General features: G+C 74.8%; 46 protein-coding genes and 2 pseudogenes (1 of these 48 cut by a window edge). 11 read left to right on the forward strand and 37 right to left on the reverse strand.

The window, feature by feature from the left end; genetic code table 11:
• Both ADL22_RS32085 and ADL22_RS32090 read right to left on the reverse strand, forming a co-directional pair.
• Window positions 1-394: the 5' end (the start) of a DNA polymerase Y family protein gene (locus ADL22_RS32085; protein ID WP_079064594.1), read on the reverse strand. The gene continues 695 nt to the left of window position 1, outside the view; only the first 394 of its 1,089 coding nucleotides appear in the window; it begins with the start codon at window positions 392-394; its stop codon lies off the left edge, out of view.
• Window positions 391-3,921, reverse strand: a complete 3,531-nt coding sequence (locus tag ADL22_RS32090) for a DNA polymerase III subunit alpha (RefSeq protein WP_066987896.1) — start codon at window positions 3,919-3,921, stop codon at window positions 391-393. The genes ADL22_RS32085 and ADL22_RS32090 overlap by 4 nt, the downstream gene beginning before the upstream one ends.
• Window positions 3,922-4,131: 210 nt before the next feature.
• Here ADL22_RS32090 and ADL22_RS32095 point away from each other — a divergent pair, with 210 nt between their 5' ends.
• On the forward strand, window positions 4,132-5,193 hold the full coding sequence (locus ADL22_RS32095; RefSeq protein WP_199836421.1) for a DUF3533 domain-containing protein: 1,062 nt from the start codon (window positions 4,132-4,134) through the stop codon (window positions 5,191-5,193).
• Between the two features lie 163 nt (window positions 5,194-5,356).
• Here ADL22_RS32095 and ADL22_RS32100 read toward each other — a convergent pair whose 3' ends face one another.
• Window positions 5,357-6,127 carry an SDR family NAD(P)-dependent oxidoreductase gene (locus ADL22_RS32100; RefSeq protein WP_066987898.1) on the reverse strand — a complete coding sequence of 257 codons (771 nt, stop codon included), beginning with the start codon at window positions 6,125-6,127 and terminating at the stop codon, window positions 5,357-5,359.
• 121 nt (window positions 6,128-6,248) lie between these two features.
• Here ADL22_RS32100 and ADL22_RS32105 point away from each other — a divergent pair, with 121 nt between their 5' ends.
• Both ADL22_RS32105 and ADL22_RS32110 read left to right on the forward strand, forming a co-directional pair.
• Complete coding sequence (locus tag ADL22_RS32105) at window positions 6,249-6,920, forward strand: TetR family transcriptional regulator (RefSeq protein WP_066987900.1); 672 nt, start codon at window positions 6,249-6,251, stop codon at window positions 6,918-6,920.
• A 375-nt stretch (window positions 6,921-7,295) separates the two neighbouring features.
• The gene (locus ADL22_RS32110) at window positions 7,296-7,742 is read left to right on the forward strand and encodes a subtilase-type protease inhibitor (protein WP_066987974.1); all 447 of its coding nucleotides are present in this window, start codon (window positions 7,296-7,298) and stop codon (window positions 7,740-7,742) included.
• 156 nt (window positions 7,743-7,898) lie between these two features.
• On the opposite strand, the gene ADL22_RS32115 is transcribed toward ADL22_RS32110, so the two are convergent.
• The 8 genes from ADL22_RS32115 to ADL22_RS32150 all read right to left on the reverse strand — a co-directional run bounded on the left by ADL22_RS32115 (window position 7,899) and on the right by ADL22_RS32150 (window position 17,160).
• Window positions 7,899-8,930, reverse strand: a complete 1,032-nt coding sequence (locus tag ADL22_RS32115; protein ID WP_066987902.1) for a S1 family peptidase — start codon at window positions 8,928-8,930, stop codon at window positions 7,899-7,901.
• Between the two features lie 463 nt (window positions 8,931-9,393).
• Window positions 9,394-10,350 carry a slipin family protein gene (locus ADL22_RS32120; RefSeq protein WP_066987904.1) on the reverse strand — a complete coding sequence of 319 codons (957 nt, stop codon included), beginning with the start codon at window positions 10,348-10,350 and terminating at the stop codon, window positions 9,394-9,396.
• A 187-nt stretch (window positions 10,351-10,537) separates the two neighbouring features.
• Window positions 10,538-11,449 (reverse strand): S1 family peptidase, encoded by a 912-nt coding sequence (locus ADL22_RS32125; RefSeq protein WP_066987905.1) that lies wholly within the window; start codon window positions 11,447-11,449, stop codon window positions 10,538-10,540.
• 237 nt (window positions 11,450-11,686) lie between these two features.
• Entirely contained in the window at window positions 11,687-12,340 is a 654-nt protein-coding gene (locus tag ADL22_RS32130; protein WP_234430939.1) for a DUF6518 family protein, read from the reverse strand.
• A gap of 157 nt (window positions 12,341-12,497) precedes the next feature.
• On the reverse strand, window positions 12,498-13,343 hold the full coding sequence (locus ADL22_RS32135; protein ID WP_066987907.1) for a DUF1684 domain-containing protein: 846 nt from the start codon (window positions 13,341-13,343) through the stop codon (window positions 12,498-12,500).
• A 300-nt stretch (window positions 13,344-13,643) separates the two neighbouring features.
• Complete coding sequence (locus tag ADL22_RS32140) at window positions 13,644-14,405, reverse strand: amino acid ABC transporter ATP-binding protein (RefSeq protein ID WP_066987909.1); 762 nt, start codon at window positions 14,403-14,405, stop codon at window positions 13,644-13,646.
• Entirely contained in the window at window positions 14,402-16,300 is a 1,899-nt protein-coding gene (locus ADL22_RS32145) for an FAD/NAD(P)-binding protein (protein WP_066987911.1), read from the reverse strand. Before ADL22_RS32145 ends, ADL22_RS32140 begins: the two co-directional genes overlap by 4 nt.
• Window positions 16,297-17,160 (reverse strand): amino acid ABC transporter permease, encoded by an 864-nt coding sequence (locus ADL22_RS32150; RefSeq protein WP_066987913.1) that lies wholly within the window; start codon window positions 17,158-17,160, stop codon window positions 16,297-16,299. The genes ADL22_RS32145 and ADL22_RS32150 overlap by 4 nt, the downstream gene beginning before the upstream one ends.
• Window positions 17,161-17,654: 494 nt before the next feature.
• On the opposite strand from ADL22_RS32150, the gene ADL22_RS32155 reads away from it, so the two are divergent.
• Window positions 17,655-18,620, forward strand: coding sequence for an ABC transporter substrate-binding protein (locus ADL22_RS32155; protein WP_066987915.1), 966 nt, complete (start codon window positions 17,655-17,657; stop codon window positions 18,618-18,620).
• Between the two features lie 109 nt (window positions 18,621-18,729).
• Here the strand turns inward: ADL22_RS32155 and ADL22_RS32160 are convergent, their stop codons facing one another.
• Genes ADL22_RS32160 through ADL22_RS32175 form a run of 4 tightly spaced genes read right to left on the reverse strand, consistent with a single transcriptional unit; the run spans window position 18,730 to window position 22,598 of the window.
• Complete coding sequence (locus ADL22_RS32160; protein ID WP_066987917.1) at window positions 18,730-19,332, reverse strand: GTP-binding protein; 603 nt, start codon at window positions 19,330-19,332, stop codon at window positions 18,730-18,732.
• The gene (locus ADL22_RS32165; protein WP_066987919.1) at window positions 19,316-19,657 is read right to left on the reverse strand and encodes a DUF742 domain-containing protein; all 342 of its coding nucleotides are present in this window, start codon (window positions 19,655-19,657) and stop codon (window positions 19,316-19,318) included. Before ADL22_RS32165 ends, ADL22_RS32160 begins: the two co-directional genes overlap by 17 nt.
• Entirely contained in the window at window positions 19,654-20,079 is a 426-nt protein-coding gene (locus ADL22_RS32170) for a roadblock/LC7 domain-containing protein (RefSeq protein WP_066987921.1), read from the reverse strand. Before ADL22_RS32170 ends, ADL22_RS32165 begins: the two co-directional genes overlap by 4 nt.
• Entirely contained in the window at window positions 20,076-22,598 is a 2,523-nt protein-coding gene (locus ADL22_RS32175) for a nitrate- and nitrite sensing domain-containing protein (protein WP_066987923.1), read from the reverse strand. The genes ADL22_RS32170 and ADL22_RS32175 overlap by 4 nt, the downstream gene beginning before the upstream one ends.
• Window positions 22,599-23,003: 405 nt before the next feature.
• Between ADL22_RS32175 and ADL22_RS32180 the strand changes: the two genes are divergently transcribed.
• On the forward strand, window positions 23,004-23,453 hold the full coding sequence (locus tag ADL22_RS32180; RefSeq protein WP_066987924.1) for a cell division protein SepF: 450 nt from the start codon (window positions 23,004-23,006) through the stop codon (window positions 23,451-23,453).
• Window positions 23,454-23,526: 73 nt separating this feature from the next.
• On the opposite strand, the gene ADL22_RS32185 is transcribed toward ADL22_RS32180, so the two are convergent.
• Together ADL22_RS32185 and ADL22_RS32190 are read right to left on the reverse strand one after the other, a co-directional pair.
• The gene (locus ADL22_RS32185; protein ID WP_066987927.1) at window positions 23,527-24,720 is read right to left on the reverse strand and encodes an acyl-CoA dehydrogenase family protein; all 1,194 of its coding nucleotides are present in this window, start codon (window positions 24,718-24,720) and stop codon (window positions 23,527-23,529) included.
• A gap of 128 nt (window positions 24,721-24,848) precedes the next feature.
• A complete protein-coding gene (locus ADL22_RS32190; protein ID WP_079064595.1) occupies window positions 24,849-26,516 on the reverse strand; it encodes an MFS transporter in 1,668 nt (555 codons plus the stop codon).
• A 227-nt stretch (window positions 26,517-26,743) separates the two neighbouring features.
• On the opposite strand from ADL22_RS32190, the gene ADL22_RS32195 reads away from it, so the two are divergent.
• Both ADL22_RS32195 and ADL22_RS32200 read left to right on the forward strand, forming a co-directional pair.
• The gene (locus tag ADL22_RS32195) at window positions 26,744-27,937 is read left to right on the forward strand and encodes a hypothetical protein (RefSeq protein WP_066987929.1); all 1,194 of its coding nucleotides are present in this window, start codon (window positions 26,744-26,746) and stop codon (window positions 27,935-27,937) included.
• 264 nt (window positions 27,938-28,201) lie between these two features.
• Window positions 28,202-29,224, forward strand: a complete 1,023-nt coding sequence (locus ADL22_RS32200; protein ID WP_199836422.1) for a phosphatase PAP2 family protein — start codon at window positions 28,202-28,204, stop codon at window positions 29,222-29,224.
• Window positions 29,225-29,329: 105 nt separating this feature from the next.
• Here the strand turns inward: ADL22_RS32200 and ADL22_RS32205 are convergent, their stop codons facing one another.
• From ADL22_RS32205 to ADL22_RS32220, 4 genes are all read right to left on the reverse strand, one after another.
• Window positions 29,330-29,557 carry an I78 family peptidase inhibitor gene (locus ADL22_RS32205; RefSeq protein ID WP_066987931.1) on the reverse strand — a complete coding sequence of 76 codons (228 nt, stop codon included), beginning with the start codon at window positions 29,555-29,557 and terminating at the stop codon, window positions 29,330-29,332.
• 406 nt (window positions 29,558-29,963) lie between these two features.
• Window positions 29,964-30,812: a hypothetical protein gene (locus ADL22_RS32210; RefSeq protein ID WP_066987933.1), complete on the reverse strand. Its 849-nt coding sequence runs from the start codon at window positions 30,810-30,812 to the stop codon at window positions 29,964-29,966.
• A gap of 83 nt (window positions 30,813-30,895) precedes the next feature.
• Window positions 30,896-32,161, reverse strand: coding sequence for a glycosyltransferase (locus ADL22_RS32215; protein ID WP_066987935.1), 1,266 nt, complete (start codon window positions 32,159-32,161; stop codon window positions 30,896-30,898).
• A 259-nt stretch (window positions 32,162-32,420) separates the two neighbouring features.
• On the reverse strand, window positions 32,421-33,062 hold the full coding sequence (locus tag ADL22_RS32220; RefSeq protein WP_066987937.1) for a transglycosylase family protein: 642 nt from the start codon (window positions 33,060-33,062) through the stop codon (window positions 32,421-32,423).
• Between the two features lie 288 nt (window positions 33,063-33,350).
• On the opposite strand from ADL22_RS32220, the gene ADL22_RS32225 reads away from it, so the two are divergent.
• Both ADL22_RS32225 and ADL22_RS32230 read left to right on the forward strand, forming a co-directional pair.
• Window positions 33,351-34,142 carry a hypothetical protein gene (locus ADL22_RS32225; protein ID WP_066987978.1) on the forward strand — a complete coding sequence of 264 codons (792 nt, stop codon included), beginning with the start codon at window positions 33,351-33,353 and terminating at the stop codon, window positions 34,140-34,142.
• A gap of 115 nt (window positions 34,143-34,257) precedes the next feature.
• Window positions 34,258-34,602, forward strand: a complete 345-nt coding sequence (locus ADL22_RS32230) for a hypothetical protein (protein ID WP_079064596.1) — start codon at window positions 34,258-34,260, stop codon at window positions 34,600-34,602.
• A gap of 36 nt (window positions 34,603-34,638) precedes the next feature.
• On the opposite strand, the gene der is transcribed toward ADL22_RS32230, so the two are convergent.
• The 5 genes from der to aroH form a co-directional block, all read right to left on the reverse strand.
• Window positions 34,639-36,108 carry a ribosome biogenesis GTPase Der gene (gene der / locus ADL22_RS32235; RefSeq protein ID WP_066987940.1) on the reverse strand — a complete coding sequence of 490 codons (1,470 nt, stop codon included), beginning with the start codon at window positions 36,106-36,108 and terminating at the stop codon, window positions 34,639-34,641.
• Window positions 36,109-36,178: 70 nt separating this feature from the next.
• Window positions 36,179-36,820 (reverse strand): lysophospholipid acyltransferase family protein, encoded by a 642-nt coding sequence (locus ADL22_RS32240; protein WP_199836423.1) that lies wholly within the window; start codon window positions 36,818-36,820, stop codon window positions 36,179-36,181.
• 11 nt (window positions 36,821-36,831) lie between these two features.
• Window positions 36,832-37,575 carry a (d)CMP kinase gene (cmk, locus tag ADL22_RS32245; protein ID WP_066987944.1) on the reverse strand — a complete coding sequence of 248 codons (744 nt, stop codon included), beginning with the start codon at window positions 37,573-37,575 and terminating at the stop codon, window positions 36,832-36,834.
• A gap of 86 nt (window positions 37,576-37,661) precedes the next feature.
• Window positions 37,662-38,747, reverse strand: coding sequence for a prephenate dehydrogenase (locus ADL22_RS32250; protein WP_066987946.1), 1,086 nt, complete (start codon window positions 38,745-38,747; stop codon window positions 37,662-37,664).
• Window positions 38,744-39,106 (reverse strand): chorismate mutase, encoded by a 363-nt coding sequence (gene aroH, locus ADL22_RS32255; RefSeq protein WP_066987948.1) that lies wholly within the window; start codon window positions 39,104-39,106, stop codon window positions 38,744-38,746. The genes ADL22_RS32250 and aroH overlap by 4 nt, the downstream gene beginning before the upstream one ends.
• 237 nt (window positions 39,107-39,343) lie before the next feature.
• Between aroH and ADL22_RS34345 the strand changes: the two are divergent.
• Window positions 39,344-39,961: pseudogene (locus ADL22_RS34345) on the forward strand (DNA polymerase beta superfamily protein); the annotation flags it as partial.
• On the opposite strand, the pseudogene ADL22_RS32260 reads toward ADL22_RS34345, so the two are convergent.
• The 11 genes and pseudogenes from ADL22_RS32260 to ADL22_RS32310 all read right to left on the reverse strand — a co-directional run.
• Window positions 39,913-40,737: pseudogene (locus ADL22_RS32260) on the reverse strand (DNA polymerase beta superfamily protein); the annotation flags it as partial. The pseudogenes ADL22_RS34345 and ADL22_RS32260 sit on opposite strands and share 49 nt — an antisense overlap.
• The gene (locus ADL22_RS32265; protein WP_234430940.1) at window positions 40,730-41,755 is read right to left on the reverse strand and encodes an ADP-ribosylglycohydrolase family protein; all 1,026 of its coding nucleotides are present in this window, start codon (window positions 41,753-41,755) and stop codon (window positions 40,730-40,732) included. The gene ADL22_RS32265 and the pseudogene ADL22_RS32260, both read right to left, overlap by 8 nt.
• 90 nt (window positions 41,756-41,845) lie before the next feature.
• A complete protein-coding gene (locus ADL22_RS32270) occupies window positions 41,846-42,979 on the reverse strand; it encodes a pseudouridine synthase (protein WP_066987952.1) in 1,134 nt (377 codons plus the stop codon).
• A complete protein-coding gene (gene scpB, locus ADL22_RS32275; RefSeq protein WP_420711620.1) occupies window positions 42,979-43,659 on the reverse strand; it encodes an SMC-Scp complex subunit ScpB in 681 nt (226 codons plus the stop codon). The genes ADL22_RS32270 and scpB overlap by 1 nt, the downstream gene beginning before the upstream one ends.
• Window positions 43,656-44,717, reverse strand: coding sequence for a segregation/condensation protein A (locus ADL22_RS32280; protein ID WP_079064600.1), 1,062 nt, complete (start codon window positions 44,715-44,717; stop codon window positions 43,656-43,658). Before ADL22_RS32280 ends, scpB begins: the two co-directional genes overlap by 4 nt.
• Window positions 44,718-44,737: 20 nt before the next feature.
• Window positions 44,738-45,355 carry a hypothetical protein gene (locus ADL22_RS32285; protein ID WP_066987956.1) on the reverse strand — a complete coding sequence of 206 codons (618 nt, stop codon included), beginning with the start codon at window positions 45,353-45,355 and terminating at the stop codon, window positions 44,738-44,740.
• Complete coding sequence (locus ADL22_RS32290) at window positions 45,352-46,368, reverse strand: ParA family protein (RefSeq protein WP_066987958.1); 1,017 nt, start codon at window positions 46,366-46,368, stop codon at window positions 45,352-45,354. The genes ADL22_RS32285 and ADL22_RS32290 overlap by 4 nt, the downstream gene beginning before the upstream one ends.
• 488 nt (window positions 46,369-46,856) lie before the next feature.
• Window positions 46,857-47,972 carry an alanine dehydrogenase gene (gene ald / locus ADL22_RS32295; RefSeq protein WP_066987980.1) on the reverse strand — a complete coding sequence of 372 codons (1,116 nt, stop codon included), beginning with the start codon at window positions 47,970-47,972 and terminating at the stop codon, window positions 46,857-46,859.
• 167 nt (window positions 47,973-48,139) lie between these two features.
• Window positions 48,140-50,242, reverse strand: a complete 2,103-nt coding sequence (locus ADL22_RS32300) for a tetratricopeptide repeat protein (protein ID WP_066987959.1) — start codon at window positions 50,240-50,242, stop codon at window positions 48,140-48,142.
• Between the two features lie 177 nt (window positions 50,243-50,419).
• Window positions 50,420-51,046, reverse strand: a complete 627-nt coding sequence (locus ADL22_RS32305) for an NUDIX domain-containing protein (protein ID WP_066987960.1) — start codon at window positions 51,044-51,046, stop codon at window positions 50,420-50,422.
• Window positions 51,047-51,162: 116 nt separating this feature from the next.
• Window positions 51,163-52,851: a CTP synthase gene (locus ADL22_RS32310; protein WP_066987962.1), complete on the reverse strand. Its 1,689-nt coding sequence runs from the start codon at window positions 52,849-52,851 to the stop codon at window positions 51,163-51,165.
• A 365-nt stretch (window positions 52,852-53,216) separates the two neighbouring features.
• On the opposite strand from ADL22_RS32310, the gene ADL22_RS32315 reads away from it, so the two are divergent.
• A partial coding sequence (locus ADL22_RS32315) for a glycoside hydrolase family 15 protein (RefSeq protein WP_199836424.1) occupies window positions 53,217-54,312 on the forward strand: 1,096 nt, incomplete at its 3' end.

Raw genomic sequence — 54,312 nt, forward strand, 5'->3', positions numbered from 1 at the left:
CGGCGGCCGCGCGGGGGTCGGCGGGCACCGCGCGGATGCCGCCGGGCGGGGCGTCCTGGGCCGCGATCCGGGCCAGCTGCGGGTTGGCGCCGACGCCGATGGTGCAGCTCACGCCGTGCCAGGCCAGGGCGCGCAGCCGGATCAGCGCGGCGATGCCGGCCGCGTCCCGGCCGAAGTAGCGCAGCGCGCCGCGGACGTCGGCGAGCGCGGCGTCCGGCGGGAGTGCCTGCACCACCGGGGTGAACTGGGCGAGCAGGCCGAGGAGTTGCTCGTACTGGCGGGCGTCGACGGGCTCGCCGGCGGCGGTGCGGAAGCGGATGTGCAGGGTCGCGGGCGGGCGCCGGGCGCCGGGCGGGGGCGGCGGCGCGGCGGGCGGCTTCGGGGCGGCGCTCATCGTCCGGCGCTCCCGGGGCTGGCGTGCCACAGCTTGCGGCCGGTGGCGGCGGTCTCACCGGCCGGGCGGAGGTCCGCCCAGGGGTGGAGCGCGTAGCCGGTCTCCAGGCGGAGGGTGCGGCCGGCGGTCTCGGTGGTCTCGGCGGGCTCGTCACCGGCGGGGCCGGGGGGCTCCGCCGCGTCCGGGGCGGCGGCGAGCCGGGCGGTGACCGCCTCCAGGCCGCCGTCGGCACGGAGTTCGGCGAGTTCGGCGAGGTTCCAGGCGGCGTCGCCGACGACGCTGAAGCTGCGCGGGCCGCGGCGCTGGACGGTGCCGCGCACCAGCAGCAGCCACGAGTGGAAGACCGTGTGCGCGCACCGCTCGTGGCTGTCGTCGAAGAAGGCGCAGTCCACCAGGCCGGTGGTGTCGTCGAGGGTGGTGAAGATGACCCGGCGGCCGGAGCGGACCGGCGGGGTCTGGGTGGCGGCCTTGGCGCCGGCCACCAGCACCGTCTCGCCGTGCCGTACGGTGCCCAGCAGCCGGGCCGGGACCGCGCCCAGCTCGGTGAGGAACTCCCGGTGGTCGGCCATCAGATGGCGGGAGGCGTCCATGCCGAGGACGCCCAGTTCGGCGCTGAGCCGCTCCACGTCGGTGAGGTCGGGCAGCCCGGCCGGCGCGACCGGTTCGGCCGCCGCCTCACCGTCCGTGTGCAGCGCGAGCTGGCCGGCGGGGGCGGTCCGGCCGCGGTGGTGGAGTTCGGCGAGGTGCAGCAGCAGATCGCGGCGGTTGGCGCCGAAGGCGTCCAGCGCGCCGACCCGGGCCAGGCGTTCGGCCACCGGGCGGCTGGGCCGGGCGCGCTGCCAGAAGTCCTGGAGCGAGCGGTAGGGCTGCCCGTCGGCGATCCGCCGGGCCTCGGCCTTGGCGATGCCGTGCACATCGGCGAGGGCCAGCCGCAGCCCCCAGGTGTCCGGCGCGCCGTCCCTACCGGACACCAGTTCGATCCGGTGGGTGACGCCCGACCGGTTCGCGTCCAGGGGCAGTACCGGCACCCCGCGCCGCCGGGCGTCCGCGAGCAGCAGCCGCTTGGGGTACATCCCGGGGTCGTGGGTGAGCAGCCCGGCGTAGAAGGCCGCCGGATGGTGCGCCTTGAGCCAGGCGGACTGGTAGGTGGGCACCGCGAACGCCACCGCGTGCGCCTTGCAGAAGCCGTACGAGCCGAACGCCTCGACGATCTCCCAGGTGTGCGCGACGACATCGGGGGCGTAGCCGCGCAGCGCGGCCCGCCGGGTGAACCACGCGCGCACCTCCCCCTGGCCCGCCGGGTCGGACAGCGCCCGCCGCTTCTCGTCCGCCTCGTCCCGCCCGCAGTCCGTCATGATCCGCAGAATCTCGATGATCTGCTCGTGGAAGACCACCACGCCGTACGTCTCGCGCAGCACCTCTTCCAGGTCGGGGTGCGGGTAGCGGGGCGCGCGGCGGCCGTGCCGGGCCGCGATGAACGGCCGCACCATATCGGCGGCGACCGGTCCGGGCCGGAAGAGCGAGATGTCCACGACCAGGTCGTGGAAGGTGGCGGGCTGGAGCCGGCCGACCAGGTCGCGCTGGCCGGGCGACTCGATCTGGAAGCAGCCCAGGGTCTCGGTCGAGCGGATCAGCCCGTACGTGGCCGGGTCTCCGGGCGGGACCTGCGCGGGGTCGTCCAGGTCGAGGCGGGTCCCGGTGGCCCGGCCGATCTCGGCGACCGCGTGCGCCATCGCGGACTGCATCCGCACGCCCAGCACGTCGAGTTTGAGCAGTCCCAGGTCCTCCACGTCGTCCTTGTCGAACTGGGACATCGCGAACCCCTCGCCGCTGGTGGGCACGACGGGTGTGCGGTCCAGCAGCGTGGCGTCGGAGAGCAGCACCCCGCACGGGTGCATGGCGGTGCCGCGGGGCAGCGCGTCCAGCGCCTCGACCAGCTCCCAGAGCCGCTCGCCGGCCTCCTCGCGGACGCCGCGCAGCTCCGGCAGCTCGGTCAGCGCGGCGCGCGCGTCGCGGGCCCGGATGTGCGGGAACGCCTTGGCGAGCCGGTCCACCCGCTCCGGGTCCATGCCGAGGGCGGCGCCCACGTCCCGTACGGCGTGCCGGACGCGGTAGGTCTCGGGCATCGCGACGGTCGCCACCCGCTCGGCGCCGAACCGGTCGAAGATCGCGCGGTAGACCTCCAGCCGGCGGGCCGACTCCACGTCGATGTCGATGTCCGGCAGCGCGGCCCGCCGCTCGGACAGGAACCGCTCCATCAGCAGCCCGTGCGCGACCGGGTCGGCGTGCGCGATGCCCAGCAGGTGGTTGACCAGGGAGCCGGCGCCGGAGCCGCGGGCGGCCACCCGGATGCCCATCTCCCGTATGTCGTCCACGACTTGAGCGACCGTCAGGAAGTAGGTGGGGTAGCCGAGCCGTTCGATGGTGCGCAGTTCGTCGTGGAGCCGGACCCAGTAGGCGCGGTCGCGGTCGTAGCCGCGCAGCACCATCGCGGCGGCGCAGCGGGAGCGCAGCACCCGGGCGGCGGTGCGGTACCGGGCGCCGACCAGGTCCGGTTCGGGGAAGTGGACGCGGCCCAGGCCGAGGTCGGCGCGCGGGTCCACCCGGCACCGCCCGGCGGTCTCCTCGGTCATGGTGAGCAGCCGGTGGGCCAGGTCGCGGCGGAAGCCGGCCGCCTCGGCGATCCGCTCGGCGGCGGCGGCCATCGCGGCGCCGTCCTTGAGCCAGCGCTCGCCGCTGTCCCAGGTCTCGGGGCGGTGCCGGTCGACGGGGACCAGGCGGCGGGCGGAGTCCAGGACGTCGGCGACCGGGCCCTGGCCGGGGTCGGCGTAGCGGACGGCGTTGGTCAGGACGGCGCGGACGCCCTGGTCGACGGCGAAGCCGAGGGTGCGGGCGGCCAGCCGCAGGGAGCCGGGGCCGGCGCCGGGGCGGCCGTGGTCGACGGCCTCCAGGCGCAGCGCGTCGCCGTACAGCGCGCGCCAGGGCGCGAGGAGGCGGGCGGCGCGGTCCGGGCGCCCGGCGGCCAGCGCCCGGCCGACGTCGGAGTCGGGGCCGAGGAGGACGGTCAGCCCGCCGGCGGCGGACTCCAGGGCCGCGCGCGGCAGGACCGGCCGGTCGGCGCCGGCGGCGTGGGCGGCCGAGACCAGCCGGCACAGGCCGGCCCACCCGGCCGCGCCGTCCCGGGCGAGGAAGACCGCGCGGGGGGCGGACTCGTCGACGAAGGCGCCACCGCGCGCCGGGGTGCGGGGGCGGGGCGCCGCCCCCCGGGACGCCGCTCCCCCGGCCGGCTCCCGGTCCACGGCGTCCGCGGCATCCGCCACGGCGAGGTCGGCGCCGAACAGCGGGCGGATCCCGGCCGCGAGCGCGGCCTTGGCGAAGCGGACCGTGCCGGCCAGGCCGTCCCGGTCGGTCAGGGCGAGGGCGTCCAGACCGCGCTCGGCGGCGCGCTCGACCAGCCGCTCGGGGTGGGAGGCGCCGTAGCGCGGCGAGAAGCCGGACGCGGTGTGCAGATGCGTGAACCCGGGCATCCGCACCTCCTGCACCTCATACGCCCCCCGGCTCTCTTCGTGACCCTTGTTTCACTTCCTCCACCATAACGCTTTCTTCGAACATCCGTACGAACACACGCCAGGAACCCCCACCGGACCGAATAAAACGTCCTAAAGGGATATAAAGCCCTTGGAATCGATGACGGACCCCCTCACTGCATCCGCTGTGACCCCGGAACGGAGCGGCGCATGGCCACCACCGACGACGGCACCCGGCTGACCTTCGCCGAGGAGGTGCGGAGCGCGGTGACGCCCCGGGCGGCGCTCCTGGTGATCGGGGTGCTGGGCCTGATGGTCGCGTTCATCACGTCGTACACCGGCGCCTTCCACCATCCGAAGCCGGACCGGGTGCCGCTCGATGTGGTCGCCCCCGCGCAGGTCCGCGCCGGGCTGGTGGACCGGCTGGGCCGGCTGCCGGGGGCGCCGCTGGACCCGCGCCCGGCCGCCTCCGAGCAGGAGGCGCGGCGCCGGCTCGCGGACCGGGAGACCGACGCCGCGCTGCTGGTGGACCCGCGCGGCCGGACCGACCGGCTACTGGTCGCCGGCGGTGGCGGCGCCTCTCTGGCGCAGGCGGTCGAACTGGTGGTGACGGCGGCCGAGAAGCAGCAGCAGCGGAGCGTGCGCACCGAGGACGTGGCCCCCGCCGGCCCCGGCGACAGCCGCAGTCTGTCGTCGTTCTACCTGGTGGTGGGGTGGTGCGTGGGCGGCTATCTGTGCGCGGCGATCCTGGCGATCAGCGCCGGGGCGCGGCCGGCCAACGGGCAGCGGGCGGTGATCCGGCTGGCCGCGCTGGCGCTCTACGCGATCGCCGCCGGGCTCGCCGGGGCGATCGTGGTCGGCCCGGTCCTCGGCGCGCTGCCCGGCAGCCTCTTCGGGCTGTGGGGGCTGGGCGCGCTGACCGTCTTCGCGGTGGGCGCGACCACGCTGGCGTTCCAGGGGCTGCTGGGGATCCTCGGCATCGGCCTGGCGATCCTGGTGATCGTGGTGTTCGGGAACCCGAGCGCGGGCGGCGCGTATCCGTATCCGCTGCTGCCGCCGTTCTGGCGGGCGATCGGGCCGGCGCTGCCGCCGGGCGCCGGCACCTGGGCGGCGCGCTCGATCGCGTACTTCCGGGGCCAGGCGCTGACCGGGCCGCTGCTGGTGCTCTCCGCCTGGGCGGTGGGCGGGTCGCTGGTCACCCTCCTGCTGGCGGCGCGCCGCCGGGGCGCGGGCGGGTCGGCGGCCGCCGCGGACCGGCCGGGGGCCGCCTGACACCGCGTCCGCCTGACGGCCCGTACGCCTGACGAGCCGTCAGGTTCGCCCTCGCGGAAACGGCGGCGCCCCGTGCCTGCCGCGCCCCTCCCGGCGCGGCAGGCACGGGGCGCCGCCCGTCCCGGTCGCGGGGCCGGCATCGGCACCGGCCCCGCGCGGCCGGTCACATGTGGGTGCCGCCGTCGATCCGGATCTCGGTGCCGGTGATGAACGCGCCGTCCTCCGAGGCCAGCATCGCGATCACCCCGGCGACGGTCTCCGGGCCCGCGAAGCCCTGGCCGATGGCCGGGGCGAGCTTGGTGAACAGGCTCATATCGGCGTCCTCGGGCAGCCCCGGGCCGCGCCCGGTGGTCATCCCGCTGGAGATCGAGCCCGGCGCCACGCACACCGCGCGCAGCCCCCGCTTGCTGTACTCGGCCGCGATCGCGTGCGTCATCGACTGGATGCCGCCCTTGCTCGCCGCGTACGCCGCCATGTACGGGTGGGCGAACGAGGCGGAGGTGGAGCTGAAGTTGACGATCACCGGCGCCTGGCCCTCCAGCAGCGCCGGCAGCGCCTCGCGGATCATCAGGAAGGTGCCGGTCAGGTTGACCGCGAGGACCTTGTTGAAGAAGTCCAGGGTGGTCTCGTGGGTGTGCGCGGAGCGCAGGATGCCGGCCGCGTTGACCAGCGCGTCCAGCCCGCCCAGGTGCTCGGCGGCGGCGGCCACCCCGGACCGCACCGCGGCCTCGTCGGAGATGTCCAGCCGCGCGGTGCGCAGCCGGCCGGCGGTGCCGTCCTCGGCGGCCCGCGCGGCGGTCGCCGCCAGGCCCGCCTCGTCGACGTCCACCCCGACGACCCGGCCGCCCTCGGCGAGGATCCGGTGGACGGTGGCCTGTCCGATGCCCGAACCGGCGCCGGTGATCAGTACGCGGCGTCCGTCAAAGCGGTTCATATGGTGCTGCTCCTTCGTGAGGTGCCTCTGGGGGCTCTGCCCGCACCGTACGCCTACTTGGCACGTTGTGCCAGATTCGCACGTCATGCCGATGTGCCATCGCGCTCCGTAAGCTGGCCCCATGCCGACCGCACCACGCCCCGCCGCCGCGCCCACCCCCGCGCGGCCGTCCCTGACCGAGCGCCGCAAGGCCGAGACCCAGCTGGAGATCGCGCGCACCGCGGCGGCGCTGTTCGCCGAGCGCGGGCCCGCGGTCACCGCCGAGGAGATCGCCCGCGCCTCGGGCGTCGCGCTGCGGACCTTCTACCGGTACTTCCGCACCAAGGAGGACGCGGTGGCGCCGCTGCTGGCGATGGGCGTCCGGCAGTGGATCGGCGATCTGGCCGCGGCCACCGCCGGGCCGGACGCGCCGCCCGCCCGGGAGGCGCTGGTAGGGGCCGCCCGCCGGGCGCTGACCCCCGCCGACCCGCCGGCCGAGGAGGCGCTGCGCTGGACCCGCGGACTGCTGCGGGCGATGCCCGGCGACCCGGCGCTGCGCGCGGTCTGGCACCGCGTCCACCACGACTCCGAGGAGGCGCTGCGGCCGGTGCTGGCCCGGCTGACCGGCGCGGACGCGCTGGAGGTGCGGCTGGCCGCGGCCGCCGCCAACACCGCGCTGCGGGTCGCGGTCGAGGAGTGGGCGGCGGGCGACGCGGCGCCGGACGGACCGGACGGGCCCGCCGCCCTGGCCGCGCGCGGGATGCGGGCGCTCACGGCGGGGCTCCCCGGGCTGGACGGGCGCCCGGGGGCGTAAGCGGAATCGGGCGGGCGACCGCACCGGCGGCCGGCGCACCCCGCCCCGGAAGCACACCGCCGCCGCCCCGGATCGTCCGGACGCCAACGAGCTCCGCCCTTCGGCCAATCACCGGAGATCGCAGCCCGCCCGAACGACCGGTCGGCGGCCGGAACCACTCCTCAGGGAGGCGCCGCCGCCCCGCCCCGCGCACCGGCATCCGCCCTGGCCGCGCGCCGCGTCCGGGGCGCGGACCCCGCCCCGCCCGGACACATTCGCGCCACTACCCTCAGCTTTCATCTATCGACCGAAAGTGATCGGGCGGTGTGCGTTTGAGATGCGATTGGGTCAGACTCCCGTCCGGTATCTGCACCCACGAGCAAGGGAGTGTTCGTCATGCGGTACATCACTGGGGCGGTCGCGCTCGGTACGGCGCTGGTTCTCGGCTCACTCGCCACCACCGCGCAGGCCGCCGCCGCACCGGCCCAGCCCGCCCGCACCGGCGGCCTCTACGCCCCGACCGAGCTGGTGCTCACGGTCGGCAGCGGCGAGTCCCGGGCGACCGCCACGGTCGAGCGCGCGGTCACGCTCAGCTGTATGCCGGTGCCCTCCGGCAGCCACCCGATGGCCCGCGCGGCCTGCACCCAGCTCCGCGCGGTCTCCGGTGACTTCAACGCGGTCACCGCGGGCGCGGCGGCGAGCGACCGGCTGTGCACCAAGGAGTGGAACCCGGTCCTGGTCACCGCGGACGGTGTCTGGCAGGGCCGCCGGGTCGCGTACACCCACACCTTCGCCAACCCGTGCGAGATGACGGACGGCAAGGGAACGGTCTTCGAGTTCTAGAATCCGAGCTCCAGAAGAAGACCGATCGCCGCCGGTCCGCAAGCTTCTGACGGTACGTCAGGAGCGCGCGCGGGCAGGGCACGGCGCGAACCGGCCCCCGGACGAGGAGAGCGTCCGGGGGCCGGTGCGTGCGGGGCGCCGGGGCCGTGCGGCCCGTCAGCCGATCTGCGCGCCGTACGCCTGGAGGGCGGCCGGCACCGGCTGGAAGAAGGTCTCCCCGCCGCTGGAGCAGTCGCCGCTGCCGCCGGAGGTGAGGCCCAGGGCGCTCTCGCCGTCGAAGAGGGCGCCGCCGCTGTCACCGGGCTCGGCGCAGACGTCGGTCTGGATCAGCCCGTCGACCGTGCCCTCCTGGTAGTTGACGCTGGCGTTCAGCGCCTTGACGGTGCCGTCGTGCACCTGGGTGGTGCTGCCGCTGCGCTGCACCTGCTCGCCGACGGTGGCGTCCGCCGCCTGGGTGATCTTCTGGGTGCTGCCGTTGTAGAGGTCCACCTCACTGGGGTGGTCGGTGTCGCTGGTGTACTTGGAGATCGAGTAGTCGCTGCCGGGGAACGTCGAGTCCTCGGTGGTGGCGATCTCCTGGCCGCCCTGCTGGTCGGACCAGCTCTTGACGGCGTTGCCGCAGTGGCCCGCGGTCAGGAAGTACGGCTGGCCGTCCTTGACGACGTTGAAGCCGAGCGAGCAGCGGGCGCTGCTCCCCCAGATCGCGTCGCCGCCGGCGATCAGGGGCCGGAACTCCCCCTTGGTGCGCCGGACCTCGACGGTGTCGCCGAGGCCCTTGGCGACCTTGGTGAGCCGGTCCAGCTTGGCGCCGGTGACCGTGCGGTCGGCGGTCACCACGACCTTGTTGGCCTTGGGGTCCATCGCCCAGGCGGTGCCGGGGATGGTCGCCTTGGCCTTCAGCGTCCGCCGGGCGGCGTCGAGCTGGGCCATCGAGTGCCGGACGATTCTGGGTTCGGCGCCCTTGGCGCGGACGGTCGCGGCGGACGCCTCGTCGACGACGTTGACGACCAGCTTCCGGGCCGCGGCGTCGTAGTACGCGCCGGCCGTACCGGCCTTGAGCTGGGACGCCAGGGCGGTCGCGGCGGACGGGGTGAGGGCGGCCGGCGCGGGGGCCGGGGCCGCGTGGGCGTTGGCGAGGGTGACGGTCGCGGTGGCGGCCAGCGCGAGGGCGCCGGCGCCGGCCAGCATCGTCCGGCGGCGGGGTATGCGTCGGTGCTTCAACTCAGAGCCTCCCGTGGGGGGTTGGGCCCGGACTGTGGGGAGCCGGAGGGGCCCGAGAGTGCGGTGTGAGAGTACCGAGCACGGACGGCTCCGCCCCGTGGCGGGCGCCTCGGGGAGACGCGTCCATGCCAACGTGCGGAGCCGAGTATTCCCACCGGCTTCACCCGGGCACAAGACCGCGTTCCGGTCTCGGGCCGGGGAGTTCACGTTTTCCTCACACCGTGTTCACACCGATATCCGCGCGTCCGGGTCCTGAGTGCGGACATCAGAGGGCACCCGGCGCCTTCGGCGGCGGGCGAAGTGTGAGGACCGCGGCTGACCGGAAACCGCCCCCACCGGACGGGGGAACGGCCGCCGTACCGGGTGCACCGGGGGGCGCCGCCCGCGCGAAGGCCGCCGCACCCGGGTGCGGCGGCCTTCTGTCAGGCGGTCACAGCGGCGGCTGCGGGTAATCGGCCTCCGGCAGGTCCTCCAGCGTGGGCAGCCCGTCGCCGGACAGGCGTTCCGGGGCGGCGGTGCGCTCGGGGACGGCCGGGTGCCCGGGGGCGGTGACCGGGTGCTCGGCGCGGTCCCGGCCGGCGCCCGCCTCCGCCTCGGCCCCGGCCCGTTCGGTCTGCGCCTGGGCCCGGAGGCCGGAGCGCTCCAGGAAGCGCAGCAGCTCCACCGGGAACGGCAGCACCAGCGTGGAGTTCTTCTCGGCGGCGACCGCCACCACGGTCTGCAGCAGCCGCAGTTGCAGCGCGGCGGGCTGGTCGGACATCACCGCGGCGGCCTCGGCCAGCTTCTTCGACGCCTGCAGCTCGGCGTCGGCGTTGATCACGCGGGCCCGGCGGTCCCGGGTCGCCTCGGCCTGGCGGGCCATCGAGCGCTTCATCGTCTCCGGCAGCGAGACGTCCTTGATCTCCACGCGGTCCACGCTCACGCCCCAGCCGATGGCCGGGCTGTCCATCATCAGCTCCAGGCCCTGGTTGAGCTTCTCGCGGTTGGAGAGCAGATCGTCCAGCTCGCTCTTGCCGATGATCGACCGCAGCGAGGTCTGCGCCATCTGGGACACCGCGAAGCGGTAGTCCTCGACCCGGACCACCGCGTCGGCGGCGTCCACGACCTTGAAGTACACCACCGCGTCGACCCGGACGGTGACGTTGTCGCGGGTGATGCCCTCCTGCGCGGGCACCGGCATCGTCACGATCTGCATATTGACCTTACGCATCCGGTCGACGCCCGGGATGATCATGGTGAAGCCCGGGTCGCGCACCGAGGCGGTCAGCCGGCCGAGCCGGAGCACCACGCCCCGCTCGTACTGCTTGACCACCCGCGCCGCGGCCGCCAGATAGACCATCCCCGCGCAGACCAGGCCGACCACGGCCGCCACCACGTCTCCGACCATCACGGCTCCCTGTGTGTGCCGTGCGGCGCGTGCGGAACGTATCCGGATACGTCGCATTCAGTCGCTTTGTCTTCCATGGTAGGCCCGGGCCGCGGGGCGGTCGAGGCTGGTCGCGGGGCGCGCGAAGGGCCCCCGCCGGCCGGCTCGGCGGGGGCCCTCGGTCATCCGGTCAGCCGGTCGCCACCGGTCAGTAGACGCTCACGCCGTACGCGCTGAGCGCCTCGGTGACGGGCTGGAAGAAGGTGGTGCCGCCGCTGGTGCAGTCGCCGCTGCCGCCCGAGGTCAGGCCCAGCGCCGTGCTGCCCGAGTAGAGCGGTCCGCCGCTGTCGCCGGGCTCGGCGCAGACCGTGGTCTGGATGAGGCCGGAGACGATCTCGCCGTTGCCGTAGTTCACCGTGGCGTTCAGGGCGGTGACCTTGCCGGAGTGCACGCCGGTGGTCGAGCCGCGGCGGGTGACCGACTGGCCGACCGTGGGGTTGCCGGCGCCGGTGATGTCCTGGCTGCCGACCGTACCGGCGTGCGCCACGGAGGTGTTGGTGTACTTCACGATGCCGTAGTCGTTGCCCGGGAAGCTGGTGCCGGTGGTCGGGCCGATGCTGGTGGTGCCCGAGGAGTTGGTGTACCACGGCGGCTTGCCGTCGGTGCAGTGCCCGGCCGTCAGGAAGTAGTAGGTGCTGCCGCTGCGGACGTTGAAGCCGAGCGAGCAGCGCCAGCTGGGGGCGTAGATGGCGTCGCCGCCGGAGATCAGCTTGCGGATCTTCCCCGCGGTGCGCTCGATCCGGACCGCGCCGGCGTTGCTGCCCGCGGCCTGCTGGATCTTGGCGATCTGGGCCTTGGTGACGGTGCTGTCGGCGGTGACGACCAGGGTGCGGGTGGCCGGGTCGACCCGCCAGGCGGTGCCCGCCACGTCGGCGGCGCGGACCGCGTCGCCGGCGGCGGTGAGCTGGGCGGCGCTGAACGTCCGGTCGGGGGCGGGGGTCTGGGCGCCGGCGGCGGTCGGCACCGCGACGGCGCCGGCCGCCACCAGTGCGGACGCCACGGCGATCAGCCGGGTGCGTCTCGCCGCGCCGCTGCGGGGGGTGGTGCGCTCGTTCCTCACTGATTCCTCCGAGGGGGATCGGGGGCCGCCGGACGGGCGGCCCGTGAGGCGCAGCCGGGGACGCGCGGACGCGCACGGGGGTGACCCCGCGCGTCTTTTGCGTGCCCCTGACAAGCGCTCGCTGACCGGGAGTGTCGGGGTCCGCGCCCCCACCGCGCAAGAGGGCCTGCGCCGGCGCGTGCGCCGGGGATCACGTCAACACGCCGTTGGCGCAGGCCAGTTGACCTTCGCCGCGCGCTATCGCGGGGCCGGCCCTGCCTGCACCCCGGACCGCCGGGCGACCACCGCGCACCCGGCCAGCAGGACGATGGCACCCACCGCCACCAGCCGGATGACGCTCCACGTCACCCCGGTGGCCGGCGCCTGCAGCGCGGCCTCGTACCGGAGCCGCATGGTCGTCTCCGCGATCGCCACCAGCGGAACGAGCACCCGGAACGGAAGGCCGCGGAATCCGGCGTTCCGTGCCAGGTTCCCCGCGAGCCCGCACAGCGGGCCGAAGAGGCAGGCGGCCACACACCAGACAGCGATCTTCGACAGGGCGCCCGGCCAGTCGGCGTGCGGCGTCCCGCCGGCGGGGTCGGCCAGGTCGACCGTCACGTAGGCCCCCTGCGCCAGCTTGGTCAGGTAGTAGGCGGTGACCGCCGCCGGCAGGGACAGCCAGGCCAGGACGGCGGACTCGATCCGGGACCGGCGCGCCAGGCCGACGCAGAAGGCCAGTGCCGCCCACGACCATCCGGCGTCCAGGACCAGGTGCGCCGCGTGGCCGGCCGGCCCGGCGAAGCCGTCGAGCAGCGGCGCGAGCGCGCCGATCACGGCGCCGGCGGCCAGGGCGGCCACCGCCGCCCCGACGCGGGAACATAAAGAGACCGTGCTGCGTGCGGAAATCATCATCGGTACGGAGCAGTCCTCACCGGGCGGCGCCACGCGGCCCGGCACCCGCCCGCCGGCGCCGGCCCCCCTTCCGCCCCGAGCCTACGCCGGCGGCGGGGCGGTGGGGCTTCAACTCCCGTTCATAGCAGGCGGGTTGGCGACTGCCGGGCGGTGCGGATCAGCGGACGAGAACGTTCCGTTCGCCCGCCGCCAGGGCGATCGGCAGGGTGTTGCCGGGCGCCGGCAGGGGGCACAGGAAGTGGTCGGAGAAGGCGCAGGGCGGGAGGTGGACGCGGTTGAGGTCGACGGGGACGGTGCCGTCGGCGGCCGGGGCGGGGGTGCGCAGGAAGCGGAAGCGGTACGTGCCGGTGGCGCGGCCGGCGTCGGCGAGCACCGCCCACAGCGAACCGTCCTCCTCGACCGCGACCTGGAGGGTGTACTCGTCCGCGTCGAGCGGGAAGGCCAGCTCGCCGCCGAGGGCGAACCCCCGCTCGCGCCCGTCCGCGTGCGGCAGCCGGACGGTGCGCGGCGCGGCGTACGGGCGGAACAGGCCCGGCCGGAGCCAGCGCGCGTCGTGGTCGTGGACCTCGATCCCGGGGAAGCCGCTGCGGGCCGGCGCCGCGGGGTCGGTGTCCCGGACCGCCCACAGGCCCTCGCGGCGCAGGACCACCAGCCGGCGCGCGCCGTGGGCGACCCGGGCCGCCTCGGGCCCGGCGTCCGCGCCGAGGCGGTACGTGCCCTCGGCCGGGGCGCCGTCCACGGTCAGGCCGTCACCGGGCGCGGCCCGCAGTACGACCCCGCCGCCGTCACCGTCTTCGGCCCCGTCACCGCCGTCGTCGGCCGTCCAGTGGCCCGGCAGGCCCGGGATCCGGCCGCCGGGGTGGTCGGCGAGCCAGTGCGTGCCGGTGACCGCGAGCGGGCCGTACGGTCCGGTGACCGCGGCCAGCCGCGCCGCGCGCCACCGCTCCCACTCCCGGCGCTCGGCGAGCGGGTCCGGTCCGGTGGGCGTGCCGATGCTGGTCATCCGAAGTCCTTCCGTCGGCGGGGCGTACCGGATCCGGCGGCCCCAGTGGCGGGAGCGCGGGGCGGGGCCGGGTTATTCCGCACGGCACCGGGCCCGGGCGCGGCGCGAGGCCCGGCGCGCCACCGGCCCCGGGGCGCGGCGCGAGGCCCGGGCGCGCCACCGGCCGGGGCGCGGCGTATCCCTCGCGCGGGGGACGGGGGCCGTAGGGGACATGCGAACGGATCCCGTAAGGGACCGAAGGCCCCCCTGCGGGGCCCCAACGCGGCAGGGGCGAAAGGTATTCCGCGCCGGCCACCACGCTCACAGCACCTTGGAGAGAAAGGCGCGCGTCCGCTCGTGCCGCGGGTGGTCCAGGACCTGTGCCGGCGGGCCCTGCTCCACGATCCGGCCGCCGTCCATGAAGACGACGGTGTCGGCGACCTCCCGGGCGAAGCCGATCTCATGGGTGACGACGATCATCGTGGTGCCCTGGTGCGCCAGGTCCTTGATGACGTCGAGGACCTCGCCGACCAGCTCCGGGTCGAGCGCCGAGGTCGGCTCGTCGAACAGCAGCAGCTTGGGCGCGAGGGCCAGCGCCCGGGCGATGGCGACCCGCTGCTGCTGCCCGCCGGACAGCTGCCCCGGGTAGGCGCCGGCCTTCTCCGCCAGGCCCACCCGGGCCAGCAGCCGGCGGGCGGCGGCCTCGGCCTCCGCGCGCGGGCGGCGCTCCACCGCGATCGGGGCCTCCACGACGTTCTCCAGCACGGTCAGATGCGGGAAGAGGCGGAAGTCCTGGAAGACGAAACCGATCCCGGCGCGCTGCCGGAGGATCTCCCGCTCCCGCAGCTCGTACAGCTTCTCGCCGGACCGCCGGTAGCCGACCAGCGCGCCGTCCACGCCGATCCAGCCGCGGTCGGCCTTCTCCAGGTGGTTGATGGCGCGCAGCAGCGTCGACTTGCCCGAGCCGGACGGGCCGAGGATCACGACCACTTCCCCGGCCGCCACCTCCAGGTCGATACCGCGCAGCACCTCGGTGGCGCCGAAGCTCTTGTGGACGGAGCGGAGTTCGACCATGGCGCTCATCGCGCGGCCCCCTTGGTGCGGTGGTGTGCCGGGACCGGGGCCGGTGGGGCGGTGCGGTCGCGGAGGAAGGTGAGCAGGGCCCGCGCGGTGGCGTCGTTCTGCCGGAAGGCGGGCGCGTTGGTGCGGGGCCGGGTGAAGGCGCCGCTGCCCCGGGCGTCGGTGTGCGGGCCGAGGGCGAAGCGGCGCGGGTGCGGGCGGCCGGCCCGGTCCAGGATCCGGCCGTCGGCGGGGTCGACGGCCAGCAGTCCGCCGGCGGTGGTCCGGGCGCCGTCCGCGGAGAGGGCGCGCAGCAGCCGGTCCCGGGTGCGGGCCACGGTCGGTTCCGGAAGCCGCGCCTCCACCAGCGCCCGGGCCTCGGTCACCGCCCCCGGCACACTGGTGGATTCCGCGCGGAACACCCCGCGCTCCTCGTCGGCGGTGACGGTCAGCCCGGCGCCCAGGAAGCGCACCACACCGGCCCGGGAGAGCGCCAGGAGCTGCCGCAGCCGGGGGCCGGGCGGCCCGGAGGCGAGGAAGCTGAAGAAGCCGTGCCACCACGGCCCGTGGTCGCCGAGCCGGACCAGCTGGCCGTAGACCGACAGCAGCGCGAGGAAGACCGCCAGGTCCGGGCTGTACGCCGGGTCGTGGCTGCGGACGAGGTCGGCCTCGATGTGGGCGCGCAGCCCGGCCTGGAGCGCCTCGGGGTCCCGGTAGCGGACGCCGTCCAGCGGATGGTCCAGGGCCTCGGTGTCGAACCGGTCGGCGGGGTCGGGGACGGCCGCGGACACCAGCGCGTCGAGCGCGGCGCCGCCCGGCTCGGCCGCGGCGTACTTCTCCTCGAAGTCCGCCCAGGCCATCCGGGTGCGGTCGCCGTGCGCGGTGAACAGCCGGTGGTAGTGGGCGAACCCCAGCTCCTTGTCGATCAGCGGCCGGACGTCCCGCCGGAAGTCGATCCCGCCGGGCCGGGCGAGCAGCGCGTCCACCTCGGCCGGGCCGAGGAACCGCGGCAGCGGCGGCCGCTCCCCGGACGGCGGGTAGCCGATCTTGGAGTGGTACGGGACGCCGCGCCGCGATCCGACGTGCAGCACCGGCTCCCGTCCGGAGGGGCGGTACACCACCTCGCCATCGGGCCCGGTGGTGTACGTACCGCCGCGGCCCTCGGTCAGCAGCACCATCAGGTCGACGAAGGCGAGCCCGAAGCCGCGTACGAGCACGGGTTCGCCGGGCCGCAGCCCGCTCAGATCGCTGTCGGCGGTGAACGCCGGCGGCAGGTACGTCAGTTCGTGGCGAGCCGCGAAGTCCGCCAACTCCCGTTCCGCGTCGGCCGGTTGGGACTCCAGATGACCCAGGGTGAGGACGACCAGGTCGGCCGGGAGCGGGGTGGCGCGGCCCGCCAGCCACACCTGCTGGCGGCCGTCGCGCGGCCCGGAGACCCGCAGCGCGGTCCGCCGGTGCTCGTGGACGGTGACCCGGGGCGGCAGCGCGGCCACCGCCCGCTCGTGGACCCAGCGGAGGTAGGCGCTCTGCACCCGCCGCCCGGCGAAGTCCGCGGGGCCCAGCGCCGCCGCGTCCGCGCGCAGGTCCGGCGGCGCGTCGAACGCCCCGTCCCGCACCCCTTGGGCCCACTCGGCGAGCGAGGGCCCCGGCCGCACCGGACCGGCCATCTCCACGGTGTCGTCGGTGAACAGGGTGACGTCCTCGGCCAGGGAGTTCATCCACAGCAGCGGGGACTGGCTCGCCCGCCAGATCCGGCCGCCGCCGGGCGGATACGGATCGACCAGATGCAGATCGAGCGGCCGGTCGCCGTACAGCTCGGGCGCGTTGGCGGCCATCCGCTCCACGATCCCGGTGCCGCGCGGGCCGGCGCCGACGATCACCACGGACGGCCGGTCCCGGCCCGGCTCGGCGGCGCTCACCGGGCACCGGCCGTGCCGCGGGCGTACCGCCGCTCCAGATAGTGCTGTCCGACGCCGAGGACCGAGGTGACCAGTACGTACCAGAGCGTCGCCACCACCAGCAGCGGGATCACCTGGTAGGTGCGGTGGTAGACCAGCTGGACGGAGTAGAGCAGGTCCTGGACGGCGATGACGCTGACGATCGAGGTGCCCTTGAGGGTGCCGATCAGCATGTTCCCGGCCGGCGGCAGGATCGCCCGCATGGCCTGCGGCAGCACGATCCGGCGCAGCCGCCGGCCGGCCCCGATGCCGAGCGCCTGCGCGGCCTCCAGCTGCCCCGGGCCGACCGAGAGGATCCCGGCCCGGACGACCTCCGCGGCGTACGCGGCCTCGTGCAGGGTGAGCCCGATGACCGCGACCGCCGCCGGGGAGAGGAGGTTGACCGTCTTCACGCCGAGGACGACCGGGTACAGCGCCCCGATGTTGAACCAGAACAGCAGCTGCACCAGGATCGGCACCGACCGGAACAGCCAGACGTAACCGCGGGCGACCGCGCGCAGCACGGGGTTGCCGGAGAGCCGCAGCACGGCGAGCAGGGTGCCGAGCGCGAAGCCGAGGACCATCACGACGGCCGTCAGCCAGAGGGTCAGGACGAGGCCGCGCAGGACGGCGGGGGTGAGGAAGTAGGCGGCGACCACGTCCCATTGGAAGGCGGGGTTGCGGACGACCGAGGTCAGGGCGAGGCCCAGCAGGGCGAGGAGGACGGCGGCGGCCGCCCACTGGCCGGTGCGGCGGCGCGGCACGATGCGCGGGGCGGCGGGGTCCGGGCCGCCGGGCGGCGCGGTGGGCGCGGCCGGGGCGTCGAGGGTGCGGGAAGGCATGCGAAAGGCTCCGTGGCGTCGTTCGAGCACGGGAGCCGGGCGCCTTCACACCCGGTGGAACGGGCCGCGCCCCTCAGCACGGCCGGTCTTGAGGCTATGGGGTGGATACGGCGTCTTGTCAAGGGCGGCCGGGCGGCGGGGAGTTGGGTGTGCGGGGGATCACTCGCGGTTGACGCGGAAACGGATGCCTGTTCCACTTGGTCGTATGCATCCATGGCAGCGGCTGGTCACCCGCGACCACATCGACTTCGGTCGCGTGTGGTCCTCCTCCTGTTGAGCTGACCCCCTGCCCTGCCGGGCCCGCCGTCCGCCGGCCGGCCCGCTCCCGCGGTTCTTCCCCCTTCCCCGCCGCGCGCCTTCACCCCGCGCCGCCGTCCGGCGCACTCCCCTCGCCTTCCCTTCCCTTGCCTCGCCTTTTCGTCCGCCCGGCCCGCTCGTCCGGCATGCCCGTACGCCGCCGAGCGCCGCCCCCGGCACCTGGAGAACCCGCGCCCATGACCGCCACCCGCACCCCACCCACCGGGCCGCGCCGCAGAGCGCGCCGCGCCGCCGCGCTGCTGGCCACCGCGGCCCTGGCGCTCACCGCCTGCGGTACCGGCGGCGCCGGCGCCCGTACCGCGGCCGCCGGACCGGCCCCCGGCGGCCGGATCCCCACCACCGACGTGGTCTCGGCCGTACGGAAGGACCCGGCCGCCGCCGCGCTGCTGCCGGCCGCCGTCCGGGCCCGCGGCACCCTCGCCCTGGCCAGCAGCGTCGGCACCCCGCCCGGCGCCACGTACCTGCCGGACGGCACGACCCTGGCCGGCCAGGACATCGACGTGGCGGACGCGGTCGGCAAGGTCCTCGGCGTCAAACTCGTGCGCGAGGTGGCCAGTTTCGAGGCGATCCTGCCGGCCCTGGGCAGCGGCAAGTACGACGTGGGCACCGGCAACTTCGGTGTCACCGACGCCCGCCGGAAAACGCTCGACTTCGTCACCTACGTCAACGACGGCCAGGGCTTCGCGGCCCGTAGCGACAGCCCGCTGAAGAAGGTCACCGCGCTGACGCAACTGTGCGGGCTGACCGTGGCCACCGGCGCCGGCACCACCTTCGAGACGACCTTGGAGGAGAACCGCCACCTGTGCCGGGACGCCGGCAAGCGGCCGTACGAGATCGCCACCTACGCCGACCAGGGCGCCCTGTGGATCTCGCTCCAGCAGGGCCGCAGCGATGTGGTGATGAGCACCATCAACGGGCTGCGGTACGCGGTGAAGCAGCAGCCGGGCCTGCGCTTCCTCAATGAATTCAAGCGCCTGGACGTGGGCTTCGCGTTCAAGAAGGGCACACCGCTGGCGCCGGCCTTCCAGGCGGCCGTCAACCGGCTGATGAAGGACGGGACGTACGCCCGCATCCTGGCGAAGTGGGGCACCGGGCCCTCGGCACTCGCCGCCTCCCGGATCAGCCCGCCGGAGCGCCGCTGAGCAAGGCCGCCGCTGACCCGGGCCGCTTGCGCGACGGGGCGGGCGGCCCGGTCCCGGCCCGTGCCGGTATCCGGTGCCCGCCCGCCCCGCCCGCGGCCGTCCGGCCCGGTCAGCGCGCCAGTGCCCCGGCCCGCCGTACGCCGCCGGCCGCGTGGCGCGATACGACCTGGTCCATCAGCGCCGCCAGCACATCGCGCACCGACGCCCGCCGCCGCGCGTCGCAGGCGATCACCGGCACCGCGCCGTCGATGCCCAGCGCCTCGCGGATCTCCTCCACCTCGAACTCCTGGGCCCCGGCGAAGTGGTTGACCGCCAGCACGAACGGCGTCCCGCGCTCCTCGAAGAAGTCCAGCGCGGGGAAGGAGTCCTCGATGCGCCGGGTGTCGACCAGCACGATCGAGCCCAGCGCGCCCTCCACCAGGTCGTCCCAGAGGAACGAGAAGCGGTCCTGGCCCGGTGTGCCGAAGAGATACAGCACGATCGACGGATCGAGGCTGATCCGGCCGAAGTCCAGGGCCACCGTGGTGGTGGTCTTGTTCTCCACGCCGACGAGGGAGTCCACCCCCACCGAGACCTGGGTGATGGCGGCCTCGGTGTCCAGCGGCTCGATCTCGGAGATGGCGCCGATGAACGTGGTCTTGCCGACGCCCAGCCCGCCGCTGATGACGATCTTCACGGCGAGCGGTGCGGCCTTCTCAGAGCGCCCTGACATGATCCCTGATCCTCTCCAGGACATGGAGCGGCAGCTCCTTGGGTTGTTGACAGACCAGCAGTCCGCCGACGACGAGGTCGGCGATGAGCACCTTGGCGACGCCCAGCGGCACCCCGATCCCGGCGGCCACCTCGGCCACCGTCGTCGGCCGGCCGCACAGCGCCACGATCCGCCGGCGCTCGAACTCCAGCGCCTCGGTCGGCGCCTCGGGCACCGCCACGACCAGCGTCTCCAGCCGCAGGCCGTCGTGCATCGGCTCGGCCCGGCCGCCGGTCATGATGAACGGCCGGACGAACAGCGCGTCCTCCTCGGCTTCCTCGCTCATCGCGGCAGTACCTGCCGCAGATCCGCGATCAGCGCCGGGGTGAGCAGATCACCGGCCCGCTCGGCGAGCACCGCCATCTCGTAGCCGACCAGGCCCAGTTCGCCGGTGGAGTCGGCGAGCACGCCCAGGCAGCTGCCGTCCCGGATCGCCGAGACCAGCAGGAAGCCGCGGCCCATCTCGATCATGATGAGCTTGACGCCGTCGAACTCGTAGCGCCGGGACGCGCTGCGGGCCAGGCTGGACAGCCCGGAGACCACCGCGGCCAGATGGTCCGCGTCGGTGCGGTTCAGCCCCTCCGAGACGGCGATCAGCAGGCCGTCCGAGGAGACCGCCACCGCGTCCCGCACCCCGTCCGTCTTGCGGACGAAGCTGGCCAGCAGCCAGTTGAAGGTGTGCGAATCGTTGTGCGTCTCGACGCTCACTTCTGGTCCCCCTTCGCCGCGGCCCGGTCCGTCCGCTCCGCCCGCTCGTCCTGCCCGCCGCCCGGTACGTCCGGGCCGCCGCTGCCCCGGTCCTTGCCCTGGGCCCGTTCGCGCTCCTTCTCCACGCTGATCCCGCCGCGCATATGGGCGCTGCGGAGGGTGGCGAGCATCCCGGAGACCTCGTCGGGGGTGCGGTCCGGGGTCGGGGCGGCCTGCTGCTGCCAGCGCGGTTCGGCCGCCTCGTTGACCGCCGTCTGGATGGCGCTGCGCTTGGCCCGTTTGACCAGGCCGTTGCGGGTGCGGGCCGCGGAGGACCCGCGCGGGCCGGCCGGGGTGGCCGGGGCCGCCGCCGGGGGCTCCGCGTCCGCGCCGGTGTCACCGTCCGGCCGGGGCCGGGGCAGCGGCTCGGAGCGCCCGCCGCCGGACGCGCTCCGGGCCTGCTCCGGCCGTCCGGCCGCCGGGCCGTCCGCCGCCGCGGCGTGCTCCTCCGCCACCGCACTCCCCTTCTTCTCCGCCGGTGCGTTCCGCTTGTCCGGGGCGGGTGCGCCCGGTGCCGCGACCGCGGCCGGCGCGGGCGCCGGCGCGCTGCCCGGCTCGGCGAGGTGCGCGGCCGGGATGAGCACCCGGGCGACCGTGCCGGCCGCCGGCGCCTCCCCGAGCCGGACCTCGATCCCGCACTTGCGGGCCAGCGCGCCGACCACGAAGTGCCCCAGGAACCGGGTGGGTTCGGCCATGAAGCTGGCGGCCCCGGAGAGCCGGACGTTGGCCTCGGCCATCGCCGCGGCGTCCATGCCGGTGCCGTGGTCGACGATCGCGACGAGGTAGCCGGCGCTGGTGCGGCGGCCCTCGACCTCCACATCGGTGTCCGGCGGCGAGAAGCTCAGCGCGTTCTCGATCAGCTCGGCGAGCAGGTGGGAGATCTCCGAGACCACCGTGCCGCTGAGGAACGCGGCGTCCACCCGGCGCAGTTTGACCCGGCGGTACTCCTCGACCTCGGAGAGCGCCGCCCGGATCACATCGGTGACCGACAGCGGGGTGGCCCAGGTGCGCGGGCTGGCCTCGCCGGCCAGGACCAGCAGGCTCTCGGCGTTGCGCCGCATACGGGTGGCGAGGTGGTCCAGCTCGAAGAGGTTGGCCAGGGTCGCCGGGTCGGCGTCCTCGTGCTCCAGCTTGTTGATGAAGCTGATCTGCCGGCGGACGAGATTCTGGTTGCGGCGGCCGAGGTTGACCAGCGACTCGGTGGCGTTGCGGCGCAGGACGGCCTGCTCGGTGGCCAGGTCGTAGGCGGCCTGCTGCACCTGGTCGAAGGCGTCGGCCAGCTGCCGGACCTCGCTGCCGGCGCCGCGCGGTACGGACAACGGGGCGGGCGGCTCGGGCTTGCCGGACTCGTTCTGGACCCGGGCGACGGCGGCCGGCAGCCGCTCCCCGGCGACCTCGCGGGCCTGCCGGGTCAGCGAGCCGAGCGGTCCGGAGACGGACCGGGCGGCGCCGACGGCGAGCGCGCCGAGGGCGAGCACGGAGCCGGCCGCGAGCGCCGCGAACAGTGCCAGGGTGCGGGCCGCGTCCTGCTCCAGCTCGGTCGCGCGGTGCTTGATGTCCGCGCCGAGCGCCTTCTGCACGGTGCGCAGTCCGTCGATGGTGGCGGTGGCGGAGTTGTACCAGGCGCCGGGCGGGACGGTGCCGGCGCCGGGCAGCGTGCCGCGGCCGGCGACGATCCGCTTCTCGTAGCCGAGGAGTTCCTTGGCGGCCGGGGTCGCCAGCGCGTCGCGGACCAGCCGCTGCTGGCGGGGGGTGGCCCACTCGGGATACTCGTCCAGTGACGCGAGGCGGCCGGAGCGGGTGGTCATGAAGCGGGTGTAGTCGTCGCCGAGGAACCGCCCGGTGTGCAGCGAGCCGAGCACGATGGCGCGCTCCTGGCCGGTGAACTCCTTGGCGGTGCCGAGGACTTGGAGGGCTTGGTAGTCGGCGCGGAGCTGGGCGTCGCGGACCTCGACGAGGCCGGTGCCGATGCGGTTGAGCGCGACGTTGGTGCCGGTGAAGTAGTCGTAGGTGGGCGCGACGCGGGCGGTGCCGCGGTCCGCGGCGGCCCGGACGCCGGGCAGCGCGCCGACCTTGCGCAGGCCCTGCCGCACGGCGTCGGCGGCGCTGTCCTCGCGGTCGGCCAGCTCCCGGCGGACGGCGGCCAGCGCGGTGTCGGTGAGCTTGCGCTGGGCCAGCATCCGGTCGTGGAACTCGGTGATCCCGCCGACGTAGCCGGTGGTCAGGCCGCGTTCCTTCTGGTGTTCGTGGATGAAGCCCTGGAGCGCCTCGGAGAGCTGGGCGTCGGCGGCGGTGGTGGCGGCGTTGCCGTAGTCGTCCATCTGCCGGGCGGCGGAGAGGCCGAGCAGGGCCAGGAGTATCGCCAGCGCGACCGCGAGGATGCGGATGAGCTTGGCGCGGATGGTGCGCGGCGCCACGACCGTCGCCGTGAACGCCCTGCGGAGGCGCGGGACGCGGGCCTCCGTGATCGGTGTAGTCACGTGCTGAACTTTCAGCTTTCAGAGTGGTTATGTCCGGAAGCAGAGCGGTTTCTGCTTCCGTGTCAACGACACTCCGCCGGGTCAGTCACCCGATCATCGGCCCATATCTCCGGCACATGCCAAGCGCTTCGACATATGCCCTGGTCCCGGTACCGAACCTTCTCGCCAGTCGTTTCCGCCCGGCGCCGTCAACTTGTCGACATCACCGGATCGGGTACCGACCGTGACGTCTTTCGCACGGTCAGTTGACGCAGGGGGCACGGGAGCTGACGGCGCACCACCCTCTTTGCACCAGATATGTCACGAACCCCCGTGCGGCGGGTATCCGCTTGGCACTCCCTCGCCCTCATGGACGACGATAGGGCGAACGGAAATCACAGACACCGCGGGTGGGAGGAGGCGTCAATGGGATCGGTACGCAAGGCGAGCGCCTGGCTTGGCCTCGTCGACGACAACGATGACGAGCGCTACTACGACGACGACTACGCCGAGGGACCCGAGTCCGCCGCCCCGGGCGCCGGCCCGTGGGCGACCGACCCCCGGGTCCGGGTGGCCGACGAGGCCGCCGCGCACCAGGGGACCCGGATCGCCACGGTCACCCCGGCCTCCTTCCGGGACGCCCGCGGCATCGGCGAGCTCTTCCGGGACGGCGTCCCGGTGATCGTGAACCTCACGGCCATGGAATCCGCCGACGCCAAGCGGGTGGTGGACTTCGCGGCCGGCCTGACCTTCGGCCTGCGCGGCTCCATCGAGCGCGTGGCCACCCGGGTCTTCCTGCTGACCCCGGCCGACTACCGCGTCGTCACGGGCGAGACCCGCGGCGCCCGCAACGGCGGCTTCTTCAACCAGAGTTGAGACGGCCGGGCGCGGCCCGGGCCGGCCGGATCCCCGGTCCCGCCCCGGGGACCGCGGCGGCCGGCGCCCCCGCTCACCGGAAGGCGTCGAGCCCGGTGAGCGCCTTGCCCAGCACGAGCTGGTGCATCTCCGCGGTGCCCTCGTAGGTGAGCACCGATTCGAGGTTGGTGGCGTGCCGCATGACGGGGTACTCCAGCGAGATCCCGTTCGCGCCGAGGATCGTGCGCGCGGTGCGGCAGATCCCGATGGCCTCCCGCACGTTGTTGAGCTTGCCGAAGCTCACCTGCTCCGGCCGCAGCCGCCCGGCGTCGAAGCGCCGCCCGAGGTGGTGGGCGAGCAGCACGCCCTTGTGGAGTTCGACGGCCATGTCGGCGAGCTTGGCCTGGGTGAGCTGGAAGGCGCCGATCGGCTTGCCGAACTGCTCGCGGGTGCGGGCGTAGTCCAGGGCGGTCTCGAAGCAGCTGCGGGCCGCGCCCATGGCGCCCCAGACGATGCCGTAGCGGGCCTGGCCCAGGCACTCCAGCGGCGCGCGCAGCCCCGTCGCCTCCGGCAGCACCGCGTCGGCGGGCAGCCGCACCTCGTCCAGGACCAGTTCGCTGGTGACGGAGGCGCGCAGGGACCACTTCTGCTTGATGTCGGTGGCGGTGAAGCCGGGGGTGTCGGTGGGGACGGCGAAGCCGCGGACGCCCTCGTCGGTACGGGCCCAGACCACCGCGACGCCGGACACCGAGCCGTTGGTGATCCACATCTTGCGGCCGGTCAGCACCCAGTCGGAGCCGTCGCGCCGGGCGCGGGTGCGCATACTCGCCGGGTCGGAGCCGTGGTCCGGTTCGGTCAGCCCGAAGCAGCCGATGACCTCGCCGGCGGCCATCGCCGGCAGCCACCGCTGCTTCTGCTCCTCCGAACCGAAGCGCCACAGCGCGTACATCGCCAGCGAGCCCTGCACCGAGACCAGGGACCGGATACCGGAGTCGGCGGCCTCCAGCTCCAGGCAGGCCAGGCCGTACTGGACGTGCGAGGCGCCGGCGCAGCCGTAGCCGGTCAGGGACATGCCCAGGGCGCCGAGCGCGCCCAGCTCGCGGGCCAGTTCGCGGACGCCGGGCAGTTCGCCGCGCTCGTACCAGCCGGCGATGTGCGGCAGCACGCGGTCGGCGGCCCAGCGGCGGACGGTGTCGCGGACCGCGCGGTCCTCGTCGGTGAGCAGGTCGTCCAGGCCCAGGGGGTCCTGGGGGTCGAACGGCGGAAGCGAGGACGGCGTGGGCGACATGGCGGGCCTCCGGCGGTTTCAGCGCTCGCGCGAAAAACTAGCAGTGGTAGTTACGCGCGTCCGACGGTACGGCCCCCGGCGCCGTACGGGCAAGGGCCACCCGCCGCGCGCCGCCCGCCCGGCGGCTCTCAGCGGCCGGTGCGCGCCGGGGCCGGCGCCCCCTCGCGCCCCGCGGCCGGCACGTTCGCGGCGGCGGCTCCTCCGGCCCCCTCCTCGGCCGGCGCCCCGGCCTCGGCGCGCTCGCCGGACTCCGCGGCCCGGCGCGGCAGCCGCAGCGCGATCGCGGCCCCGACCAGCAGCAGCACGCCGCTGGCGACGAGCGTGACCCGCAGGCCGTGCACGAACGCGTCCCGGGCGGCCAGCCGGAGCGCCTGGCGGGCGTGCTCGCCCAGCCCGGCGGCGACCTTGTACGCCTCGCCGAGCGAGTGCGACGCCGAGCGGGAGGCCCCCGCCGAGACCCCGTCGACCCGGGACAGACCCGGCGCGTACGCCGCGTTCATCACGCTGCCGAGCAGCGCCACGCCGATACCGGCGCCGAGCTGGTAGGCGGTCTCGCCGAGCGCCGCGGCGCCGCCGGACTGGGCGGCCGGCGCCTCGCTGAGCATCGACTCGTACGCCCCGAAGAGCGTGGACTGGAAGCCGAAGCCGAGCAGGACGAAGCCGAGGGAGAGCTGCCAGAAGCGGTCGTGGGTGCCCATCGCGGTCAGCGACAGCACCGCGATCGCGGTCAGCGTGAAGCCGGCCGAGACCATCACCCGCGGGCCGAGCGCCTGGAGCACCTTGGAGCCGGTGAGCCCGGCGGCCATCGCGGCGAAGACCAGCGGCAGCATCCGCAGGCCGGTCTCCAGCGGGCTCAGCCCCAGCACCAGCTGGAGGTACTGCACGGCGATCAGCTGGAGCCCGACCAGGGCCAGCATGGCCAGCACGATGCAGCCGATGGAGGTGCCGAACGCCGGGCGGGCGAACAGCCGCATATCGATCAGCGGATGGGCCCGGCGGCGCTGCCGCCGCACGAAGAGGACCAGCAGCACCGTGCCCACCGCGATCGGCAGCAGCGTCGTCACCCCGACCACCGGGGCGCCGCTGCCCAGCCGCTTCACCCCGAAGACGATGCCCAGCACGCCGAACGCCGCGATCACCGCGCCGAGCAGGTCCCAGGGGCCGTTGCGCTCCCCGCGCGACTCCGGCAGCAGCCAGCGCCCTATCAGGAACATCGCCGCCATCATCGGGATGTTGATCAGGAAGACCGAGCCCCACCAGAAGTTCTCGACCAGGAAGCCGCCGAGCACCGGGCCGACCGCGGCGCCCACCGCGGCCACCGCGCTCCACATCCCGATCGCCACCGCGCGCTCCCGCCGGTCGGGGAAGACCTGGCGCAGGATCGACAGCGTGGCCGGCATGATCATGGCGCCGCCGATGCCGAGCAGCGCCCGGGCGGCCATGAGGATCTGCGGATTGGGCGCGAGCGCCGCGGCGGCCGAGGCCAGCGCGAAGAGCCCGTAGCCGAGCAGCAGGACCCGGCGGCGGCCGACCCGGTCGCCGAGCGTGCCGAAGAGGATCAGCAGCGAGGCGGCGATCAGCGGGTAGATGTCGACGATCCATAGCAGCTCGACCGGGCCGGGCCGCAGGTCCTCGGTGACCGAGGGCACCGCGACGTAGAGGATCGTGGTGTCCAGCGCGACGAAGAGCAGACTGACGCAGAGCACCGTCAGCACCGTCCAGCGGTTCACACCGCCGCCTGTGTGCCCGGGAACACCAGCCGTCCGCCCCCTGCCGGACGCGGTCGTCCCTGACATCCAGTACCTCCTGTCATGCGCTCGCCGGTCCTGCTCCCGCGGGCCGCGGACCGCGGCGCGGCGGCGCTCCGGCGGAACCGGCGGCACGGGCGAGTGGAGACGTCAGACTACGCGAGTCCCTCCAGGGCCCGCGTGGCCCACCTCACGGTGAGACGCTCATCGCAGCCCGGACGTTCCCCGCGCCGGACCGCCCCGGCCGGACCGCCGCCACCTGGATAATCGTCCGGATGAACGACCTCGCCTCGACCGCCGCGCCCGGCCGGACCCTCTGCCCGCCCGCCGTCCGCGCCGCCCTGCGCCGCGCCGTCCCCGGCCTCGCGGCGTTCGCGGCGGTCCGGCTGCTCGGGCTGGTGGTGCTGATGGCCTGGTCGGCGGCGGCCGGCAAGGACTGGCACACCCTGCTCACCGCGCGCTGGGACTCCCTCTGGTACACCCGCGTCGCCGAGCACGGCTACGGCTACACCCTCCATCTGGCGAACGGCGCGGTCCACTCCGACCTCGCGTTCTTCCCGCTGCTGCCCTGGCTGGAGCGCGGCCTGTCGGCGCTCACCCCGCTCACCGCGGCGGACGCCGGGATGGCGGTGGCCTGGCTGTCGTCGCTGGCCGCCGCCTGGGCGCTGTACGCCACCGGCGAGCGGCTGCACGGGCCGCGGGCCGGGGTGGCGCTGGCCGCGCTGTGGGCCGCGCTGCCGGTCGGCGTCGTGCAGTCGATGGCGTACTCCGAATCGCTGTTCACCGCGCTCGCCGCCTGGGGCTGCTACGCCGTGCTGACCGGGCGCTGGGTGTGGGCGGGCGCGCTGGCGTCGCTGGCCGGGCTGACCCGGCCGGTGGGCGCCGCGGTGGTCGCCGCGGTCTGGATCACCGCCGCGGTGACGGTGGCGAACGAACGGGCCGGCGGGGTGCGGTGGCGCGCCCTCCTCGGCGGCCGGCACCGGCGGATGCTGCTCGGCGCCGCGCTGGCGCCGCTCGGCTGGTGCGGCTACGTGCTGTGGGTCGGCGCCCGGCAGGGCTCGCCGACCGCTTATCTGGACGTCCAGGGCGGCTGGGGCAACGGCTTCGACGGCGGGCTCGCCTTCGCCCGCTTCATCGGCCACCAGCTGGCCGGCCCGGCCCTCCCCGCCGGCCTGGGCCTGCTGGCCGGGGTCGCCCTGGTGATCTGGCTGTACGTGCGCGGCGTACGGAAGGGCCAGCCGCTGCCGCTGGCCGTCTACGGCGGCACGGTCCTCTTCCTCGCGCTCACCGCCAAGGGCTATTTCGGCTCGAAGCCGCGGCTGATGATGCCGGCCTTCCCGCTGCTGCTGCCGCTCGCGGCGGGGCTGGCCCGGTGGCGTCCGGCGCGGTCCTGGCTCGTGATCGCGCTGGTGGCGGCCGGCTCGGCGGTCTACGGAGCGTTCTGGCTCAACGGCTCCGGCCCGCCGTGACCGGAAGATCCCGCTCCGTAATGCCCGCCCGGAGGAAAACCCTCCGGGCCGCCCGCGGGTATCCCCGATAAACTCCCCACCGAAAAACAGATAAGCGCCTATCGGCCCGGCGCGCGGCCGGTCGGAAGGGAATCCGGAGGGCGGGAAATTCTCGTCGATATCCCCGGAAGCGACACCGGATTGAGACCCATTCCACATCACATCGTCATTACAAAGCGCATGGTTTGACCAAGCGCATACATCACACGCGGTAACGTCGTTTGAGTGCGTACCGATGACAAGCTCGACCAGATGGAGGAGCGCCTCCCGACCGATCGCGTCAGACCGCCGCGCATGACCCGGACCCGGCTGTGGCTGTTCTGGGGCACGCTGGCGGTCTACGCCGCGATCGTCGCCGGGGTGCTCGCCAACACCTCCCTGGTCACCATCGACTGGCAGCTGATGCTCTTCCGGCCGTACAAGCAGTGGCCGGCGATCCACGCGTTCCTGGACTACTTCGTCGTCCTGGGGCAGCGCGGCCCGACCGCGGTGGCGGTGGCGGCCTGGCTGGGCTGGCGCTGCTGGCGGCAGCGCAACCTCCACCCGCTGCTGGTGCTCGGCGCCTCGCTGCTGCTGCTGAACATCACCGTCGGTGCCGCCAAGCTCGGCATGGGCCGCCTGGGCCCGCACTACGCCACGACGGTCGGGTCGAACGAGATGTGGCTGGGCGGCGACATATTCCCCTCGGGCCACACCGCCAACGCCGTGGTCACCTGGGGCGTACTGGCCTATCTGGCGACCACCCCGCTGCGCCGCCGCACCCTGTCGGTGATCGCCGCGCTGGGCGCGCTGGGCGTCGGGATGACCACCGTCTACCTCGGTACGCACTGGGTCAGCGACGTCCTGCTGGGCTGGGCCGCGGGCCTGCTGGTGCTGCTGGCGATGCCGTGGGTCGAGCCCGGCATCACCTGGGTCGAGGACCGGCTGATGGGCATCCTGCTGCGGCTCTGGCTGCGGCTGCGCCCGAATTCCCTGCGCGGCCCGCTGCCGGCCGGCGCGCCGGCCCCGGACGCCTCCCGGCCGCGTCCGGCCGCGGACGGCGAGGTGCTGGTGCGGGAGGCGGTCGGCGCCACCGCCGGGAGCCGCGCCGCCCGGGGCGCGGAGGGCCGGCCGCACCACCCGCCGCGCCCGCACACCACCCGCGCCGAGCGCGCCCCGGTCACCCCGGCGGGCAGCCGCCGGCCGCCGCACGCGGACCGCGTCCCGCTCGGCCCGGCCGCCGGCCGCCCCCGCAACGGCACCGGCTGACCGCCCGGCCACCGGGCCCGGTACGCACACCCCGCCCGCACGAAGGCCCCGGCCGCTCCCCTCGGAGCGCCGGGGCCTTCGCCGTGTCCGCCCGGCGGCGGGCGGTCAGCCCTGCCAGCCGCGCCGCACCACCCCGTCCTCGACCTCGAAGTTGATCCGGCCGATCGCGTACTCCATGGTGATCATGGCGCCAGGCGGCAGCGAGCGGACGGTGGTCCAGCCGCGGGAACGGGCCCGCGCCTCGGCGTCCTCCTGGCCGAGGCCGACATACGCCTCGGGGTCGTCCTGGATGCCGGGGGTCTCACCGGGAAGGGTCGGTTCGTCGGGTGCCATACCGGCCACCGTAGGCGTCCGCGGCGGCCCGGGGGAAGGCCCGCCGGACCGCCCCGCGCCGTCCCGCCGTCCCGCCACGGGTCACACTTCTGTCACAGCGAACGCTCCTGCGATTGCCGGAACCGCCCTCACCCTTACGCGCCGAACGCCACCGCGACCGGGTGGAAAACACCGCGGCCGGAATTCCCCCTTGATCGGATACCGAAGCGTGTGCCGCCGCATCGGACATCGCCGGGCAACTCCCGGAAATCAATCCCCGGGCGGCCCGGTAATCCCCTTTTCGAACGCCCTTTTCCAGCCGCCCGGAAATAGCCCGGCGGGACACTTCCCCCACACATTTCCCGCACACCGGCGCCGCCGTCCCCGCGGCCCGCCCACCCGGCACGGGCCGCCCCGCCGGGCGCCGCTACGCGTCGCCGAGCGGCCCGGTGACCCGTACCGCCAGGTCGTTGTCGAGCGTGTAGTACGGGCCGACGCGCAGTTCGCCGGCGGCCGAGGGCACCGGCACGGCCGGGTAGCTGAACACCTGCTCCTTGTCCGGGACGTCGTCCAGGAGGCGGGCGATACGGACCGGCGGGGCGCCCGCGGCGGGCCGCAGCCACAGGTCCCACGGCTCGCTGCCGCGCCGCCAGCGGGCGGCCAGCTCCGCGCACGGCAGCGTGAAGCGGAAGTCCGGGCCGTCGGCGTCCAGCGGCACCGCCACCGGCTCCGCCCCGTCGCGGCGGGGACGCGCCTCGGCCTGCGCGCCGGCCGCCGGACCCGCCCCGTAGAGCCGGCCGGTGACGGTGATGCCGCCGGGCGCCACCAGGATGTCGCCGGCCTCCGCGTGCGGACCGCGCAGCCAGCTGCGCAGCGCCAGATTGCCGCGCTGGGTGGCGTACGGGATGCGCACGCCGAGCCGGCCGATACCGGCCAGCGGCCGGCGGTCCACCAGGGAGCGCAGGTCGTGGACGCCGGGCAGCAGCCGGCGCGGGTCGGCGCCGTCGCCGAGATCGGCGTAGGCGTGCCAGCGGCCCTCGGCGAGCGCGACGGTGCTGGGCAGCACGGCGCGCAGCCGGCCGGGGCCGTTCGGGCCGAGCGGCAGCCGCACCTCGTCGTCGGCCGGGCCGGCCGCCGCGGGCTCCCCCGCGCCGGCGCGCAGCCGCAGCACCAGCGCCGCGCTCCAGGTGGTGCCGTGCCCGCGCGGCACGTCCAGGTCGAAGGTGAGACCGCCCGCGGAGTCCGCGATGCAGTCGGCCTTGAGGTCCACGGGCACCGGCGTCCCTCCTTGCGTCACCACGGTCCGCCGCGGGCGCGCGGCCGCTCCGGGACCCGCCGGCGGCGGCTGCGTCGAGGCGTTCATACCGTCCGTACCCCTCTCACCGCGGCGCGGACCGCGTGCCCGGTGGCGTACTTGGTGGCGTATCCGCCGCCGATCAGGGCTCCCCTGGCGTGGTGCAGGGAGCCGCGCAGACCGCCGCGCCGCCGCGCGAGCAGGTCGGCGAAGAGGTCCGCGTGGCGCCCGGCCACCGCGGCCGGGTCGAAGCGGGCGGCGGCCGCGGCGCGCGCGGCGGCGCCCAGCCGCGCCCGGGCGGCGCCGTCGCCGGCCAGCGCCAGCAGCGCCGCGCCGAGCGCCGCGGGGTCGCCCGGCGGCACCAGCCGGCCGGTGACCCCGTCCTCGACCATCTCGCCGGCCGCGTACGGGCAGTCGGTGGCGACGGCCGGCAGACCGCAGCGCATCGCCTCGGCGAGGGACGTGCCGGTGGCCTCCGGGCCCGCCGGGTCCACGGCGAGGGCGCCCTTGGCCCACTCCGCCTCCATGGGCCGGGCCCGGCCCATCAGGAACACGTGGTTGTAGAGCCCCAGTTGCCCGATCAGGTCGCGCAGCGCGGGGCGTTCGGGGCCGCCGCCGTAGATCCGCAGCCGCCAGTCGGGGCGTTCGGCGGCCACCGCGGCGAACGCCCTGATCAGCACGTCGAACCGCCGCTCGCGGACCAGCCGGCCGGCCGCGACCGTCCACCGGCCGCTGCCGTCGGCGGGCGCCAGCCGCGGCGCGGGCACCGCCGGCGGCACCGCCGCGATCCGCACACCGGGCAGCCGCATCCCGCGCCGGTACGCCCGGGCGTCCGCCTCGGTGCCGGTGATCAGGGCGTCCAGCCGCGGGTAGGCGCCGCGCAGCGCCAGCCGCAACTCCCGGCCGTGCGCGGCCAGGCAGAGCGGCTCCTGCCCGATCCGGAGCGGGCCGCGGCGGGTCTGCCGGGCGATGTGCACGGTGAGGCCGGGCCGGGTGCCGACCACCGCGTCGGCGGCGGTCCGGCGCAGGTACTGGGCGATCCGCCGGTCGGTCAGCGCGCTGTACGGGCCGGAGCCGGGCTCGGCGGCCGGGAAGACCCGGGACGGCCGGGTGTGCGCGGGGTCCGCGCGGTCGGCGGCGTGCTCCCGCAGGTCCACCAGGTGGCGCAGCGCGACCCGGGGCGCGAGATCGTGGGCGGGGGCGTCGCGGTGGCGCAGGACGGAGACGATCTCGACGTCGTGCCGTTCGGCGAGCGCGCCGGCCAGGGCGAAGGCCGCCCGGACCGGCTCCCCGGTGCCGTAGGCGTGGTGCATCAGGAATGAGATGTGCATCCGTCCCCGCGTCCCTGGTCCTCGCTGTCCTCGATCCCCCGCGGCCCGCACCGGCCGCCCGGCGGCGCCCGGCGGCAGGCTGGTGAAAGGTAAGACCGCGAAACGGCCTTCATGGTTGGGGGTATTCGCCAAGTCGTGCCGAAAAAGTTAGGGCATCGGAATGGCGGGACGGGAACTTTTCCGGAAGCGAGGGCCGGGCGCGCGCCGGGCGGACGGCCCGCGCGCCCGGCGCGCACCGGAGTGCCAGCGGGTCAGCCCGTCAGCGGAGCCTGAGCCGGGTGCCGACCTGCAGCCGGTCCGGACGCTCCCCCACGGCCTCGCGGTTGGCGTCGTACAGCGCCTGCCAGCCGCCCTTGACGCGGTGCCGGCGGGCGATCCCGGACAGCGTCTCCCCGGGCCGGACGAGATGGCGGCGGCCGCCGTGGTCGCCGCCGTCTCCGTCACCGCGGTCGCGGTCCCGGTCCCGGTCCCGGTCGCCGAGCAGACCGTACCGCCGGGCGCACTCGGGCCAGGCGCCCCACCCCTGGGCGGCCTGGACCCGCTTGGCCACCTCGATCTGCTCGTCCCGGGTGGCCAGGTCCGCGCGCCGGGCGTACTTCAGCCCGCCGTACGCCTCCCAGGTGGGCTGCCAGAACTGGAGGCCGCCGTAGTAGCTGTTGCCGGTGTTGATGTGCCAGTCGCCGCTGCTCTCGCACTCGGCGAGGCAGCCCCAGGGCCACTGGTCGTCGGCGCAGGCGTACGGGGGCCGGCCGCCGTCGCCGCCCCCTCCGCCGCCGTCGCCCCCCGGCGCCCCGTCGGCGGCCGCGCCGCCGGCCAGGCAGAGGACCAGGGCTGCGGCCGCCGCGGTGAGCAGCCCGACGGATTCCACGCGGCGCCGCGGCGCCGAAGAGTTGTCCGACATAGCCGGTGACGGTAGGCAGCGGGCCGCCGGGCCCCGGGGCGCCGCGCCCTCCCCGGGGACGACCGCACCCCGTCCGGCGGACAAAACACGGCCGACTGCGCCAAGTTCTGGTCAGGAATTGAACGGAGCGTGACCGGTCGGCCGACCGTTTCCCACCGCTTCCCCGCCACCCGGCGCGTGGTTCGATTCTGTTCGCGTCCGCGCGTGACTCTGCCGGGGGTCGCCCGTTGTCCTTGTACGAGCCGGGAGACCGCCCGGCAGCCGCTCATGAAGATCGAGGAGCCCCCCGTGCCGCGCATGCTCGACGTCAGCGACGACGTTCGCGCCGAGATCGGCGACGAAGAAGCCGACCGGCTGCTGGCCGGAGACGACGCCCCCGGCAGCTACGACTGCACCTCCTGCCGGACGCCCGGCGACAGCGAGCGGGAGCGCACCAGCACCGTCCTGTTCGTGGGCGAGGAGACCGCGGTGCTCGCGTTCGCCCACGCCACGTGCATCCCCTCCCAGGTCGTGCCGGTGTCCGAGGAGCAGCTCCGCGGGGCCGTCCGCTCCATCACCGGCGAGGACGCCGCCGGCACCACCGGCGCCCCGCCGATCCCCACCGGTGACCGCCAGGCCACCCTCGGCATCACCTGCGGCCTGGTGCTGGTCAGGGACGAGCTGCACCCGGCCCTCGTGGTGGAGCCCAACGGCCCGATCGCCCGGCCCGGTTCGACGGGCCCGCAGGACGACTTCCTCCCGCTGCTCATCGAGCACGGCTTCGCGCCGGTGGCGGATCTGAACGTTCTCCCCGGTCCGATCGAGGGCTGGTCCGCGCTGCTGGCCATGGGCAAGCTGCACGCCGTCCTCCAGTCCGGCGCGGGCGGCAGCCAGTCCGCGTGGTGGCAGGCCCACCAGCCGCTGGCCGTCTCGGACGGCTGGCGCGCCGCGGCCAACAGGGAGAAGACCGTGCTGATGTATGCCGCGCCCGCGGGCACCATCGGCCATCAGCCGCGCGAGGACCTGATGCGCCAGGCGCTGGAGCAGGCGGCCGCCAAGGGCCTGCTGGTCGCCGCGTCGATGCCGCTGGCCGGCACCTGACCGCCCGGCGTCCCGATCGCGGGCGCATGACCGCCACAGGGCGGGATTGCGTCCGCGATCAGCCATTTCCGCCCGAAAGCCGCATCCCGCGGGCACCGGGGTCGTTGGCACCTACGTGCACGCATACGACCCGCCCTCCCGCGCCCAGTACCCCCACACCGTCCCCGGGATGCGCCCGGCCCGCGACCACGGCGCGCCGCGCCCCGCCGAGCGCGGTTCGGCCACGCCGATCTACGACGCGCTGTACGCCGAGTACCGCCGCGCCTTCCGGGCGCTGCCCGGGGACCGTACGGACGAGCCGGAGGTGCCGGAGGCGCTGCGCCGCGCGCACTGGAGCCGGCCGCCGGCGCCGGCGCAGTGGGAGGTGGTGGGCCGGCAGCCGTTCCGGCCCCGGGGGCCGCTGCCGGCCGCGCTGCCGCCGGCCCGCCGGGACGCGTCCCGGCCGCCCGGCGGCCGCTGACCCGGGGCCCGGCGGGGCTCGCCGGGCCCGGAGCGGCTACTTCTTCTTGGTCTTGGTGCCGCGCTTCTCGCGGACCCGGACCGAGATGTGGATCGGGGTGCCCTCGAAACCGAACTCCTCGCGCAGCCGCCGCTCGATGAAGCGGCGGTAGCCGGCCTCCAGGAAGCCGGAGGCGAAGAGCACGAACCGCGGCGGCTTGGTGCCGGCCTGGGTGCCGAAGAGGATCCGGGGCTGCTTGCCGCCGCGGATCGGGTGCGGGTGGGAGGCCACGATCTCGCCGAGGAAGGCGTTCAGCCGCCCGGTGGGGATCCGGGTCTCCCAGCCCGCCAGCGCGGTCTCGATCGCCGGGACCAGCTTCTCCATGTGGCGGCCGGTGCGCGCGGAGACGTTGACCCGCATCGCCCACGGGACCTGGACGAGGTCCCGCTCGATCTCCCGCTCCAGATAGAAGCGGCGCTCCTCGTCGAGGGTGTCCCACTTGTTGTACGCGATGACCAGGGCGCGCCCGGCCTCCACGGCCATCGTGATGATCCGCTGGTCCTGGACGCTGATGGACTCGCCGGCGTCGATCAGGACGACCGCGACCTCGGCCTTCTCCACGGCGGCGGCGGTGCGCAGCGAGGCGTAGTAGTCGGCGCCCTCCTGGAGGTGGACGCGGCGGCGGATGCCGGCGGTGTCGACGAACTTCCAGGTCTTGCCGCCCAGTTCGATCAGTTCGTCGACCGGGTCGCGGGTGGTGCCGGCGAGTTCGTTGACGACCACCCGCTCCTCGCGGGCGAGCTTGTTCAGCAGCGAGGACTTGCCGACGTTCGGGCGGCCGATGAGGGCGATCCGGCGGGGGCCGCCGACGGTGGCGCCGAAGGTCTGCGCGGGCGCCTCGGGGAGCGCCTCCAGGGCGGCGTCGAGCATGTCGCCGGTGCCGCGGCCGTGCAGCGCGGAGACCGGGTACGGCTCGCCGAGGCCCAGCGACCACAGCATCGCCGCGTCGGCCTCGCCGGAGGGGCCGTCGACCTTGTTGGCGACCAGCACCACCGGCTTGCCGGCCCGGCGCAGCAGCTTGACCACGGCCTCGTCGGTGTCGGTGGCGCCGACCTTGGCGTCCACCACGAAGACCACCGCGTCGGCGGCCTCGATGGCGAACTCGGCCTGCATCGCCACGGACGCGTCGATGCCGAGGACGTCCTGCTCCCAGCCGCCGGTGTCGACGACCTTGAAGCGGCGGCCGTTCCAGTCGGCCTCGTAGGTGACGCGGTCGCGGGTGACGCCCGGCCGGTCCTCCACGACCGCCTCGCGGCGGCCGATGATGCGGTTGACCAGTGTCGACTTGCCGACATTGGGGCGGCCGATGACGGCGAGGACCGGGAGCGGGCCGTGGCCGGCCGCGGCGATGTCGCCCTCGACCTCCTCCAGGTCGAAGCCCTCTTCCGCGGCGAGCTCCATGAACTCCGCGTACTCGGCGTCGCCAAGCGCACCGTGCTCGTCGCCGGTGGGGATCTGCTCGTTCATGAAGTCCGTTCCTCGTTCATCCATGTGGTCGGTGGGCCGCGCAAGGGTGGGCCCACTGCTCAAGTGTCGGTCAGCGCCCGGTAAGGCGCCGGGCCTGTGCCAGGTGGGCGGTCAGCCGCTCCTGGATCCGTACGGTCGCCTCGTCCAGCGCCTTACGGGTGCGCCGCCCGCTTCCGTCGCCCGCCTCGAAGGCGTCGCCGAAGACGACGTCGACGCGGCCGCGCAGCCGCGGCACGGCCGGGGTGAGCCGGCTGGGGCGGTCGGTGCTGCCGAGCACCGCCACCGGGACGACGGGCGCGCCGGAGCGCACCGCGAAGTAGGCGAGCCCGGCCCGCAGGGACGCGAAGTCGCCCTCGCCGCGGGTGCCCTCCGGGAAGATGCCCAGCACACCGCCGCCGGCCAGTACGCCGAGCGCGTCGGTGATCGCCTTGCGGTCGGTGGTCTGGCGGTCCACCTTCAGCTGCCCGATGCCCCGCAGGAACGGGTCCAGCGGGCCGACGAATGCTTCCTTCTTGATCAGGAAGTGCACCGGGCGGGGCGCGGTGCCCATCAGCATCGGGCCGTCCAGGCCGTGGGAGTGGTTGACGGCCAGGATCACCGGGCCGGCCGGCGGCACCCGCCAGGCGCCCAGCACCCGGGGCTTCCACAGGCCGTACATCAGCCCGATGCCGATCCGCCGGCCGATCGCGGCGCCGCGGGGGCTGGGCGCCATACCGCCGTCGGTCACCGGATGTCCCGCCCCGCCTTCTCGGCCCGGACGCCCTCGATGAGGGTGACCACGCACTCGATGACCTGATCCAGCGTCAGGTCGGTGGTGTCGACCTCGACGGCGTCGTCGGCCTTGGCCAGCGGCGAGGTCTTGCGGGAGGAGTCGGCGGCGTCCCGCTTGATCAGCGCCTCGCGGGTGGCGGCCAGGTCGGCGGCGCGCTGGGGGTCGGTGCTCTTCAGCTCGCCGTTGCGGCGGGCCGCCCGGGCCTCCGGGGAGGCGGTCAGGAAGACCTTGAGGTCGGCGTCGGGCAGGACCGTTATGCCGATGTCCCGGCCCTCGACGACGATGCCGTGCGCGGCCTCGGCGGCGATGGTGCGCTGGAGGTCGGTGATCAGCGCGCGCACCTCGGGGACCGCGCTGACCGCGCTGACCGCGGCGGTGACCTCGGCGCTGCGGATCGGCCCGGACGCGTCCACCCCGTCGACGGTGATGGCCGGCGCGGCCGGGTCCGTACCGGAGACGATCACCGGCTTGGCGCTGGCGTCGGCCACCGCGACCGGGTCGTTCACATCGATGCCGTTGGTCAGCATCCACCACGTGATCGCGCGGTACTGGGCGCCGGTGTCGAGGTAGCCGAGGCCGAGCTTGCCGGCGACGGCCTTGGACGTGCTGGACTTGCCCGTGCCTGCGGGGCCGTCGATGGCGACAATCACTGCTGCCGGGGCGGTCCGGTCGGCGGTTTCCACGGTGATGAACACCTTTCTTGATACGCGGGCGCGTCCAGGGGCGCGAAGAGCGCCTCGGACAAGGTTACTGGCTCACCCGCGGCGGGCCGTCCGCGGTGTCACTGCCGGATCGACCACCCCCGCTCGCGCAGCTCGGCGGTCAGCCCCGGCACCGCCTTGGGCTCGACCATGAGCTGGATGAAGCCGGCCTGCTGGCCGGTGGCGTGCTCGATCCGGACGTCCTCGATGTTGACCCCGGCGCGGTCCGCGTCGGCGAAGATCCGGGCCAGCTCGCCTGGCTGGTCGCCGATGTAGACCGCGACGATCTCGTACGCGGCCGGGGCTGCGCCGTGCTTGCCGGGGACCCGCTCGCGGCCGGCGTTGCCGCGGCGGAGGACGTCCTCGATGCCGTCGGCGCCGGAGCCGCGCTTGTCCTCGTCGGCGGACTCCAGGGCGCGCAGCGCGCGGACCGTGGCGTCGAGGTCGGCGGCGACCTCGGTGAGCACGTCGGCGACCGGGCCGGGGTTGGCGGAGAGGATGTCGATCCACATCGCGGGATCGGAGGCGGCGATCCGGGTGACGTCCCGTATGCCCTGGCCGCACAGGCGCACCGCGGTCTCGTCGGCGCCTTTGAGGCGGGCCGCGACCAGGCTGGAGACCAGCTGCGGGGTGTGCGAGACCAGGGCGACGGCGCGGTCGTGGGCGTCGGCGTCCATCACCACCGGGACGGCCCGGCACAGCGCGACCAGCTCCAGGGCGAGATTGAGCACCTCGGTGTCGCCGTCGCGGCCCGGGGTGAGGACCCAGGGGCGGCCCTCGAAGAGGTCGGCGGTCGCGGCCAGCGGGCCGGAGCGCTCCTTGCCGGCCATCGGGTGGGTGCCGAGGTAGCGGGAGAGGTCGCAGCCGAGCGCCTCCAGCTGGCGGCGCGGGCCGCCCTTGACGCTGGCGACGTCGATGTACGCCCGGGCGGCGCCGCGCCGGATGGCGCCGGCCAGCGCGGCCGCGACGTGCGCCGGGGGGACCGCGACGACGGCGAGGTCGACCGGGCCGTCCGGCGGCTCGGCGGTGCCGGCGCCGAGCGCGGCGGCGGTCAGCGCCTGGGCGTGGTCGTGGTCCTCCAGGAAGACCTGGACGCCGCGGGCGCTGAGGGCCAGCGCGGCGGAGGTGCCGATCAGGCCCGTTCCGATGACGAGGGCGGTTCTCACTGGGCGATGTCCTTCCGGAGGGCCGCGGCGGCGCCGAGGTACACATGGGCGAGCGCGGACCTGGGCCGCTCGGTCTCGACGTGGGCCAGCACCCGCACGACCCGGGCCATGGCGCCGGCCACGTCCAGCTCCTGGGCGCAGATCAGCGGGACGTCCGTGATGCCCAGGGCGCGGGCGGCGGCGGCCGGGAAGTCGCTGCGCAGATCGGGCGTGGCGGTGAACCACACGCTGATCAGGTCGTCCGGCACCAGGCCGTTGCGCTCCAACAAGGCGGTGAGCAGCGCGCCGACCTGCTCCCGCATGTGCTCCGCGTCGTCCCGCTCCAGCTGGACGGCCCCGCGCACGGCCCGTACCGCCACGTCCCGGCTCCCCTGCGTCGTGATCGTACGCACCCGTCCGGGTACGCACTGATCAGCCTAACCAGCGCCACTGACAACCGTTCCCCGCACCGGGAATCCGGTGGCCGGCGGCGCGGCCGCCCGGCGAGAATCACCGCCATGCCGACCGCCTCCGCCCCCGGGCCCGCGCCGCTGAGCGCGCCGCCGCCGCTCTCCGGCCACGACCTCGTCACCGGGCACACCGTCTACGCCTGCGTGATGGGCTCGCGCGCCTTCGGGCTGGCCACCGGGGCCAGCGACACCGACCGGCGGGGGGTCTACCTCGCGCCGACCGCGCTCTTCTGGCGCTTCGGGAAGCCGCCCGCCCATGTGGACGGACCGGGGGCCGAGCAGTTCTCGTGGGAGCTGGAGCGGTTCTGCGAGCTGGCGCTGCGCGCCAACCCCACCGCCCTGGAGTGCCTGCACTCCCCGCTCGTGGAGTACGCCGACGCCACCGGCCGGGAGCTGCTGGCGCTGCGCGGCGCGTTCCTCTCCCGTGAGGCGCAGGGCGTCTACGTACGCTTCGCGGCCAGGCGGCTCAAGCAGCTGCGGGCCGAGGTGGCCCGGGGCGGCGCGCCCCACTGGAAGCAGGCGATGCACCTGCTGCGCGCCCTGGCCTGCGCCCGCGACCTGGTCCGTACGGGCACGCTGACGCTGGAGGTCGGCGCGGCCCGCGAGGAGCTGCTGGCGGTGCGGCGCGGCGAGGTGGCCTGGGAGGCCGTGGAGCGCCGGGTGGCGGCGCTGGCCGAGGAGGCCGAGGCGGCGCTTCCCGGCTCGCCGCTGCCGGCGGAGCCGGACCGGGCCCGTACGACGAGGTCGTGCAGCGCGTCCCGGCCGGACGGGGCGTCCGGGAGGGCGGTGGCGGCCTGGGCGGCGTCCAGCCGGGCGTGCAGGGCGGCTATGTCGGCCCGCAGCCGCTCGGGGTCCACCAGGGCGCCGGCCGCGCCGTGCTCGGCCGCCTCCTTGGCCGCGATCAGCTCGGGGAGGTACGCGGGCGCGCCCGGCTCGCCGGCCAGGGTGGGCAGATGGGCCTCCAGGCGGCCGGTGGCCATGAGGTGGATCCCGGTCAGCAGCACCCGCAGCGTGTAGAGCAGCGGTTTCAGCTCGCCGGTCCTCTCGAAGAGCCGCCACTGGGGGCCGGCGAAGCCCCGGTAGTGGTGGGCGTGGTGCGAGGTCACGAACCCCGGGGCGAGCGCGATCAGCTCCTGGTGGACAGGGGTGGTGTGGACGACCAGCGGGGAGAGCAGCTGCTCCAGTACGTAGCCGTTGCGGCGCAGCAGCAGGCGGGCGAACTTCCGCAGATCGTGCGTGACCAGGTCGGTCTCGACGCCGTCCCGCTCCCCCATCAGCGTCCGGGTCTCCTCCGGCTCGCGCAGCCCGACCAGGGCGGCCACCGGCAGCAGGTGGGCGCCGCGCAGGTCCACGTCGGAGTCGCGGGAGGGGAAGCCGTAGAGGTGGGCGCCGGAGACGGTGGCGAAGAGCAGCGGGTCGCGCTGGTCGGCCACCAGGGCGGTGAGGTCGATGGGGGGCACTCCGGCCGCCTGGAGGACGGCGACCGAGGGCCCGGTGGCCGCAGCCCCACCGCTCCCAGCAGTCACAGATAACTCAGACATCCCACGCCTCCCCCAGCGCCAGCAGGTCCGCGCGGTACTCGATCCGGTCCGCCCACTCCCGGGGCCAGGCGCCGGCACCGAGGTGGGCCCCGGCGAAGGCGCCGGTCAGGCAGGCGATCGAGTCGGAGTCGCCGGAGCTGCAGGCGGCCCGGCGGAGCGCGGTGAGCGGTTCGTCCGGGAAGAGCAGGAAGCAGAGCAGCCCGGTGGCCAGCGCCTCCTCGGCGATCCAGCCGAGGCCGGTGGCCGCGCAGGGGTCGGCCTCCCGGTCGGGTGCGGCCAGCGCCGCGTCCAGGCGGTCCAGGACGCCCAGGCACTCGTCCCAGCCGCGGGCGATGAAGGCGGCCGGCGACGCGGCCGGGGAGCGCCGCCACAGGTCGCCCAGCCAGTCCTCGCGATAGGTGGTGCGCTGGGTGCGGGCGTACCCGCGCAGCAGGCCCGGCAGCCCGGCGGGCGGCTCGCCGGCGGCCAGGACGCGTACGGCGTACGCGGTGAGGTCGGCGGCCGCGAGCCCGGTGGGGTGCCCGTGGGTCAGCGCGGCCTGGAATTGCGCGGCGCCGGCCCGCTGCCCCGGGGTGAGCCCGGGGACGAGGCCCACCGGGGCGACGCGCATGTTGGCGCCGCACCCCTTGGACCCGATCTGGCTGGCCTCGGTCCACGGCCGCCCCGGCTCGTCGAGCAGGGCGCAGGCCCGCAGGCAGGTGCCGCCCGGGGCGCGGTTGTTCTCGGGCGAGCGCCACCAGGCCACGTACGCCTGCCGGAGCGGCGGTTCGAGCGCGGCGGCGGTCAGCCCGGCGCCGCCCGGCGCGGCGCGCAGCGCGTGCCCCAGGGCCAGCGTCATCTGGGTGTCGTCGCTGACCAGGGCGGGTTCGGGCAGCGCCAGCTCCCGCCAGGGTCCGTACCGCGCCAGGATCTCCGGTACGTCGTGGAACTCGGTCGGATATCCGAGCGCGTCACCGAGCGCCAGCCCGATGAGCGAGCCGGTCGCGGCCCCCGCCACTGCCCCCATCGCTTCCCCCATGAGAAAACCACCCCTTAATCGTCAACGTGACATTAAGGGGTGGTGGGCGGCCTCCGCAAGCGCCGCCGGCCCCGGAGGGCCGGCCGGCCGTCAGAGATCGACCTCCCGCATCAGCATCCCGACCTCGGTGTTGGTCATCCGGCGCAGCCAGCCGGACTTCTGGTCGCCCAGGGCGATCGGGCCGAAGTGCGTGCGGACCAGCTTGTCCACGGGGAAGCCGGCCTCGGCCAGCATCCGGCGCACGATGTGCTTGCGGCCCTCGTGCAGGGTGACCTCGACGAGGTAGTTCTTGCCGGTGTTCTCCACGACCCGGAAGTGGTCGGCGCGGGCGTAGCCGTCCTCCAGCGGGACGCCGTCCTTGAGCCGCTTGCCCAGGTCGCGCGGGAGCGGGCCCTGGATGGCCGCCAGGTAGGTCTTGGTGACGCCGTAGCGCGGGTGGGTCAGCCGGTGGGCCAGCTCGCCGTGGTTGGTGAGCAGGATGATGCCCTCGGTCTCGGTGTCCAGCCGCCCGACGTGGAAGAGCCGGGTCTCGCGGTTGGTCACGTAGTCGCCCAGGCACTGCCGCCCGTCCGGGTCCTCCATCGTGGAGACCACGCCCGCGGGCTTGTTCAGGGCGAAGAAGAGGTACGACTGGGTGGCGACCGTCAGGCCGTCCACCTTGATCTCGTCCTTCTCCGGGTCGACCCGGACGCCCTGCTCCATGACGATCCGGCCGTTGACCTCGACCCGCCCCTGGTCGATCAGCTCCTCGCAGGCGCGCCGGGAGCCCATACCGGCCCTGGCCAGCACCTTCTGCAGCCGCTCGCCCTCCTGCTCGCCGAACGTCTTGGGGGTCTGCACCCGCGGCTTGTCGTGCCGGGCGCGGTTGCGCTCCTCGATCCGGGCGTCGTACTCGCGGGGGCGGGCGGGCGCCTGGCCGCGGCCGGTGCCCTTGCCCCCGGGGCGGCCGCCCTGGGCGCCGGCACCGGTACGCGGACCGCCCTTGGCGCCGGCACCCGTGCGCGGGCCGCCCTTGGCGCCGCCGCGGGCCGCCGCGCCCCGGGCGCCGGTCTTGCCCCGGCCCCCGCCGCGCTCGTCGCCGCCGGCGGATCCGCCCACGTCGTAGCGGCGCTCCTCGGGACGGGGGCGGCCCGCCCGCTGCTGCTTCTCGTCCCGCTTGTTGCCCGCCCCGCGGTAGTTGTTGCCCCTACCGCCGCCGCTGCTGTTCCTGCCGCTGCTTCGCATCAATGATCCGTCTGAGAGTCGCCGCTGTCGTCTACGTCGAACGACGGGATACCTTCCGGGGAGTCGCCCTCGACCGCGTCCGCCTCCGGGAGGAAGGGTGCCAGCTCAGGGAGCTCGTCCAGGCCGCGCAGGCCCATCCGCTCCAGAAAGTAATTCGTCGTCCTGTACAGGATCGCACCTGTTTCAGGTTCCGTCCCCGCCTCCTCCACCAGGCCGCGCTGGAGGAGCGTGCGCATCACGCCGTCGCAGTTGACCCCGCGTACGGCGGAGATCCGGGAACGGCTGACCGGCTGACGGTACGCGACCACGGCCAGAGTCTCCAATGCGGCCTGGGTCAGCCGGGCCTGCCGGCCGTCCAGGACGAAGCCCTCGACGGCGTCCGCGTAGGCCGCGCGGGAGTAGAAGCGCCAGCCGCCGGCGACCAGCCGCAGGTCGAAACCGCGGCCCTCGCGGGTGTAGTCGCCGGACAGCTCGCGCAGCGCCAGCGCCACCGCCCGGCGCGGCCGCTGGAGGACCCGGGCCAGGTGCTCCTCGGTGGCCGGTTCGTCGACGACCATCAGGACGGCCTCCAGCGCGGGCTTCAGCGGCAGCTCCGCCACCGCCGGGGCGCCGGCCGGCCGCGCCGCCTCCGGCCGCTCCCCGGGCCCCTGCTCGGTGATCTCGTATCCCGCGCCGCTCACGCCGGCTCCTCCCGCTCCTCGGTCCGCGTACGGCTATCCGGGGCCGCACCCCGCTCCCCCTGCCCGGCGGCGGGCCCGTCGCCCGCCGCCCGGTCGAACTCGTCGGTGACCCGCGGGGCGGCCCCCTCCGCGCCCGTCCAGCGCACCGTCAGCGCCCCCAGCGCCTCGGCCTGGTCCAGGGCCACCACCCGCTCGCGGTAGAGCTCCAGGAGGGCCAGGAAGCGCGCGACGACGGTGAGGGTGTCCGGGGCGTCGGCGACCAGCTCCTGGAAGTCCGCCGCGCCGGCCGCGCGCAGCCGGGCCACCACCACCTCGGCCTGCTCCCGGACGCTGACCAGCGGCGCGTGGATGTGGTCCACGTAGACCCGCGGTTCGGCCTTGGGCTGCATGGCCTTCACCGCGAGCCTGGCGAACCCCTCGGCGCCGATGCCGAGCACCACCTCGGGCAGCAGCTCGGCGTGGTGCGGCTCCAGCCCGACGGTACGGGGGTGGCGGCGCGCCTCCTCGGCCAGCCGGCCGCTGAAGATGTCCGCGATCTTCTTGTACGCGCGGTACTGCAGCAGCCGGGCGAAGAGCAGGTCCCGGGCCTCCAGGAGGGCGAGGTCGGCCTCGTCCTCCACGTCGGCGGCGGGCAGCAGCCGGGCCGTCTTGAGGTCGAGCAGGGTGGCCGCGACCACCAGGAACTCGGTGGTCTGGTCGAGGTCCCAGTCCGGCCCCATGGCCCGGATGTGGGCCATGAACTCATCGGTCACCCGGGACAGCGCGACCTCGGTCACATCCAGCTTGTGCCGGGAGATCAGCTGGAGCAGCAGGTCGAAGGGGCCCTCGAAGTTGTCGAGGCGGAGGGTGAAGCGGCCGTCGCCGGCCGCGCTCTCCGGGGCGGTGGCGTCGGCGTCGGTCGTCGGCATGGCGGTCCAGGGTGCTGCGGTCCCGCGCCGGGGCGGCGGGCTGGTCACGGGCGGGACACCCCGCCGGAAGGGGCAGGCTATCCCGCCGCGCGCCGCCGGCCGGCCCCCGGGGCGTGTCGGACACCCTCCGGGCCGGACCGGGCGGGGCAGCGGCCCGGCGCGCGCCCGGTCTACCGGCCGCGGAGCCGGCGCACCAGGATGCTGGCCTCGCCCCGGGACTCCAGGTCGGCCAGGACCACGGCCACCGCCTCGCGGACGATCCGGCCGCGGTCGACGGCCAGGCCGTGCTCGCCGCGCAGCACCAGGCGGGCGTGTTCGAGGTCCATGAGCTCCTCGGCGGAGACATAGACGGTGATCTTCTCGTCGTGCCGTTCCCGTCCGCTGGGGCGGCGGTTGGCGCCGCGGGTGCGGCGGCGGGCCGGTGCCGCGGCCGGCGCGGCCTCCCGCTCGGCGCGGGCCGCCCGCCCGGCCGGCGTGCGGTGCCCCTGGGCGGTCTCCGGCTCCGGCTCCCGGCCGCTGTGCCCGTCGGGTGCCGCCGCGGGCGCCGTACGGGCCGCGGCGGGGGCGTCGCCGGCCTCCGGGACGTCCGCGTCCGCGCCGTGCGCGGCCCGGCCGCGGGGGGCGGGGGCGGGCGCGTCCGCCGCGGGGTCCCGTTCGCCGGCCGGCGCGGGCACCCGCGCGTCCTCGCCGCCGGGGGCCGCGCCGCCGGCCGTACGCCGGGGGCTGGACGGCTGGAGGCCCACTCCCCCGGTGGTGCGGAACAGTTCGTCGGCGCCGGGCAGACTCACTCGGCGTGACACCGGGCGAGCACCTCCCTGGCGAGCTGGCGATAGGCGGCGGCCCCCACGGAGTTGGAGGCGTAGGTGGTGATCGGCTCACCGGCGACGGTGGTCTCCGGGAAGCGGACCGTACGGCCGATGACGGTGTGGTAGACGTGGTCGTCGAAGGCTTCGACGACGCGCGCCAGGACCTCGCGGCTGTGCACCGTCCGGGAGTCGTACATGGTCGCCAGGATGCCGTCCAGCTGGAGTTCGGGGTTGAGCCGCTCCTGGACCTTCTCGATGGTCTCGGTGAGCAGCGCGACCCCGCGCAGCGCGAAGAACTCGCACTCCAGCGGCACGATGACCTTGTGAGCGGCCGTCAGGGCGTTGACGGTCAGCAGGCCGAGCGAGGGCTGGCAGTCGATGACGATGTAGTCGTAGTCGGGCAGCAGGGGCTTCAGCGCCCGCTGCAGGGTCGACTCGCGGGCGACCTCGCTGACGAGCTGGACCTCGGCCGCTGACAAATCGATATTGCTGGGCAGCAGGTCCATGTTCGGGACCGCGGTCTTCAGCAGGACCTCGTCGGCGGACATGCCCCGCTCCATGAGCAGGTTGTAGACCGTCAGGTCCAGTTCCATCGGGTTGACGCCGAGGCCGACCGAGAGGGCGCCCTGCGGGTCGAAGTCGACGAGCAGCACCCGGCGGCCGTACTCGGCGAGCGCGGCGCCCAGATTGATGGTCGAGGTGGTCTTGCCGACCCCGCCCTTCTGGTTGCACATCGCGATGATCTTCGCCGGGCCGTGGTCCGACAGCGGTCCGGGGATGGGGAAGTACGGGAGCGGGCGCCCGGTCGGGCCGACCCGCTCGCGGCGCTGGCGCGCGGCGTCCGGCGCGAGCGTGGCCGCGTATTCCGGATCCGGCTCGTACTCCGCGTCCGGGTCGTAGAAGTGCCCCTCGGGCAGGTCGTCGTAGTCGGCGAGACGGGCGGGTTCTCCACTGCCCCGGTCGCCGGCCATGGCGTTCACGTGTTGGCCGTCCATGCTCTGGTGGGCTGTCGTGGAAGTGCTCTGGTGGGCTGCGAAGGTGTGGACCGCTACGGAGCCGACAGCCTCGCGCCCCGAGGGACCCTGGCCCCGTGCAACCGCTCCTGGCCGACCACCTCCGGGAGTAAATGTCGACTCATTCACAAGTCGTCTTACCTCCTTGGATGTGACCAGGAAACTTATCGATAGGTCAGCGTGGCACCATGCCGACGGTTGGCGACTCTATGGCGTGTCGGGCGTCCGCAGCAACACAATCCGCCGGACCCGGCCCGATGTGTCGGTAACGGAACCCCCCGATGTCAAGAGCGCACAGCGACCGAGACGGAAGTTTCGGGGGGACGCGAATCGGTTAAAGGGCTACGTTCGCGGCGAGTTGGGAGCGGACCGCCGGAGGGCACGCCCGGGGCGTGTCGCACATGCGACCGGCCGGGCCCTGTCGCCAAGGCCCGGCCGGTGGTGCGTGTTTGACGCGCGCGGTTGACGCCTCAGCCGAGGAGGGTGCGCAGCTCGACGTACTCCAGGCCGTGGGCCTGGGCGACCTCGGGGTACACGACCTTGCCGTCGTGGGTGTTCAGGCCCTTGGCCAGCGCGGGGTCGCGGCGCAGCGCCTCGACCCAGCCGCGGTTCGCCAGCTCCACGATGTAGGGCAGCGTGGCGTTGGTCAGGGCGTAGGTGGAGGTGTTGGGCACCGCGCCGGGCATGTTGGCGACGCAGTAGAAGACCGAGTTGTGGACCTGGAAGGTCGGCTCGGCGTGGGTGGTCGGCTTGGAGTCCTCGAAGCAGCCGCCCTGGTCGATCGCGATGTCGACAAGGACACTCCCGGGCTTCATCTTGGCGACGAGCTCGTTGGTGACCAGCTTCGGGGCCTTGGCGCCCGGGATCAGGACCGCGCCGACGACGAGGTCGGCCTCGACGACGGCCTTCTCCAGCTCGAAGGCGTTGGAGACGATCGTCTGCACCTTGGTGCCGAAGATCTTGTCGGCCTCGCGGAGCTTGTTGATGTCCTTGTCGAGCAGGGTGACGTGGAAGCCGAGGCCCACGGCGATCTGCACGGCGTTCCAGCCGGAGACGCCGCCGCCGATGACGACGGCCTTGCCGGCCTGGACGCCGGGGACGCCGCCGGGCAGCACACCGCGGCCGCCGGCCTGGCGCATCAGGTGGTAGGCGCCGACCTGCGGGGCGATCCGGCCCGCGACCTCGGACATCGGGGCCAGCAGCGGCAGCGCGCGGTTGGCGGTCTCGACGGTCTCGTAGGCGATGGCGGTGGTGCCGGACTCCAGCAGGGCGTCCGTGCACTCCTTGGACGCGGCCAGGTGCAGGTAGGTGAAGAGCGTCTGGTCCTTGCGGAGGCGGTGGTACTCCTCGGCGATCGGCTCCTTGACCTTCAGCAGCAGGTCGGCGGTGGCCCAGACCTCGTCGGCGGTGCCGAGGATGGTGGCGCCGGCGGCGACGTACTCCTCGTTGGTGATGGACGAACCGAGACCGGCGTCCTTCTCGATGACGACCTGGTGGCCGTTGCGGACGAGCTCGTGCACACCGGCGGGCGTGATGGCCACGCGGAACTCGTTGTTCTTGACCTCGCGGGGGATGCCGACCTTCACGTCGATCACGGTCCTTGAATGAGAGCTTGCGATAGGAATTATCCCTCATGCGCTGCATGACGGAACTGACCGCGCCGAACGCGGCTCTGCCAGTCTATTGAAGGACCTCACGTTGTCTAGCCTTGCAAAGGTCTAATTTTCCGGAAGGCCACTACCGATTTCGTAGGTCAGTCGGCGGCCTCCTGAGGGATTCGGTCCGCCGCCGCCCGGTGGAGCCGTGCGGCGGCTGGATCGCCGAGCCGGTCGAGGATCTCCGCAATCCGCAGCTGGAGGCCCGCTTCGAGGGACGTGTCCTTCGCCGCACGGGCGAATTCCAGCGCCGTAAGACGCTCGCCCAGCGCCGCCGCGAGGTCCCCGGCGTGCTCGCGGACACCCGCCGCCGCCTCAGCGGCCCGCGCCTGACCTGCGGGATCACCGAGCCTGCGGTACGCGCGGGCGGCCGCCCGGCACTCCTTGAGCGCCTGTTCGTACCGGCCGGCCCGGCCGTGCGCGGCGCCGATCCTGGCGTGCAGCCGGGCCGCGTCGGACCACTCGCCCCGGGCCAGCCGCAGCTCCAGCGCCCGCCCGTACCAGTCGGCGGAGCGGATCGGGTCGCCCAGCGCGCCGTAGGTGTCGCCGAGCGATTCCAGCGCCCGGCCGGTGGCCACCGGGTCCCGGACCGAGCGGGCCGCCTCCAGGGCGCCGCGGTAGCGGGCCAGCGCCTGCCCGGTCCGGCCGGCCCCGGCGTCGAGATCGCCGAGGTTGAGCAGCGCGGCCGCCCGCTCGCGCGGCAGCGCCCGCCGTTCGGCGACGGCGAGCAGCAGCTCGTGCAGGGTGTAGAGGTCGGGGGCGGCGGCCTCGGGGCCGTGGTGGGCGAGCAGGGCGCGGGTCAGCGCGGCGATCAACCGCCGGTCCAGGGTGTCGAGTTGGGCGTCCGCGGCGGCCATCGCGGCGGCGTCGAGCAGCGCGCCGCGGCGGGTGCGCAGCCAGTGCGCGGCGGCGGCGCGGGTGGGGAAGCGCAGCGGGCGCGGGAGTTCGGCGGCCCGCCGGCGGGCGGGCGAACCGTCCGGTTCGGCGGCGGCCCGGCAGGACCGCACCAGCCGCACCGTCCGCTCCAGCATCCGGGCGCGGGCGAGCTGCACATCGGCCGGCCGCTCGTACTCCTGGAGCAGGGCGCGGGAGAGCGGGACGAGGCAGCCGGGGAGGCGGTACCGCGGGCCGGGGCCGCCGTCCGCGGCCGGGTCGGGCTCGCCGGGGACCGGCCGCAGCAGGCCGAGCGCGGTGAAGTCGTGCAGCACCGCGGCGGCCGCGGGGACCGCGCAACCGCCCAGCGCGGCGGCGGTGTGCGCGTCGACCAGGCCGTCCGGGGCGAGCGTGGCCAGCCGCAGTATCCGGGCGGCGGTCTGCGGCAGCGCCGCGTAGGTGAGGCGGAAGGCGCGGTGCAGGGGGCGGTCGCCGGCCGGGAGGTCGGGCGGTACGGGGACGGCGAGCAGCGCCTGCCGGAGATCGGCGACGGAGAGTTTGGGGCGGGCGGCGAGCCAGGCGCCGGCCAGTATCAGCGCGGCGGGGTGGCCGCCGCACTCCTCGGCGACGGCCTCGGCGGTGCGCGGGTCGACGGTGATGCGGGTGGGCCCGGCGTAGTGGCCCAGCACCTCGACGGCGGCGGCGGTGTCCAGGCCGCCCAGCGCGCACGGCCGGACGTCGGAGATGCCGGTCAGCGGCCCCTGGGAGACCACCACGACCAGGCAGTCCGGGGCGTCCGGGACGAGCGGTTCGACGTGCTCGGCGCCCGGCGCGTCGTCCAGCAGGAGCACCGTGCGGGTGCCGGCCAGGGCCCGGCGCACCGCCTCGGCCAGTTCGTCCTCGCCGGCGCCGGGCGGGGCGGTGGTGCCCAGCGCGGTGAGCAGGTCGCGGGCGGTGCGGGCCAGGCCCAGCGGGGCGCCGTCGCGGCCGGTGAGGACGGCGCGCAGGACGCCGTCGGGGTAGTCGGCGGCGGTCTCGCGCAGCAGCGCCTCGGCGAGCGTGGTGCGGCCGGAGCCGGGGCGGCCGGCGATCAGCAGGACGCGGCTGCGGGCGCCGCGGCGGCCGGTGAGGGTGTCGAGTCCGGCCCGGCCGATGTCGGCGCGGAGCGCCTTGAGTTCGTGGCGGCGGCCGGCGAATCCGGGGAGGCCGCGGTGGGCGGCGGCACCGTCCTGGCGGGGCAGTGCGGACCGCCGGTCCCGTGCCGCCGCCCCGGGCCCGCGCGCCGCCTCCGGCGCGAGGTGCCCCCCGCCCACCACCTGGTCCGCCACCGGTCACGCTCCCGTCCGCCTGCGCGTTCGCGTTCCCGCCGCGGCGCGCAGGGGAACCCTGCCGAGCGTAGTTCACGGCCCGTCACGTTCCGTGCCGGGCAGGGCCGTTGGGTCACTCGATCGGATCGGCCGATCATCCGACCGGGAGGCGGTGGGTGGCCCGGCGGGGGCGCGGGGTCAGGCGGTGAAGGGGCGGGCCGGCCAGGGCGCCTCGGCGGGGCGGAGCGCGTCCAGGCCCTGGCCGGCGCGCGCCGCGATGACCGATAGCACGCCCACCACGAGGCAGTTGTTGTGCAGGTCGCCGGCGAGGACGGCGCGCACCAGCTCGTCCAGCGGGACCCGGGCCAGCTCCATGTCGGCCTCCTCCTCGGAGACCTCGAACCGCTCGCCGTCGGCCTCGGACAGCCCGCGGGCGAGGAAGATCCGCACCGCCTCGTCGCAGCCGCCGGGGGTGGTGTAGACGTCGGTCAGCACCCGCCAGTCGTCCGCCTTGACGTGCGCCTCCTCGTAGAGCTCGCGGCGGGCGGCGTGGAGGGGGTTCTCGCCGGGGACGTCGAGCAGTCCGGCGGGGATCTCCCACAGCTTGTGGCGGACCGGGTGGCGGTACTGGCGCAGCACCAGCACCCGGTCGGCGTCGTCCAGGGCGAGCACCGCGACCGAGCCGGGGTGGACCTGGTAGTCGCGGGTGGCGGTGGAGCCGTCCGGCATGACGACCCGGTCGGTGCGCACGCCGGTCTTGGCCCCCTTGAACGGCATGCTGGTGCCGGTGACCGTCCACTCCTCCGGGGTGTCCTTGATCGCCATGCGTCCTCCTGTGTGTCGCTGCAAAAACGCCGAACCGGGGTGCGGCCCCATGAAAGGGGGACCGCACCCCGGCAACGGTAACGCCGGTGCGCCGCTTGCCCGCCGGCGCCCGGCTGCTACTTCCCGGCGCCCGGCTTCGCCGCGCCCTGCTGCCGCTCGACGGCGGCCTTCACCAGGCCGGCGAAGAGCGGGTGCGGGCGGGTCGGGCGGGACCGCAGCTCCGGGTGCGCCTGGGTGGCGACGAGGTAGGGGTGGACCTCGCGCGGGTACTCGACGTACTCGACCAGCTTGTTGTCCGGGGAGGTGCCGGAGAAGACCAGGCCGGCCTTCTTCTCCAGCTCGCCGCGGTAGGCGTTGTTGACCTCGTAGCGGTGGCGGTGGCGCTCCTCGACGTAGGGCTCGCCGCCGTAGACCTCGCGGACGATGGAGCCCTCGGCGAGCTTGGCGGGGTACATGCCCAGCCGCATCGTGCCGCCCATGTCGCCCTCGCCGGCGACGATGTCCATCTGCTCGGCCATCGTGGAGATCACCGGGTCGGCCGCGGCCGGGTCGAACTCGGTGGAGTTGGCGCCGTCGATACCGGCGAGGTTGCGGGCCGCCTCGATGACCACGCACTGCAGGCCCAGGCAGAGGCCGAGCAGCGGGAGCTTGTTCTCCCGGGCGTAGGTGATCGCGCCGACCTTGCCGTCCACACCGCGGTCGCCGAAGCCGCCGGGGATGCAGACCGCGTCGCAGTCGGCGAGCTGGTCGCGGGCGCCGGCCGGCGTCTTGCAGTCGTCGGAGGTGACCCACTTGATCTTGACGCGGGCCTTGTTGGCGAAGCCGCCGGCGCGCAGCGCCTCGGTGACCGAGAGGTAGGCGTCGGGCAGGTCGATGTACTTGCCGACCAGCGCGACCTTGACCTCGTGCGCGGGGTTGTGGACCCGGTCGAGCAGGTCCGCCCACTGGGTCCAGTCCACGTCGCGGAACGGCAGGTCCAGCTTGCGGACGACGTAGGCGTCCAGGCCCTCGGCGTGCACGACCTTGGGGATGTCGTAGATCGAGGGGGCGTCCGGGCAGGCGATGACCGCGGCCTCGTCCACATCGCACATCAGCGAGATCTTCCGCTTGATGGCGGTGGGCACCTCGCGGTCGGCGCGCAGCACGATCGCGTCGGGCTGGATGCCGATGTTGCGCAGGGCCGCGACCGAGTGCTGGGTGGGCTTGGTCTTCAGCTCGCCGGACGGGCCGATGTACGGGAGCAGCGAGATGTGCACGACGAAGACGTTGTCCCGGCCGACCTCGTGGCGGACCTGGCGGACGGTCTCCAGGAACGGCAGCGACTCGATGTCGCCGACCGTGCCGCCGACCTCGGTGATGACGACATCGACGTCCTCGGTGGCCAGCCGGCGGATGCGGTGCTTGATCTCGTTGGTGATGTGCGGGATCACCTGCACGGTGTCGCCGAGGTACTCGCCGCGCCGCTCCTTGGCGATCACGGTGTTGTAGACCTGGCCGGTGGTGACGTTCGCCGAGCCGTCGAGGTCGACGTCGAGGAAGCGCTCGTAGTGGCCGATGTCCAGGTCGGTCTCGGCGCCGTCGTTGGTGACGAACACCTCACCGTGCTGGAAGGGGTTCATCGTGCCGGGGTCGACGTTCAGGTACGGGTCGAGCTTCTGCATCGTGACCCGCAGGCCGCGCGCCTTGAGGAGCGCACCCAGGCTGGAGGCGGTGAGCCCCTTGCCGAGCGAGGAGGCGACGCCCCCGGTGACGAAGAGGTGCTTGGTCGTCGAGGCTGCGTTCTTTCGAGAAGCAGAGGGCGGCATGGCCAAGAGGGGGCTCCCGTGGTCGCGAGGTGGAGAGGTGCGAGGCGGCGTCCGCCTGGATCAGGGGTGCCGGTCGCTGCGGTTCGGGGGTGCCGCATTTCTGCTGGGTCCCACCGGTCCACGGGGTACCAGGCTATCAGCGACCGGGCACGGCCGCGTCCGGCCGGGCACCCGGGAGCGTGCCGCGGCCAGGCCACCCGTTCGGACCATCCCCACTCGACGTGAGCGCCGCGCGCCGCACCCCCCTGCGTCGTATCCTGCTCGGACACTCGCGACGAGCCGTCCGGGAAGGCACCGCCCGCCCGATTTCCGGTCCCGCTGCTCGGCGACGTTTCATGGGCAGGACGGACAGCACACAACGTCCCATGGGGGGCGTGACTCCAGTTCGACGGGAGACGCACGTGGCCGGGCGCATCGAGGACTACGCACTGATCGGTGATATGCAGACCGCCGCCCTGGTGTGCCGGGACGGCACGGTCGACTGGCTGTGCCTCCCCCGCTTCGACTCACCGGCGGTCTTCGCCGGGCTGCTGGGCACCGAGGAGCACGGCTACTGGTGGATCGGCCCGGCCGGGGAGGGCCCGCGGGCCGCGGACCGGCGGCGCTACCGCGGCGACTCCCTCGTCCTGGAGTCCGAGTGGGACACCCCGCGCGGCACGGTCCGGGTGATCGACTTCATGCCGCCCCGCGACGGCGCGCCGCAGGTCATCCGGATCGTGGAGGGCGTCAGCGGCCGGGTGCCGATGCGCTCGGAGCTGCGGATGCGGTTCGCCTACGGCTGGGTGGTGCCCTGGGTCCACAAGGTCGACGGCCGCACGGTGGCGGTGGCCGGGCCGGACTCGGTGTGGCTGGACACCTCCGTGGACACCTACGGCAAGGACCTGACGACGCTGTCCGATTTCACGGTCTCGCCGGGCGAGCGGATCGCGTTCACGATCAGCTGGCAGCCCTCCCACCACCAGCAGCCGGCCCTGGCCGAGCCGGAGGCGTCGCTGGAGGCGACCGAGGACTTCTGGCGGGAGTGGGTCGAGCACTGCACGTACCACGGGCCCTACCGCGATGCGGTGGTGCGTTCGCTGATCACGCTGAAGGCGCTGACGTACGCGCCGACCGGCGGGATCGTGGCGGCGCCGACGACGTCGCTGCCGGAGTGCATCGGCGGGATCCGGAATTGGGACTACCGCTTCACCTGGCTGCGGGACGCCGCGATCACCCTGTCGTCGCTGCTGCGCACCGGCTACCGCGAGGAGGCGCGGGCCTGGCGCGAGTGGCTGCTGCGGGCGGTGGCCGGCGATCCGGAGAACCTCCAGATCATGTACGGCATCGCCGGTGAACGGGAGCTGGGCGAGAACGAGCTGAACTGGCTGCCCGGCTACGAGGACTCCCGCCCGGTCCGGGTCGGCAACGGCGCCGCCGGCCAGCTCCAGCTGGATGTCTACGGCGAGGTCACCGAGGCCCTGC

This window comes from Streptomyces sp. NRRL F-4489 (genome assembly GCF_001509485.1).
Lineage (GTDB): Bacteria > Actinomycetota > Actinomycetes > Streptomycetales > Streptomycetaceae > Streptomyces.

Bases quoted from the DNA above. Each gene is read 5' to 3' on its own strand.
- ADL22_RS32310 (WP_066987962.1), bottom strand. From the start codon at position 52,851: ATGCCGCCCTCTGCTTCTCGAAAGAACGCAGCCTCGACGACCAAGCAC.
- ADL22_RS32120 (WP_066987904.1), bottom strand. From the start codon at position 10,350: ATGGTCGGAGACGTGGTGGCGGCCGTGGTCGGCCTGGTCTGCGCGGGG.
- ADL22_RS32195 (WP_066987929.1), top strand. From the start codon at position 26,744: ATGAACGACCTCGCCTCGACCGCCGCGCCCGGCCGGACCCTCTGCCCG.
- ADL22_RS32215 (WP_066987935.1), bottom strand. From the start codon at position 32,161: ATGCACATCTCATTCCTGATGCACCACGCCTACGGCACCGGGGAGCCG.
- der (WP_066987940.1), bottom strand. From the start codon at position 36,108: ATGAACGAGCAGATCCCCACCGGCGACGAGCACGGTGCGCTTGGCGAC.
- ADL22_RS32155 (WP_066987915.1), top strand. From the start codon at position 17,655: ATGACCGCCACCCGCACCCCACCCACCGGGCCGCGCCGCAGAGCGCGC.
- ADL22_RS32130 (WP_234430939.1), bottom strand. From the start codon at position 12,340: ATGATGATTTCCGCACGCAGCACGGTCTCTTTATGTTCCCGCGTCGGG.
- ADL22_RS32090 (WP_066987896.1), bottom strand. From the start codon at position 3,921: ATGCCCGGGTTCACGCATCTGCACACCGCGTCCGGCTTCTCGCCGCGC.
- ADL22_RS32165 (WP_066987919.1), bottom strand. From the start codon at position 19,657: ATGAGCGAGGAAGCCGAGGAGGACGCGCTGTTCGTCCGGCCGTTCATC.
- ADL22_RS32240 (WP_199836423.1), bottom strand. From the start codon at position 36,820: ATGGCGCCCAGCCCCCGCGGCGCCGCGATCGGCCGGCGGATCGGCATC.
- ADL22_RS32150 (WP_066987913.1), bottom strand. From the start codon at position 17,160: ATGCCTTCCCGCACCCTCGACGCCCCGGCCGCGCCCACCGCGCCGCCC.
- ADL22_RS32205 (WP_066987931.1), bottom strand. From the start codon at position 29,557: ATGGCACCCGACGAACCGACCCTTCCCGGTGAGACCCCCGGCATCCAG.
- ADL22_RS32220 (WP_066987937.1), bottom strand. From the start codon at position 33,062: ATGTCGGACAACTCTTCGGCGCCGCGGCGCCGCGTGGAATCCGTCGGG.
- ADL22_RS32190 (WP_079064595.1), bottom strand. From the start codon at position 26,516: ATGTCAGGGACGACCGCGTCCGGCAGGGGGCGGACGGCTGGTGTTCCC.
- ADL22_RS32140 (WP_066987909.1), bottom strand. From the start codon at position 14,405: ATGAGCGCCATGGTCGAACTCCGCTCCGTCCACAAGAGCTTCGGCGCC.
- ADL22_RS32115 (WP_066987902.1), bottom strand. From the start codon at position 8,930: ATGCTGGCCGGCGCCGGCGCCCTCGCGCTGGCCGCCACCGCGACCGTC.
- ADL22_RS32105 (WP_066987900.1), top strand. From the start codon at position 6,249: ATGCCGACCGCACCACGCCCCGCCGCCGCGCCCACCCCCGCGCGGCCG.
- ADL22_RS32160 (WP_066987917.1), bottom strand. From the start codon at position 19,332: ATGTCAGGGCGCTCTGAGAAGGCCGCACCGCTCGCCGTGAAGATCGTC.
- ADL22_RS32305 (WP_066987960.1), bottom strand. From the start codon at position 51,046: ATGGCGATCAAGGACACCCCGGAGGAGTGGACGGTCACCGGCACCAGC.
- ADL22_RS32270 (WP_066987952.1), bottom strand. From the start codon at position 42,979: ATGCGAAGCAGCGGCAGGAACAGCAGCGGCGGCGGTAGGGGCAACAAC.
- ADL22_RS32100 (WP_066987898.1), bottom strand. From the start codon at position 6,127: ATGAACCGCTTTGACGGACGCCGCGTACTGATCACCGGCGCCGGTTCG.
- ADL22_RS32185 (WP_066987927.1), bottom strand. From the start codon at position 24,720: ATGTCGCCCACGCCGTCCTCGCTTCCGCCGTTCGACCCCCAGGACCCC.
- ADL22_RS32110 (WP_066987974.1), top strand. From the start codon at position 7,296: ATGCGGTACATCACTGGGGCGGTCGCGCTCGGTACGGCGCTGGTTCTC.
- ADL22_RS32265 (WP_234430940.1), bottom strand. From the start codon at position 41,755: ATGGGGGAAGCGATGGGGGCAGTGGCGGGGGCCGCGACCGGCTCGCTC.
- ADL22_RS32180 (WP_066987924.1), top strand. From the start codon at position 23,004: ATGGGATCGGTACGCAAGGCGAGCGCCTGGCTTGGCCTCGTCGACGAC.
- ADL22_RS32135 (WP_066987907.1), bottom strand. From the start codon at position 13,343: ATGACCAGCATCGGCACGCCCACCGGACCGGACCCGCTCGCCGAGCGC.
- ADL22_RS32290 (WP_066987958.1), bottom strand. From the start codon at position 46,368: ATGGACGGCCAACACGTGAACGCCATGGCCGGCGACCGGGGCAGTGGA.
- ADL22_RS32095 (WP_199836421.1), top strand. From the start codon at position 4,132: ATGGCCACCACCGACGACGGCACCCGGCTGACCTTCGCCGAGGAGGTG.